Source organism: Paenibacillus ginsengihumi DSM 21568 (assembly GCF_000380965.1).
GTDB classification, from domain to species: domain Bacteria; phylum Bacillota; class Bacilli; order Paenibacillales; family NBRC-103111; genus Paenibacillus_G; species Paenibacillus_G ginsengihumi.
In genome coordinates this window covers 57,672-115,342 of sequence record NZ_KB905552.1, presented here as the reverse complement: position 1 = coordinate 115,342, position 57,671 = coordinate 57,672, and the positions used below count along the sequence as shown (strand labels likewise).

The 57,671-nt window shown below is 58.5% G+C and carries 47 protein-coding genes and 1 pseudogene (2 of these 48 cut by a window edge); 20 read left to right on the top strand and 28 right to left on the bottom strand.

Going from position 1 to position 57,671, the window contains the following annotated elements; translation table 11 throughout:
- The 3 genes from F591_RS0104520 to F591_RS0104510 all read left to right on the top strand — a co-directional run.
- Nucleotides 1–580 carry the 3' portion of a YhcN/YlaJ family sporulation lipoprotein gene (locus tag F591_RS0104520; RefSeq protein ID WP_019533401.1) on the top strand. Its footprint begins 125 nt before the window's first position, so the window shows 580 of its 705 coding nt (coding positions 126–705); its start codon lies off the left edge, out of view; it ends in the stop codon at nt 578–580.
- Nucleotides 581–884: 304 nt separating this feature from the next.
- A complete protein-coding gene (locus F591_RS0104515) occupies nt 885–1,475 on the top strand; it encodes a guanylate kinase (RefSeq protein ID WP_019533400.1) in 591 nt (196 codons plus the stop codon).
- A gap of 68 nt (nt 1,476–1,543) precedes the next feature.
- On the top strand, nt 1,544–2,725 hold the full coding sequence (locus F591_RS0104510) for a conserved virulence factor C family protein (RefSeq protein WP_019533399.1): 1,182 nt from the start codon (nt 1,544–1,546) through the stop codon (nt 2,723–2,725).
- A gap of 57 nt (nt 2,726–2,782) precedes the next feature.
- Here F591_RS0104510 and F591_RS0104505 read toward each other — a convergent pair whose 3' ends face one another.
- Complete coding sequence (locus tag F591_RS0104505) at nt 2,783–3,724, bottom strand: MBL fold metallo-hydrolase (protein WP_019533398.1); 942 nt, start codon at nt 3,722–3,724, stop codon at nt 2,783–2,785.
- Between the two features lie 28 nt (nt 3,725–3,752).
- On the bottom strand, nt 3,753–4,763 hold the full coding sequence (locus F591_RS0104500) for an SGNH/GDSL hydrolase family protein (RefSeq protein WP_019533397.1): 1,011 nt from the start codon (nt 4,761–4,763) through the stop codon (nt 3,753–3,755).
- 261 nt (nt 4,764–5,024) lie between these two features.
- On the opposite strand from F591_RS0104500, the gene F591_RS0104495 reads away from it, so the two are divergent.
- Nucleotides 5,025–5,270, top strand: coding sequence for a hypothetical protein (locus tag F591_RS0104495; protein ID WP_040741109.1), 246 nt, complete (start codon nt 5,025–5,027; stop codon nt 5,268–5,270).
- 57 nt (nt 5,271–5,327) lie between these two features.
- On the opposite strand, the gene rnhA is transcribed toward F591_RS0104495, so the two are convergent.
- The 4 genes from rnhA to F591_RS0104475 form a co-directional block, all read right to left on the bottom strand.
- Nucleotides 5,328–5,987: a ribonuclease H gene (rnhA, locus tag F591_RS0104490; protein ID WP_019533395.1), complete on the bottom strand. Its 660-nt coding sequence runs from the start codon at nt 5,985–5,987 to the stop codon at nt 5,328–5,330.
- Nucleotides 5,988–6,027: 40 nt separating this feature from the next.
- On the bottom strand, nt 6,028–7,815 hold the full coding sequence (recQ, locus tag F591_RS0104485; RefSeq protein ID WP_040741108.1) for a DNA helicase RecQ: 1,788 nt from the start codon (nt 7,813–7,815) through the stop codon (nt 6,028–6,030).
- Between the two features lie 8 nt (nt 7,816–7,823).
- Complete coding sequence (locus tag F591_RS0104480; protein ID WP_019533393.1) at nt 7,824–8,669, bottom strand: glycosyltransferase family 2 protein; 846 nt, start codon at nt 8,667–8,669, stop codon at nt 7,824–7,826.
- A gap of 79 nt (nt 8,670–8,748) precedes the next feature.
- On the bottom strand, nt 8,749–9,891 hold the full coding sequence (locus F591_RS0104475; RefSeq protein WP_425414342.1) for a VanZ family protein: 1,143 nt from the start codon (nt 9,889–9,891) through the stop codon (nt 8,749–8,751).
- 420 nt (nt 9,892–10,311) lie between these two features.
- Between F591_RS0104475 and F591_RS29430 the strand changes: the two genes are divergently transcribed.
- Nucleotides 10,312–11,217 carry a hypothetical protein gene (locus F591_RS29430; RefSeq protein WP_019533391.1) on the top strand — a complete coding sequence of 302 codons (906 nt, stop codon included), beginning with the start codon at nt 10,312–10,314 and terminating at the stop codon, nt 11,215–11,217.
- Between the two features lie 437 nt (nt 11,218–11,654).
- Entirely contained in the window at nt 11,655–12,167 is a 513-nt protein-coding gene (locus F591_RS0104465; protein ID WP_026326372.1) for a DnaJ family domain-containing protein, read from the top strand.
- Between the two features lie 246 nt (nt 12,168–12,413).
- Here F591_RS0104465 and gdhA read toward each other — a convergent pair whose 3' ends face one another.
- The 3 genes from gdhA to F591_RS0104450 form a co-directional block, all read right to left on the bottom strand.
- Nucleotides 12,414–13,799, bottom strand: coding sequence for an NADP-specific glutamate dehydrogenase (gene gdhA / locus F591_RS0104460; protein WP_019533389.1), 1,386 nt, complete (start codon nt 13,797–13,799; stop codon nt 12,414–12,416).
- A gap of 467 nt (nt 13,800–14,266) precedes the next feature.
- The gene (msrB, locus tag F591_RS0104455) at nt 14,267–15,250 is read right to left on the bottom strand and encodes a peptide-methionine (R)-S-oxide reductase MsrB (RefSeq protein WP_019533388.1); all 984 of its coding nucleotides are present in this window, start codon (nt 15,248–15,250) and stop codon (nt 14,267–14,269) included.
- 246 nt (nt 15,251–15,496) lie between these two features.
- A complete protein-coding gene (locus F591_RS0104450; protein WP_019533386.1) occupies nt 15,497–16,339 on the bottom strand; it encodes a hypothetical protein in 843 nt (280 codons plus the stop codon).
- Between the two features lie 420 nt (nt 16,340–16,759).
- Between F591_RS0104450 and murI the strand changes: the two genes are divergently transcribed.
- The gene (gene murI / locus F591_RS0104445; protein ID WP_019533385.1) at nt 16,760–17,551 is read left to right on the top strand and encodes a glutamate racemase; all 792 of its coding nucleotides are present in this window, start codon (nt 16,760–16,762) and stop codon (nt 17,549–17,551) included.
- A 26-nt stretch (nt 17,552–17,577) separates the two neighbouring features.
- Here the strand turns inward: murI and F591_RS0104440 are convergent, their stop codons facing one another.
- Both F591_RS0104440 and F591_RS0104435 read right to left on the bottom strand, forming a co-directional pair.
- A complete protein-coding gene (locus F591_RS0104440; RefSeq protein ID WP_019533384.1) occupies nt 17,578–17,928 on the bottom strand; it encodes a hypothetical protein in 351 nt (116 codons plus the stop codon).
- Nucleotides 17,929–18,006: 78 nt separating this feature from the next.
- Complete coding sequence (locus F591_RS0104435) at nt 18,007–18,972, bottom strand: phosphotransferase family protein (RefSeq protein ID WP_019533383.1); 966 nt, start codon at nt 18,970–18,972, stop codon at nt 18,007–18,009.
- Between the two features lie 966 nt (nt 18,973–19,938).
- Here F591_RS0104435 and F591_RS32600 point away from each other — a divergent pair.
- Nucleotides 19,939–20,136 carry a hypothetical protein gene (locus tag F591_RS32600; RefSeq protein WP_083935309.1) on the top strand — a complete coding sequence of 66 codons (198 nt, stop codon included), beginning with the start codon at nt 19,939–19,941 and terminating at the stop codon, nt 20,134–20,136.
- 121 nt (nt 20,137–20,257) lie between these two features.
- On the opposite strand, the gene F591_RS27375 is transcribed toward F591_RS32600, so the two are convergent.
- The 13 genes from F591_RS27375 to F591_RS0104370 all read right to left on the bottom strand — a co-directional run bounded on the left by F591_RS27375 (nt 20,258) and on the right by F591_RS0104370 (nt 35,260).
- Nucleotides 20,258–21,967: a methyl-accepting chemotaxis protein gene (locus F591_RS27375; protein ID WP_019533381.1), complete on the bottom strand. Its 1,710-nt coding sequence runs from the start codon at nt 21,965–21,967 to the stop codon at nt 20,258–20,260.
- 49 nt (nt 21,968–22,016) lie between these two features.
- Nucleotides 22,017–22,988 (bottom strand): orotidine-5'-phosphate decarboxylase, encoded by a 972-nt coding sequence (pyrF, locus tag F591_RS0104425; protein WP_019533380.1) that lies wholly within the window; start codon nt 22,986–22,988, stop codon nt 22,017–22,019.
- 72 nt (nt 22,989–23,060) lie between these two features.
- Nucleotides 23,061–23,996, bottom strand: coding sequence for a dihydroorotate dehydrogenase (locus F591_RS0104420; RefSeq protein ID WP_019533379.1), 936 nt, complete (start codon nt 23,994–23,996; stop codon nt 23,061–23,063).
- Nucleotides 23,993–24,781 carry a dihydroorotate dehydrogenase electron transfer subunit gene (locus tag F591_RS0104415; protein ID WP_026326370.1) on the bottom strand — a complete coding sequence of 263 codons (789 nt, stop codon included), beginning with the start codon at nt 24,779–24,781 and terminating at the stop codon, nt 23,993–23,995. Before F591_RS0104415 ends, F591_RS0104420 begins: the two co-directional genes overlap by 4 nt.
- Nucleotides 24,750–26,063 (bottom strand): allantoate amidohydrolase, encoded by a 1,314-nt coding sequence (locus F591_RS27370; protein ID WP_156829449.1) that lies wholly within the window; start codon nt 26,061–26,063, stop codon nt 24,750–24,752. Before F591_RS27370 ends, F591_RS0104415 begins: the two co-directional genes overlap by 32 nt.
- 253 nt (nt 26,064–26,316) lie before the next feature.
- On the bottom strand, nt 26,317–27,099 hold the full coding sequence (locus F591_RS0104405) for an ABC transporter permease (protein ID WP_245580979.1): 783 nt from the start codon (nt 27,097–27,099) through the stop codon (nt 26,317–26,319).
- A 7-nt stretch (nt 27,100–27,106) separates the two neighbouring features.
- Nucleotides 27,107–28,150: an ABC transporter substrate-binding protein gene (locus F591_RS0104400; RefSeq protein ID WP_019533375.1), complete on the bottom strand. Its 1,044-nt coding sequence runs from the start codon at nt 28,148–28,150 to the stop codon at nt 27,107–27,109.
- Entirely contained in the window at nt 28,147–28,941 is a 795-nt protein-coding gene (locus tag F591_RS0104395) for a nucleoside phosphorylase (RefSeq protein WP_019533374.1), read from the bottom strand. The genes F591_RS0104400 and F591_RS0104395 overlap by 4 nt, the downstream gene beginning before the upstream one ends.
- A gap of 52 nt (nt 28,942–28,993) precedes the next feature.
- The gene (locus F591_RS0104390; RefSeq protein WP_019533373.1) at nt 28,994–29,770 is read right to left on the bottom strand and encodes an ABC transporter permease; all 777 of its coding nucleotides are present in this window, start codon (nt 29,768–29,770) and stop codon (nt 28,994–28,996) included.
- Nucleotides 29,770–30,510 (bottom strand): ABC transporter ATP-binding protein, encoded by a 741-nt coding sequence (locus F591_RS0104385; protein WP_019533372.1) that lies wholly within the window; start codon nt 30,508–30,510, stop codon nt 29,770–29,772. Before F591_RS0104385 ends, F591_RS0104390 begins: the two co-directional genes overlap by 1 nt.
- A 342-nt stretch (nt 30,511–30,852) precedes the next feature.
- Entirely contained in the window at nt 30,853–32,067 is a 1,215-nt protein-coding gene (locus F591_RS27365) for a phosphopentomutase (protein WP_040741102.1), read from the bottom strand.
- Nucleotides 32,068–32,078: 11 nt separating this feature from the next.
- Complete coding sequence (locus F591_RS0104375; protein WP_019533370.1) at nt 32,079–33,392, bottom strand: dihydroorotase; 1,314 nt, start codon at nt 33,390–33,392, stop codon at nt 32,079–32,081.
- Nucleotides 33,393–33,595: 203 nt separating this feature from the next.
- Nucleotides 33,596–35,260, bottom strand: coding sequence for a PucR family transcriptional regulator (locus F591_RS0104370; protein WP_019533369.1), 1,665 nt, complete (start codon nt 35,258–35,260; stop codon nt 33,596–33,598).
- Nucleotides 35,261–35,578: 318 nt separating this feature from the next.
- On the opposite strand from F591_RS0104370, the pseudogene F591_RS27360 reads away from it, so the two are divergent.
- Nucleotides 35,579–36,664: pseudogene (locus F591_RS27360) on the top strand (carbamoyl phosphate synthase small subunit); the annotation flags it as partial.
- A 361-nt stretch (nt 36,665–37,025) separates the two neighbouring features.
- Nucleotides 37,026–40,217 (top strand): carbamoyl-phosphate synthase large subunit, encoded by a 3,192-nt coding sequence (gene carB / locus F591_RS0104360; protein ID WP_019533367.1) that lies wholly within the window; start codon nt 37,026–37,028, stop codon nt 40,215–40,217.
- Nucleotides 40,218–41,123: 906 nt separating this feature from the next.
- Here the strand turns inward: carB and F591_RS0104355 are convergent.
- Nucleotides 41,124–42,161, bottom strand: a complete 1,038-nt coding sequence (locus F591_RS0104355; RefSeq protein ID WP_026326368.1) for an AI-2E family transporter — start codon at nt 42,159–42,161, stop codon at nt 41,124–41,126.
- A 477-nt stretch (nt 42,162–42,638) separates the two neighbouring features.
- On the opposite strand from F591_RS0104355, the gene F591_RS0104345 reads away from it, so the two are divergent.
- From F591_RS0104345 to F591_RS0104320, 6 genes are all read left to right on the top strand, one after another.
- Nucleotides 42,639–43,670, top strand: coding sequence for a LacI family DNA-binding transcriptional regulator (locus F591_RS0104345; RefSeq protein WP_019533365.1), 1,032 nt, complete (start codon nt 42,639–42,641; stop codon nt 43,668–43,670).
- A 377-nt stretch (nt 43,671–44,047) separates the two neighbouring features.
- On the top strand, nt 44,048–45,397 hold the full coding sequence (locus tag F591_RS27355; RefSeq protein ID WP_051109095.1) for an ABC transporter substrate-binding protein: 1,350 nt from the start codon (nt 44,048–44,050) through the stop codon (nt 45,395–45,397).
- Nucleotides 45,398–45,468: 71 nt separating this feature from the next.
- Nucleotides 45,469–46,383 (top strand): carbohydrate ABC transporter permease, encoded by a 915-nt coding sequence (locus F591_RS0104335; protein ID WP_156829448.1) that lies wholly within the window; start codon nt 45,469–45,471, stop codon nt 46,381–46,383.
- A gap of 14 nt (nt 46,384–46,397) precedes the next feature.
- Complete coding sequence (locus F591_RS0104330) at nt 46,398–47,231, top strand: carbohydrate ABC transporter permease (RefSeq protein WP_019533362.1); 834 nt, start codon at nt 46,398–46,400, stop codon at nt 47,229–47,231.
- Nucleotides 47,232–47,270: 39 nt separating this feature from the next.
- Nucleotides 47,271–48,776 (top strand): arabinosylfuranosidase ArfA, encoded by a 1,506-nt coding sequence (gene arfA / locus F591_RS0104325; protein ID WP_019533361.1) that lies wholly within the window; start codon nt 47,271–47,273, stop codon nt 48,774–48,776.
- A 127-nt stretch (nt 48,777–48,903) separates the two neighbouring features.
- Complete coding sequence (locus F591_RS0104320; RefSeq protein ID WP_040741082.1) at nt 48,904–49,491, top strand: RICIN domain-containing protein; 588 nt, start codon at nt 48,904–48,906, stop codon at nt 49,489–49,491.
- A gap of 398 nt (nt 49,492–49,889) precedes the next feature.
- On the opposite strand, the gene F591_RS0104315 is transcribed toward F591_RS0104320, so the two are convergent.
- On the bottom strand, nt 49,890–50,855 hold the full coding sequence (locus tag F591_RS0104315) for a DUF4097 family beta strand repeat-containing protein (protein WP_019533359.1): 966 nt from the start codon (nt 50,853–50,855) through the stop codon (nt 49,890–49,892).
- 473 nt (nt 50,856–51,328) lie between these two features.
- Nucleotides 51,329–52,327: a LacI family DNA-binding transcriptional regulator gene (locus F591_RS0104310; protein WP_019533358.1), complete on the bottom strand. Its 999-nt coding sequence runs from the start codon at nt 52,325–52,327 to the stop codon at nt 51,329–51,331.
- A gap of 178 nt (nt 52,328–52,505) precedes the next feature.
- Between F591_RS0104310 and F591_RS0104305 the strand changes: the two genes are divergently transcribed.
- From F591_RS0104305 to F591_RS0104290, 4 genes are all read left to right on the top strand, one after another.
- Entirely contained in the window at nt 52,506–52,919 is a 414-nt protein-coding gene (locus F591_RS0104305; protein WP_156829447.1) for a hypothetical protein, read from the top strand.
- A complete protein-coding gene (locus F591_RS0104300; RefSeq protein ID WP_019533356.1) occupies nt 52,900–54,222 on the top strand; it encodes an ABC transporter substrate-binding protein in 1,323 nt (440 codons plus the stop codon). Before F591_RS0104305 ends, F591_RS0104300 begins: the two co-directional genes overlap by 20 nt.
- 79 nt (nt 54,223–54,301) lie before the next feature.
- Nucleotides 54,302–55,267 (top strand): carbohydrate ABC transporter permease, encoded by a 966-nt coding sequence (locus F591_RS0104295; protein WP_019533355.1) that lies wholly within the window; start codon nt 54,302–54,304, stop codon nt 55,265–55,267.
- Nucleotides 55,264–56,109 carry a carbohydrate ABC transporter permease gene (locus F591_RS0104290; RefSeq protein ID WP_019533354.1) on the top strand — a complete coding sequence of 282 codons (846 nt, stop codon included), beginning with the start codon at nt 55,264–55,266 and terminating at the stop codon, nt 56,107–56,109. The genes F591_RS0104295 and F591_RS0104290 overlap by 4 nt, the downstream gene beginning before the upstream one ends.
- 935 nt (nt 56,110–57,044) lie before the next feature.
- On the opposite strand, the gene atzF is transcribed toward F591_RS0104290, so the two are convergent.
- Nucleotides 57,045–57,671 carry the end of an allophanate hydrolase gene (gene atzF, locus F591_RS0104285; RefSeq protein WP_019533353.1) on the bottom strand. 1,098 nt of this gene lie beyond the right edge of the window, so only the last 627 of its 1,725 coding nucleotides appear in the window; its start codon lies beyond the right edge, outside the window; its stop codon occupies nt 57,045–57,047.

Genomic DNA, 57,671 nt, shown 5'->3' with positions numbered 1-57,671 from the left:
TCAGGATACGTCGCGCGCCTATCAAACCAAGCAGCAATATGCCAAAGTATCGCACCGGATTGCCAGGCTGGAGATGAACCAGTTTTTGTCCGAGCAGGTGCAGGCTCTTAACGGAGTAAACAGCGCGATCGTCATGATGGGCGACAAGGTTGCTTATGTCGGCATCACGATCGACGGAACCGCCACCGGAACGAAGAGCGGCAACTCCAGGCTGGAGTCGAACAATTACGGGTTGGTGAAAGGTCTGTACTCTCCGAACACGCCGTTTGACGACGGGGCCGATCCAAGCGATCTGATCACCGGCAGCAACGGCGCCGACACCGTGATGCATCACGAGCATTTATCCCATATGTTCAAGCAAAAGATCGCCGAGCGCATTCGCTCCCTGGACCCTACCGTGCAGGACGTCTATATATCGGCCAACCAGGTATTCGTCAACGAGCTGAACCGCCTCGCTCAGGAAAGCTGGCAGGGCCGCTCGCTGGAGCCGTACCGGGAGCATTTCATGGCGATGGTCGAAAAGCTGTTCGGAACGGACCCCACCATCCCTAATCAGGCCGAAGGCAACGGCAAGGAATAAGCGGCGTGCCGAAACCCCCTTCCCGGTTCGACGGGGAGGGGGTTCGCGCGCCGCATCGCCCGCTCCGAATCGATACCGATAAGAGGCTTGTCACCGAAGCATATATAATGTAGAAACTCGATTTCGGTCCCGGCGAATCTTCTCGATAACCAGCGAAATAACGAGATTTTTCGAGATTTTCCGCTAATATTTCACCCAATTCGCCACAATTAAACAAAAACGGCCTCCTTTACCTTGCACCCAAAAGAGGGTAAAATGGAAACAGGATGATCCGCTGGGATACACCTAACGAAGGAGGGTTTCTATGTACGAACTGAAAGACAAAGAATTTATCTTTGTATTTACAGGCCCTAACGGGGCCGGCCGCCGGACGGTCGGACGCATGGCCGGAGAGACGCTCGGCATGAAGCAGGTGTTGTCGTACACTACCCGCCCGCCGCGTCCCATCGAAGTGGATGGACAAGATTATCATTTCATTACTGCAGAACAATTCTCGCGGGCGGAATCGAACGGCGAATTTATCGAGGTCCTTGAAATATACGGGAATCGGTACGGAATCAAAGACCGGGACGTTGCCGAGATGATGCAGAAATACGGTGCGGTTTACCTTGTGCTGAACCGATACGGAGCGGATATTCTGAAGGAGCTGTACGGAGACCGGGTCGTGCGGATTTTCATATACGCCGATAAGCAGACGGTGATGGAGCGCGAAAAGAACCGGGGCAGCTCCCAGGAAGTGATCGATCAGTACATGGCCCATTACGATCGCGAGATGGAATACAAGGATCAGTGCGAGCATGCCTTCGAGAATATCGATTCGGCTCATACCGTATTCGATCTCACCAAAATTTTGGACAGTCAATATTTGCACCGCAACCTGTTGGATCTGGACTAAGCGGATATCGGAAGACCGGCGCGTCCTCTTGGGCGAGCCCGGTCTTTTTTGCAAGGGAGGAATCAGCTATGCGCATCACATCCATTGAACCGACGCCGAGTCCGCTGACGATGAAGATTACGGTGGACGAAACGCTCCCTGCCGGCGTTCGCTATACTTTCGATGCATCGAATGCCAAGCAGGCGCCGCCGGAGCTTAAGCAACTGCTGTCGATCCCCGGCGTAAAAAGCCTGTACCGCACCGCCGATTTTATCGCGCTGGACCGGACGGCCAAAGGAGACTGGCAGGCCATCTTGACGGAGGTGCGCAGCGCGCTCGGGACGGCGCCGGAGTACAGCGCGCCGGAGCAGACGAAGACGGCCGGCGGCGGGCAGCCCGGGCCAACGGAAGAAGCGGCCGGCTTCGGCGAGGTCAAGGTGCTGCTGCAGCATTTCCGCAGCATCCCGCTTCAGGTGCGGGTCACCGACGGAGCGAACGAAGCCCGGGCGGCGCTGCCGCAGCGCTTCTCCGACGCCGCCGTTCACGCGGCTGCCGCAGCGCCCAATCTGATCAAGGAGCGTTCGCTGATCGAGTGGGGCACCCGCTACGGCTCGCTGGAAGATGTGCTGGAGGAAGCCGTTCAGGAGCTGGACGCCTCTTATGACGACGAACGGCTGCAGTTTCTTATCGAGCAGGCGATGCAGGGAACCGCGGCATCCGAAGCGGAAGCGGTGGCCGTATCGGGGCGCGCTTCGTTCAGCTACGAAGAGACCGAGCGGCTGCTCCACGATCCCGATTGGAAGAAGCGCTACGCGGCGCTGCAGCAAATTCGGCCGTCCGAGGAGACGCTTCCGCTGCTCTTGATCGCCCTGAAGGACGAGCGAGCGACGGTTCGCCGCCTGGCGGCGGTCTATATCGGCGATTTGAAGACGCCGGAAGTGCTGCCATACCTGTATGAGGCGCTGCGCGACGAATCGCCCGCGGTGCGCCGGACCGCCGGCGATACGCTGTCCGACATCGGCGATCCCGCCGCGCAGGAGGCGATGGCTGAGGCGCTGAAGGACCCGAACCGGCTCGTCCGTTGGCGCGCGGCGCGCTTCCTCTATGAGACAGGCGACGAGCAGGCGATCCCTGCGCTGCGCGCCGCCGAGAACGATCCCGAGTTCGAGGTGCGGATGCAGGTGCGCATGGCGCTGGAGCGGATCGAGGGCGGGCACGCTGCGGAAGGCTCCGTTTGGCAGCAAATGACGCGAAGAGACGAAAGCCGTTAAATGCCAAGAAGGAAGCTTGCGGGAGACAAGCTTCCTTCTTGGTGTAGCGCAGCGTCTTTACAGCTTCAGCGTCCCGCCGTGCAGCAGCACATGGAGCCTGTCGGGCGGCAATCCCCGGCGCTGCCATTCGGCAAGCAGCCGGTCCAACGCTTCCCGCGGCGTATCGTCGGCCAGGCGGAAGGCTCCGTAATGCATCGGCACAAACCGCTCCGCGCCGCAATCGACGAAAGCCTGCACGGCTTGCTCGGGGGTTACGTGCTGCTTGCCCATGAACCATTCCGGCTCGTAAGCGCCGATCGGCATCAGCGCCGTGCCGATGCGATACCGTTCTCCGATCAGCTTGAAGCCGGGAAAATAGCCGCTGTCCCCGGCGAAATAAATCGCTTCTTCTTCCTGGCTTGCCCCTGACCGCTGGATGATCCATCCTCCCCAATGAGAGCGGTTGGTATCGGTCAGCGTTCGCCGCGACCAATGCTGAGCCGGCACAAAGTGCAGCTCCAAGCCGGCAAGCTCCGTCTTCTCCCACCAGTTCAGCTCCGTCATTCGCGCAAAGCCCCGTCTGCGGAGAGGCGCCGCCAGGCCGGCCGGAACGTACAGCTTCATGCCGGGATTCCGTCTGTGCAGCGCTTTAAGCGAGGCGATATGCATATGATCGTAATGGCTGTGAGAGAGCAGCACGGCATCGATCGCCGGCAGCTTCTCTAGCGCGATGCCGGGAGGGGCGAGCCGCTTCGCGAAGCCCATCCTCTCGGCCCACACCGGGTCTGTCAGCAGATTGACCCCGTTCATCTGAACCAGGAAGGTGGCATGGCCGATCCAGGTTACCGCCGTGCGGCTCCTGTTCTCCTGCAGCCATTCGGCCGATGCATCGGGGCAGAGCGGAACGACAAACGACAAGTCCTTTCGCTTGGCGCTCCGCTCTTTGCGCCATTGTCTGATTTCGGCGAACGACTTGCTTACAGAGACGCCATTCATATTTTCGTATCTGAACTTGCCCATTGCAGCCGGTTCCTCCGTTTACCCGAGATTACAAAGGGGAGACTAGCTCGTATTTGCCGATTCGCTGCAACGTATTCATCGCCATGTGCAGGAAGCCTTCCTCATTCGGGTGCAAATAAGCGTCGCCGAACAGCTCCGGCCGGTGGGGAATAAGCGCGTCGCCGTCGATCAGCCATACGTTCCTGTAGGCGCCGGCGATGCGCTGAATCGCCGCGCCCACATCCGCGAAGGCGCCGAGCGGGCGCGGCTTGTCCTGATCTGCGCGCCATAGCGGAGTTAGCACATAGACCAGCGTGCTCGGATAAATCTCCGTCAGCTTGGCGAAGAAGCCGCTGCAGGCCCGTTCGAACGAGGCGATCGTTTCGTGGCGGCCCCAATCGTTCGTCCCGTATGCGACGGTAATGACATCGGGCCGGTAAGGCAGCTCCTCATCGAGCGACTCCTCCGAAAACACATAGCCGCCGACGCCCTGATTCAGCAGCTCGGCATCCAGCGCGCGGGAGAGCAGCACCGGATAGATGGCGGAAGGCCGCCGGGCGTCCATGCCCTGCGTAATGGAATCGCCCAGGCAGAGCATGCGCCGCGCAGGCCGCGGGACTTCCCGCACTTCGGCGCCTTCCGAAAAGCGAACCGCCCGGAGGACAAGCTCGGCGTTGTGAGGCAAATACAGCGTAAGCCGTCGCATTGCCCCGTCCCCAGGCCGATCCGGCAGCTCGAATCTCCGGGTTCCCGGATCTTCCGCGAGATTGTCGCAGCCCGGCGATGCCGCCCATACGCCGTCCACATACAGGTCGAAGTATGCCCAAGGCCGAGCCGTCCTGCCGATCGCGTAATCCCATTCGATATACGAAGCGTTCGTCAGAACGTCAAGACAGACGCCCGCCGGGCAGCGGCTGCGAAGGTCCAGCGATTCGGTCTGCGCATAAACCCTCATTTGTTTGTCCGTAAATCGGACAGGTACCCATCCGTCTTCCGTCTGTTCCATCGTTAGCACGTTTCGGAACCATGCCAATTCCAACTCTCGCGGCAGCTCTCTCATCGTTCTCCCTCTCTTCGCTTTATGGACAGTAACGTCACGCAAAGCGCTTCTCCAATTACGATATCATAGGAACGGCGGTTCACACAATGCGAAAGTCCGATGTCCGAATGCCTGCCGAACTCCGCTCTTTTCTCTATTCATCTTCTCTATATCATCTTCACTACATAATATAATAGGAAGAAAATACATCTCATTTCATAGCTGCCGCCGAACCGGGCATACTAACTGGCGAATGTACTTCCAAGGAGGGGTAAAGCCATGATGTCCGAGGATAAAGGAATGAATCCGGTGTCCGGCGAGGAGGTGGAGACTGACGGCATTTACGAGAACGAATGGGGGCGCGAGGAAACGTTGAAGCGCGGCGACGAGTTCCCGTACGACCCGATGATGGGTCAGACGGAATGGGAGCTCGTCAGTCTGCCCCTGGAAAGCCAGGAAGAGGAAATGTACAAAAACACGAAGCCGAACACGAAACCGAGACTTCATATCGACCGCAGCGACAAATAACGGCGGACATGACAACGCGCCTTCCCGGCCGATCCGGGAAGGCGCTGTTCGTCACGCTTACTTTCTTCCGTAATCCGCCTTGATTTCTCCCCACGCCTTCGTATTCCATTTGATGATTTTGTTCGGATAGGTGTTCACGCGCAGCCAGGCTTCGGCCCGGTCGACCAGCGCCCAAATTTCCTGCGTCGAGGCGTCGCGCGGCAAACTGGAGGCGACCTTTTTATTGCGGACCCAGCTGATCGCCGTCTTGGAATCGCTGTAGATCGTCATGGAGCTGCCTTGGCGCTTCAGATAAGCGAGCGCATGCACGATCGCCAAAAATTCCCCCATGTTATTCGTCCCTTTGGAAATGGGCGGATGCTCGAAAAGAACTTCGCCTGTGCGTGTGCAGACGCCTTTGTATTCGACGATCCCCGGATTGCCGCTGCAGCCGACGTCAACGGACAAGCTGTCGAGCTCAATCTCCGGCGGCAGCTCCCCCGCAGCCGCTTTGGCCGCCGCGGCTCCTTGCCGCGAAGCAGCCCTGTCCGAGCGGGGAATCCCTTTGTATTCGGCTTTCCAGCCCCGGGCAAAGGCGGCTTTCGCCTCGGCTTCGCTCTCATACGATTTGAAGCGCGCCTGCGGATAGCCCTGCGTCTGCTTCTGGCATTCCGCCCAAGTCTTGTAGATCCCCGGCTGCCGCCCTTCCCAGACAACGTAAAATTTCGATTTAGCCACTGCCCATTGCTCCGTTTCTCATCATATTCAGCCATACCGGCTAACTTCCGTCCGACTCCCGCCGGCGCTTGAAAAAGTCGATGAAATACGTGCCGTATTTGAAAAATTTCGCTTCCCCGACGCCCTTGATCTTCAGCATCGCGGCCGGATTCGTCGGCTGTACGGCGCACATCTCCCGCAGCGTGCTGTCCGGGAAGACGATATACGGCGGAATGCCTTCCCGCTTGGCAATCTCGAGGCGCAGCTGCCGCAGCTCGTCGAACAGCTCCTTCTCCGCGTCGTCCGCCGCAGCGGCGGCAGGCTTCACCCGAATGCGCTGCACTACCCGCTCTTTCCCCGCCAGTACGGGCAGCGCTTTGGGCGACAGCTTCAACACCGGGTACTTGCCTTCGGACAAGCTCAAATAGCCTTCGGCGGCCAGCAGCTGAATCAGATCGAGAATATCTTTTTCCGTGCGATTTTTCATCAAGCCGTACGTGCTCAGCCCATCGAAGCCGAAGTCCAGCACCTTTTTGTTGCGCGATCCCTTCAGGACGGAGGCGACCAACGTCATGCCGAACCGTTCCCGCATCCTTTTGACGCAGGAGAAAATTTGCTGCGCTTCCACGGTGATGTCGGACATTTGCATATCCGGGCTGGCGCAATTGCTGCAGCGTCCGCAATCCTCCTCCATCTCGCCCCCGAAGTAGCGCACAATATACCGCTGCAGACATAGCGAGGTGTGGCAGTAATCGGCCATTTGGCGCAGCCGCCGGTATTCCTGCGTCTGCCGTTCCGGGTCCGACACCGACTGCTCGATCAGAAACTTCTGAATGTGAATATCCTGGGGGCTGAACAGCAGCAGGCAGTCGCTCGGCTCGCCGTCCCGTCCGGCGCGTCCCGCCTCCTGGTAATATGCCTCCATGTTCTTCGGCATATTGTAATGAATGACATAGCGAACGTTCGACTTGTCGATGCCCATGCCGAACGCATTGCTGGCGCACATGACGCGGACTTCGTCATAGAGGAACTGCTCCTGGGCTGCGGCCCGCTCCTTGTCGCTCATGCCCGCATGGTATTTGCCCGCGGCAAAGCCTTTGCGCCGCAGCAGCTCGCAGAGCTGATCGACCTCCTTGCGCGTCGCCGCGTAGACGATGCCGGCCTCGTTCCGCCGGCCGCTTATATAATCCAGCAGCACATCGCGCTTGTTCTCGCCCTTGATGACCGAGAACGACAGATTGTCCCGGGCGAAGCCGGTCACGAACACCTGCGGCCGCTCCAGCCCGAGATGCGCGATAATATCGTCGCGCACCTGATCGGTCGCCGTCGCCGTAAAGGCGGCCAGCAGCGGCCTTGTCGGCAGCGAACAGACAAACTCGCGAATGCGCATGTAGCTCGGCCGAAAATCGTGCCCCCACTGCGAGACGCAGTGCGCTTCGTCGACGGCGACCATCGGCACCACGAGCCCGCGCAGCAGCTCTGCGAACCGTTCCGACTCCAGCCGCTCCGGGGCGACATACAGCAGGCGATAGTCGCCATTGGCCGCCTTGCGAATCCGGCTTTCGGCCTGCGCGTACGTCAGCGAGCTGTTAATGTAAGCTGCGGGCACGCCCAAGCTGTCCAGCCCGTCGACCTGGTCCTTCATCAGCGAAATCAGCGGGCTGATGACAATCGTCGTCCCGGGCATCATCATCGCCGGCACCTGATAGCAGATCGATTTGCCCCCGCCCGTCGGCATGATCCCGAGCGTATCCCGGCCGGACAAGAGGCTCTCGATCACCCCCTGCTGACCTTGGCGAAAGGATGGATAGCCGTATATTTTTTGCAGCAGCTCCGTCGCCTGAGCCATCGTTCCAATCAAACGGTATCGACCTCCCTCGAAGCTTTGCCGGCCAGGCGCGAGACGAACGGAGCTCCGTCCCACAGCACCTCCGTGACGGCCCGGCGGGCCTTCACCTCCGGCTCTTCCAGCAGCAGGAAGAAGTTTTTGCTCGGCAGCTCCCCGAGCCCGTGCTTGGCCGACAGCTTGTCCAGATACGGCCTCATATCCGCCGGGCTGCCAGACAAATTCCCGCCGACCTGAGAGTACGCATACAGCGCGCTGGCGCAAGGAACGCGCTTCACCCGAAACCGCGCCGCCGACCGCAGATAAAAGTCCCAGTCCCAGTAATGGTACATGTCCGTATCGAATTCGCCCAGCTCATCGTGCATGCTGCGGCGGTACATGCAGCCGGAAGGAACGAAGGTCGAAAACCGGCGCATCGCTTCCGGGTCATGCTCATAGGCGAAGACGAACCGGTTGACCGCCCGCCGCACCCCGTCCTCGACGACGTAATCGAAGATTTCCACGTCTGAATACGCCATATCGCAATCGGCAAGCTCGGCCAGCATCCGCTCCACATGGCCCGGCAGCAGCAGATCGTCATCGTCGCACAGCAGTACATACTCGCCCCACGCCTCTTTTAGAGCTCTATTGCGCGCATGCACATGACCGGCGTTCCGCTCCATATGGATGACCGTCACATCCAGCTCGGGATACAGCTCCCGAACGAAATCGACCGGTTCCCCCGCGTCATTGGCGACGATGATCTGCAAGCGCCGATAGGTTTGCCGGACAAGCGATTCCAGCAATTCGCACAAAAAGCCAGGCCGGTTGTAAGTCGGTACAATGACCGAGACTAACGGCTCGTCACTCCGGTTCACCAAGCCTCTCCTCCGTTCCACCCTCTTGTAGAAACCATATTACTAGAAATCGGCGGAAAGGAAAAGTGGGCGACTTTGGCTAGCGCGGCTTCGGGCGGTTCGTTTCGCGCGGCTTCAGGCCGCTTGCGCTCACGACATGCTTCGTTCCGCTCCATTCCTCATAGAACAGCCCTTTGTCCCTTCGGAACAGCCGTAGCAGGACATGCAGGGCAAAAGCCGCATTCACCGGAACAAGAACGAAAATCCACCCTGTCAAAACATAAGGGGGCAGCATCTCCAGCTTACGGCTCAGGACCATGTAATTCATTCCGCCGATGATCCCGTATAAAGGTACGTACCGCATCGCCAGCTCGCGCAGCGTCGGCCGTTCGCCCCTCCCCTGCAAACGAATGCGCACCGCCGCCTTGCCGAGCGTCAGGCCGCCCGTAACGTAAGGAAGCACGATGAAATACACACCTGCGACAGCCGCGGCGGCGACCGGCTTCCCGAACAGGCCGAACAGCGCGAACGCGGCGAAGAGCAGCACGGCGTCAAGCTGCCAGGCGATCAGGCGGCGAATATAGCTGACCCGGACTGTCGTCAAATCGACCTCGTCGTCCAGCTTATGGATACGGGGTAGAAATCCGGTCAGCCATGGCGCTACCAACCAGCCGAGAAGCCCTCCCGACGTGTTAAGGAGCAGGTCGTCTACATCGAACAGCCGGTACGGACATTCGAAAATGCCGTAAATGCCCGTCACCTGCGTCACCTCGAAAAGGAGCGAGAGCAGCAGCGACCAAGCGACCGAAATCCACAGCTTTCTGCGAAAATAATATCGCAAAATGAGCCCGAACGGAACGAACAGCAGCACGTTGAAGGCCGCCTGCAGGAAAGCCCGCTCCTTCAGCACGCCCCAATAGGTGGACGGCACGCCCGGCTTAAACTGCGTTTCCTTCAGAAAATCGCGGACGAATTGCAGCGGGACGCTCTGCACATAGCCGCTGGTCCCCGCTCCCGGCGGGCAGTTGCTGCGCGTTTCCGGCAAGGGCAAAATGACCAAATAAAGGGCGGTCAGCAAATAAAGAAGCAGTGAATACAGAACGAGGCCGCGCAATTTGTGCACATAGCCGTGCTTGCGGTATTGGACGATGAGAAAAGGGAGCGTGAACAGAAGCGCGAGCACCGGAAAAGTGAGCAGCGCCTGTCCGATCGGCCACAAATACGCTTGAAGCAATGAACTCACACCTCTGCCTGACATCGGGAAAACGGCGGCACGCCGCACCGCTTCTGCTAACAAGAGGCACGCATGCAAACAAGAGGCAGGCAAAGCGTCCGAAACAGACACGACTTTGGCCATCCGACGTTTTCCCCGCGGTCAAAAACAATCATTCATATGTACAGACGGATGCCGCAGGCTTTTTTCCTTCAAATGCGTCAAATTATCGATTCCAGAGATTTATCCAATCCAGAAGTTTCGGAGATTTTATTTTCGCCTGCCGCAAGTAATTATGTTACAATAAAAGAAAATGTAGCCAATTCTCCGTATCGCTATGCCCTATCGTTGTCAGTTCATATGACATGTCCCTGACCAAGAGGAGGTTTTCGTCATGAATCATTTGAAGACGATCGTCAGCCAATGCTCAATCACCGAAGGTGACGGCCGATGACGGAGGACTCGAACGTCATGGACGCCCAGCCGAACAAGAGCGGCGTATCGCAGCCAGCGGACGGCGCCGGACAGCCGGCAACAAGCGGTCGCGGCGCGCGGCCGGCCGCCGCCGCGCAACAGGCCGCCATGGAGCGCGCGGAGCCGTCCGGCGCGGGCACGGGCGCGGCGAAAGCTGCGGCGGCGAAAGCCGCGGCTGAAGCCGACCACGCGGACAGCGCCGGCGCGGAAGCGAAAGCCGCGGGGGGCGCCGCCCCGGCGGAAGCGGGCCACGTCGCGGTGGCGAAAGCCGCGGCCGAAGCCGACCACGCGGACAGCGCCGGCGCGCCCCCGCCTGAGCGCCCCGCCGAGGCCGCCAGCGCGGCTAAGCCCGCTGCCCGGCGCAGCCGGAGCAAGGCGGCCGCGGGAGGCCGCCCGCGCAGCGCGACGCAGTCGCCCAGCGGCAGGCGGCGACAGGCGGAAGCAGCCGCAACGGCAGCGCCTGCCGTGGAAGCGCCCTCCGCTGCGGCGATGCCTCCGGCGGTGCCTGCCGCCGCCGAGGCGGGGCTTGCTGCCGATTCCGCGGCAGGGCTCGCGGACGGCAAGCGCCGCGCCGCGGCGCTGGAGCACGCGGCCAACGACCGCGAAAAAGCCGATATGCGAACAGCGGCGAACAATGCCCCGCCAAGGACGAATGAAACCGACAGCGGCAGCGCGGCGCTGATCGAGCTGCTGAAGCAGCCGCTTAAGAAGAGCAAGCGCCGCCAAACGCATGACAAGGTCAAGGTTCACCTGCGCCGAGACTTGCTTGCCAAGCTCGACGCCTTGTCCGAGGACCAGCCCAAAGGCTTCAAAACCCGCCTCCTCAATTACGGCTTGGAGCAGGCGCTGGCCGAGTTCGAACGGTTGAAATCCGAATCGTAAGGCGAATGATCATGCGATAACGGTGTACAGCGCCTGTTTCATGCCGCTCGTCCGAACCGTCCGACGCCAGAAGCGAAGCGAGCAGGCGCCAATCCTCCGCAGACTTCCGTTCATATTTCGATATCTGCATCTGCGATATCTGCGGCTCAAGCGAGGATCGCCCTTCCTCTCACCATCAGGATTGCCCAAGTCCGCGGTCGGCTATCCGAAAGCGGAAGCGGCGATGATCGCCGTCTTTTCCCGTGCCGCTTAAAACATTCGTTCTCCTGATGGTCCCGGTAAGCCGCATGCCGACACCTGGCCCGAGCACGCCGCGGATTCAAGATTTGCTATATACGGGCCAATCCGGCAGCACCCGCGGCACATGCGCCTTGACGCAAACCCCTTGGAAGCGCTACGCTGAAGATATTATCGATTCCGCCGAAAAGAGGTGCAGCATGTTGTCCGCTGATTCCCAAGGACCGTATGGGGGTTCCGGCCGTGAGGAACGCCGGAACGCTTACCGTTCGTCCCGCAGCGATGCCGAGCGGCCGATCATCCCGCTTCCTGCCGAAACGTTCGAGGATACCGAGGCGATGCTGTCCGGAGAGCGCCGCAAAAAGCAGTGGGTTGACGACGCCTACGAGGAATTTGTGCGCAAGGGCGGGCTCGACCAGTTGCCGGGCAAGGGCAAGCCGCTCGTCGTGCCGACCGGAGATATCCTGACGACGATATTGAAGCAGGCCAATGTGCCGCCCCCTTGGGTAGCCCTCCGCCGCGAGCTGCAGCTGCAGATGGAGCAGACGCTGCAGCTGATTGAAGCAGATGGAGATCCGGCACAGATTGACGAAGCATTGGCCGCCGTGAACCGGCTGATCGCCGAGATGAATTCCCGCTCCCCCAGCCTGGCGCTGCACCGCAGGAAGGTGACGCGCGACAATATCCGCGAGCAGTGGGAGCGATGGCGGTAGGCAGCGGCTGAGACGCTGTACAAACGAACGGCCGGCGCGACCATCCGGGCAAAACATGCACCGGATTGGCCGCGCCGGCCGTTTTATGGGAATAACGCCTATCCATAGGATGACGAATCGGACATCATCGGCCCGTTCGCAAGCAGTCCAAGGTTTACCTGCAAATGATTGAACGCTCTGCAGCGCAGCAGGGCTTCGTAGCATTACAGCGGCAAGCGCCCCTGCCCCGTCTCTTCAAATCTTAGCTTACACAATGCCTTGAGCCATCATCGCATCGGCAACTCTCAGGAAGCCGGCGATGTTCGCGCCGACGACCAGGTTGCCCGGATGGCCGTATTCTTCCGCCGCCTTGACGCTGTTGCGGTAAATCGTGCTCATGATGTTCTGCAGTTTGGCGTCGACTTCCTCGAACGTCCAGGAGTATCTCATGCTGTTTTGAGCCATTTCCAGCGCGGATACGGCAACGCCACCTGCATTAGCCGCTTTCGCCGGTCCGAAGAGCACTCCTGCGGCGAGGAATACATCGATCGCTTCGAGCGTGGAAGGCATATTCGCACCTTCGCCCACCGCTTTCACGCCGTTTTCCACCAAAATTTTGGCCGAAGCTTCGTCAATTTCGTTCTGAGTCGCGCAAGGCAGAGCGATATCGCAAGGAATCGTCCAAATGCCGGAACATCCTTCATGATACTCTGCATGCGGGTGCTCCAATACGTATTCGCTGATTCGCTTGCGCTCAATCTCTTTAAGGCGCTTCAGCGTAGCGAGATTAATTCCGTTTTTGTCGTACACATAGCCGTTCGAATCGCTGCACGCCACGACGTGCGCGCCCATCCGGATCGCCTTCTCGATCGCGTAGATCGACACGTTGCCCGATCCCGATACGACGACAGTGCTTCCTTCAAAGCTGAGCCCTTTCGATTTCAGCATCTCGTCGACGAAGTATACCGTACCGTACCCGGTAGCCTCGGTTCTGGCCAAGCTGCCTCCGTACACGATCCCTTTGCCGGTAAGAACGCCGGCTTCATGGCCGCCGCGAATCCGCTTGTACTGTCCGAACATATATCCGATTTCTCTGGCGCCTACGCCGATGTCGCCGGCCGGCACGTCCTCGTCCGGACCGATATACTTGCAAAGCTCTGTCATGAAGCTTTGGGTAAAGCGCATCACTTCGGCATCGGATTTGCCCTTCGGATCGAAGTCGGAGCCGCCCTTGCCTCCGCCGATCGGCTGGCCGGTCAGTGAATTTTTGAAGATTTGTTCGAAACCGAGGAATTTGATAATGCCGCCGTTAACGGAGGGGTGAAAGCGGAGGCCGCCCTTGTAAGGACCGATCGCGCTGTTGAATTGGACCCGGAAGCCGCGGTTAACCCGCACCTTGCCTTCGTCGTCGACCCACGGAACCCGGAAGGTAATCATGCGCTCCGGCTCGACGATACTCTCCAGAATACCGCGGTGCATGTACTGGGGATGCTTGGCGAACACGGGGACCAAGGAATCGACGATCTCTTTCACCGCTTGGTGAAATTCCGTCTCGCCGGGATTCCGGCTAATAACCGACTCGTACACTTCCTTAACATAGCTTCTGGCTGCCTTCATTTCTTGCGATTCCATCGCTTGCTCGGTAATGATCATTTACTTCCCGCCCATCTTCTCATATAGATTAACCTCTTTAGTATTTTAATCGCAAACAAATCCGTTTGACAAGATATTGCGGATTGTAATAATATATTACATTAACTAACACATAACATTACCTACAACGAAATTAAATGATAACATAATAACGACGATCCCCCGTCACTTTGTCGAAATTCGGCGGAAAATCGTGTAAAAACGACCATCAGGACGTGGCTCGCTTCGTAATAAAGTTTCATCTCTTGTCAAGTTTGATCGAATACAGCGTATCGTTAACTTACCTGTTTGGGCGTACAGGCCGCCAAATTTCACGTAAAAAAAGTGACATTTCCATTAATTTATTCAGCATTGGCTCGGCCGCCCGGGAGCTTCCGCCGTAATGATCGGATGAAAAAAGACCCTCGCGCTGCGAGGGCCAGTACAGACGATTCGTATATCCTGCGGGAGGCGCCTGCTTTAAGACTTCAGCGGCTGTCCTCCACCCATGGAAGATAAGCTCCGTATCCTTCTTCTTCCATCTTGTCCTTCGGAATAAAGCGAAGCGCCGCCGAGTTGATGCAGTACCTGAGCCCGGTCGGCGCCGGACCGTCGGCGAAGACATGTCCCAGATGGGAGTCGCCTTCGCGGCTGCGCACCTCGGTGCGAATCATGCCGTGGCTGAAATCCGCTTCTTCCTTAATGCTCCCGCTGGCAATCGGCCTGGTGAAGCTCGGCCAACCGCAGCCGGAATCGAATTTGTCCCGCGAGCTGAACAGCGGTTCTCCCGAGACGATATCCACATAAATGCCCGGCTCCTTGTGATCCCAAAATTCGTTGCGAAACGGCGGCTCGGTCGCATTATTTTGCGTCACCTCGAACTGCAGCGGCGTAAGCCTCTGCCGAAGCTCCTCGCGGTCCTTCCGGGTACCCCAGTGCTCCTTGATGAACGCCTCGCGACCGGAGCCTTTTTTGTACATTTTGTAGCGCAGCGGATTTTTCTTATGGTACCCCTGATGGTATTCCTCGGCGGGATAGAAGGTCGCGGCCGGAACGATCGGGGTCACAATCGGCCGGTTGAACCTGCCGCTTGCCTCGAGCTCCCGCTTGGAAGCCTCCGCCTTCCGCCTCTGTTCCTCGCTGTGATAGAAAATAGCCGTTCGGTACGACTCGCCGCGGTCATGGAATTGCCCACCCGGATCGGTCGGATCGATCTGCCTCCAAAATATAGCGAGCAGCCTTTCATAAGAAAACAGCTCCGGATCAAAAACAATCTGTACCGCTTCCGCATGTCCGGTCGTTTCCGAGCATACCTCTTCGTAAGTCGGATTCGGCTTATGCCCTCCCGTATAGCCGGAGACGACCCGAACGATTCCCGGCAATTCCTCGAACGGCTCGACCATGCACCAAAAGCAGCCGCCCGCGAAGGTCGCGGTCTCATAGCGGCCTTCCTGCGTTTCGTTCGGATTCAACGGAATTCCCTCCTCCCTGGCAAATTTTCAGCAACCGAAGGCGACGGCCGATGATGAAGGTGATGTTCGTCACAGGCCATCTGCTATATTATTTTATACTACTGAAATTTTGTGAGCAATATTCTAAGCCGGACAGCTTGAGGCAGGCAAAAGAAAAACAGCTCCGCCGCGCGGGATGTCCCGCTCCAGGCAAAGCTGTGTATCGCTGACGCTATGTTCGGACCGCAAGGACCGGCCCCGAAGCGCTCATGACGCGCCGATCACCCGGATGCGGGAACCGATACGAATCACCGTTTCGTCCGGGCTGCGCCCGAAATAGAACGGAACCGGCGGCATCCCCGACTGCGGAAAGGCCAGGCGGCGTAAGGCAGGATAATCGGGATAAGTCGCCTGGTTCATCAAATAAGCGGATCGGGTGCTGCCCGGCTTGCGGTTTTCGTTAAGGGAGCGAATAAAATATTGGACGGACCCGATGCCTATGCCATGTCCGAAGTAGCGGTCGTCCCCCAGCTTAATCAGATTTTCCCCTTGCCATTCCGGCGTCTTCGGGTCGTAGTCGGGATTGCGAACATACAGGATGTCTCCAATGAACGTTTCCGGCACGTTCTCTCGCGTAATCAGCCGCAGATCGTTGTCATGCTCCCAGGAATACAGGTACAGCCCGCCGAACAGCCTGTTGAACGGCCCGGGGCCGATCACATCGAGAATGCCCTTGTACAAGACGATGATTACGGCCGTCGCGCATTCGAAGCCGTAGAGTCTGCCGTTGTAAAATATATCGTTTATCGCGTCGGCCGGAGCGACGCCTCTTTTCAGCAAAAATCCCCCCTGGCCCGTCCGATCCCAATAGCGCGGATTGGCATACGAATCGCTGAAATTTTCGAAGACCGCTCCGCTCCGCTCGAGGGCGACCGCCGCATCGGCAATCCGGCTTCGCGCCGCCAGCTCGAACTGCAGATCCTCCATTGTCGGATAGCTGTACACTTGAGGGCTGCGGTATTTTGCGTCGAAGACGTGCCGCTCCGCGCCGTCAAGCTCTGCCAGACCGGGCGCATGCGCTGGAATCGGCATCCCCGCTATAACAATCATTTTGCCTGGACTCCCCCTTTCCTTCCGAAGGCCGCCTGTTGCCGGAGCCTCCGCTTATCACATTATATGTGCAGGAAGGTTGGCCCAGTCCTGCAATGCCGAAGACGCTCCAAGGGAGCATAATCGGGCGAAAAGGGGCTCTGCTGCGGATTGTTTCGCTCCCCGGCGTCATATATACTGGTATTGTCGAAGATCATACGGAAGCTGAAGCGCGAATCGTTTCGGATACACGCCTATGACGAGCATTTCCTTCGTCATCGGTCGTCGCCTGCGGTGTTGAAATTTTGGGTCGGCGGATTACCGCCAAATTTTCAAAATAGACGCCTATGACGAGCATTTCCTCGTCATCGGTCGTCGCCTGCGGTGTTGAAATTTTGGGTCGGCGGATTACCGCCAAATTTTCAAAATAGGGGAGGCTTTATGCGAATCGCTTTTCTGGACTCCGGCATCGGCGGCATCACGGTATTGCGGGAAGCCATGAATCGGCTGCCGGAGGAAAACTTTATTTATTATGCCGATACCGCGCACGTGCCCTATGGCACCAAACCCAGAGAAGTCGTGCGGCAAAGCTTGTTCCAGGCCGTTCGGGAGCTGCACGCGGAGAATATCAAGGCGCTTGTCATCGCCTGCAATACAGCAACCAGCATCGCCGTAGGAGCGCTGAGAAGCGAGTTTCCGTTCCCCATCATAGGCATGGAGCCGGCCGTCAAGCCGGCTGTGGAGCGAAATTTGCCGCAGCGCAAGCGGGTGCTCGTCCTGGCTACGCCGCTGACGTTGAAGGAGAGCAAATTTCACGATCTGGTGGCCAAGGTGGACGGAGAAACTATCGTCGACACGCTGCCGCTTCCCGAGCTGGTCGCTTATTGCGAACGAATGGAGTTCCGGGATCGCATCATCCAGCCTTTTTTGCGCGAGAAGCTTAGGCCTTATCCTCTCGAGCAGTACGGCTCGATTGTGCTCGGCTGCACCCATTTTCCTTATTACCGCGAGCATCTGCGGCGCATCGTTCCGGCTCATGTCGAGCTGATCGACGGCGGCCCGGGCACCGTCAACCGGCTTCAATATATTCTCGATACGCACGGAATTCGCGGCGGGGGCTGCGGTCATGTCCGATTCATGTCTTCCAAGCGGGTTCCCGAGGAAACGGAGCGCCTCAGGCAGGCGATGCAGCTGCTGCAATCGCTGGAGCCGCCGGAGCTAACGACAGGCTAACCGATGCCTGTCGTTTTTTTTGCGCCTTAACGCTTCTTAACGCTCAATCTCCGCACCGATTTGATCCGATAAGTACCGCGCAATCCGTCGTCGGAAAGCACCCCGAGCTGCACGAGGCTTTTCACCTTCCCGGCATCCACCTTGGATACCAGCTTCCACAGCTCGGGGTCGGGGATCGTCTCGTATACGAGCCGGTCGTCATATTCCCGCTGCTCGGCCGAGGTGATGCTCGCTTTAAATTCGCCAGCCAAAACCTCGGCCACCCCTTCCCGGTCCAAATGCTCCATAATGTCCGCCCTGAGCCGCTCCGCCTCTTTGTCCAGCTCCGTCTGTTGCAGCCGAATCGCATAGTATCGCCGCAATTGCTCCTCCAGCATCTTGTCCACCTTCCTTCCGGGTTCGATCAGCCCCAGTATATGCCGGGCAGGGCCGATGCAGAACGAGAAGAAAGGCGGCTACGCTGACAAATAATGCAGCATTTGCGCCAGAATGCGCACCGTTTCTGCGCCTTGCCTTAAGAGCTCCTGCGGGTTGTAGCGCCCTGCGGCAAGATCCCGGCCGATCAGCAGCAATATCCATGCGGAGTAGGCCGCGCAATAGGCGTGGTACTGCGGCATGAAGTCCGGACGCACCGGCCTGCCCATGCGCTCCCTTTGGCCGGCGTAGGTCCTCAGGACCGCCAGCCTTGTCTCGCCATCGACAGGGGGCCGGCGGTAGGTCGGGCTCGTGATGTCCAGCAAATTATACAAATCCCAATACACGCTGTCCCTGTGAATATATTCCCAATCCAGCACGATAAGCTCGTCATCCCGCAGCACGACATTCAAGGGATACAAATCGCCATGCGAGACGACAAGCTCGGTATCCCAAGGGATCGCGCTCCGTTCCCGGATGAATGCGGACAGTGCGCCCAGCAGTTCGCCGTCTGCCCCAAGCCGGGACAAGAACCGGGCCAGTTCCTCCCGTTCTCTTGCAACCATCGGCCATACCTGTTCGACCGGGGGCGTATGTCCTTCGTAAGACTCCGGCACCGTATCCAGCGGCAGAAGATGCCAGTAAGGCATGACCGAGGCCGCGCGCGTCAAAGTTGCCTCGCTATAGCTGTGCTCCAGCTCGCCCAAGTCTTCGAACATCATCCAATACCGCTCGGGGTCGTTATGATCGGCCGCTCCCAACAGGCGAGGGTAGCGAATCATCGGCAGCAGCGGCAAAACATGAGCGCTAAACCACGCTTCGCGCCCCATCGTCTCTGTGCATGTAAGCGGTTTAAAAATAAGCCTGAGCGTCTCTCCCTCATTCCCGGCAACGGCGATGCGTTCGACCTGCTTGCCGTTTCTCCCGGTATAAATCGCCTTCCGCTCCAGCAGCAAATCGCCGATCAGCCGGCCCTCTTCGCTCACGACGGATCGCCAGTTATCCATAAGCCCTCCCTCCTGCCCGCGCCCGCGGCGTCGCTAAAATCTATGGGCTCATCTTATTGATTTTAGGTAAAGCTGTCAATACTTTTCGATTTTATATGGTAAAATATCACAACCACAAAATTGTTGGATGTACGGAGAGAGAATGGGTGCGTGGTTCCAACCGCTGCCCAAGTCGCGTTCTTTTCAACTGTTGCTCCTTCCTGCCCTGTTCCTTTCCTGAGCTGTTCCTTCCTGCGCTGCCCCTCCTGAGCCGCTCCTTCCTACGCTCCCGCCGAAGTTTCCGAATCTCTAACGCTTGTGACGAACGCTATTTTGCTGAAATACAGCCTTTGAAAAATGTAACGCAACCTGGTAGCGCTATTTTGTCAAAAACGCTCATTCTGGTAGCCCAATATGCGAAATAAGTCTGCTCACTTGCGTTAGAATTTCAAATCGAGCGTTTCGAGCTAAATAAGCTCTGTGGCTAGCGTTAGCCCGGCAAAACAGAATAGGTACTAGCGAGCATGAAGAGAAGCTTCGATCCAAGCCCCTTCACCAGATGAGCGGCTGCGCTTGAGCGACAGTGTTGCCTGGTGCAGCAAGTCACACTTTGATTCAGCACTTTAACGCTTTATCGTAGTGATAACTTTATTGAAAGATTTTTTTGGCAGCGCTGAGAAAACCTGCCTTCGGCATAGCCCTTATTGTGCCAATCTCCCCTTGACTGCGACGGAGATACTCAGCCGGCGACCCGAGAAGCCCGCTTTTAGCGTGCGAACCCCACATTAGCGCTCGGACTCCGCTTTTGCGTGCGGACCCCACATTAGCGCTCGAACTCCACGTTTGCGTTCAGACTCCACGTTTGCGTTCAGACTCCACGTTTGCGCTCGGACTCCGCGTTTGTGCGGCCCCTCCCCAGGCACAAGAGGCGACAAATCCTGCAAAAAATACAACATTTTTCGTCATCTTCGCACCAGAGAAAGGGTAATGTTGTATTTTGTGCAACAATTTGAGGGCAATCGGCTTCAAACCCGGGAACATCGCCCAAAATGTTGCACTTTCTGCAACATTGAGCCGCAAATAGGGCTGATCCCCCCATTTTTATTGTACAAAATACAACATTTGCCTATGAACGAATACCGCCTCATCGGGCGGCCCGGCAGCGCGAAGAAAGGCGCCCTCTAGAGCGCCTTCCATGAAAGCAATATTATGTAATAATACCTCTTATAATTTGATGATGAACGTCAGCAAATTTTCAGTACCGAAGGTGACGACCGATGACGTAGGATTTGTTCGTCATAGACGTCTAAATCTTAAAACGGTTCAGCGATAGCTGCAGCTCTTCCGCAAGCTTGGCCAGCGCATCCGCCGAGTGGCGAATCTCCTCCATGCTTGAGAGCTGCTCCTGGCTCGACGCCGATGTCTGCTGGCTCACCGCCATGCCTTCCTTCGTCACCTCATTGACAAGCTCCATCGCCGACGCGATGCTTTGGCTGCTGGCGGTCAGTTCCTCAATGCTCTGTCTGACCGATGCGACACCGACATAAACGCGTTCGACCGCTTCGTCAATGCGTCCGAAAGCGTCCTGCGCCTGGTGCGTCTTGTCGATCCCTTGTTCCGCTTCAAGCAGCCCTTGCTTCATAGAACTTGCCAGGCGCTGCATCTCGCTTTGGATAGACTGAATCCGCTTCGTAATTCGAACAGAGGCATCGCCCGACTGGTCGGCCAGCTTGCGCACCTCGTCGGCGACAACGGTGAAGCCTTTGCCCGCTTCCCCGGCCCGGGCCGCCTCGATCGCCGCATTCAACGACAGCAGGTTCGTCTGGGCGGAAATTTCCTGAATGATGACGGCAAAGCTGCCGATTTCCCGAATATGGTCCGTCAGCGAGCTGATCATCCCATCCAGCGCCTGCACCGTAGAGTAAATGGCCCTCATCTGCTCCGATGCCGACTGTACCGTCGACGCTCCGTCCTTCGAGGCAGCCGCAGCCGTTCCCGCCGATCGGTACACTTCCTCGCTGCTGGCGCCGATCGACTCGGTGTTGCCCGTCATCCGAACCACCTCGGCAGATGCCTCCCGCAGGCTCGCCGCCTGCTGGTCCAGCTCGCGGGCCAAATGCTCGCTGGACGAAGCGATCTGCTCCGACGCCCGCGTCCCTTGCTCCGTGCTCGCCAGCAGCTGCTCCGCGCTGGCCGAGACGGTCAGCGCATTGTCCGCCACGCTCGCGATCAGTCCGCGCAAGCCGTCAAGCATCGTATTGAACGACCGGTTCAGCTCGCCGAGCTCGTCTTTGTAAGGATAATCTCCCGTTACTGACAAATCGCCGGCTTCCGCCAAAATCATCCGCTGCCTCAACGATTGCAACGGCCCGGTAATTACCCTGCTCACCGCATATCCCAAGCCTACAAACAGCGCGACGGCCAGCAGCGTGCATAAGATGGAAATCGTCTTGGCCGTGCCGGCATCCCGCTCGCTCTGGACATACAACTGCTCGGCCACCTGCTGGTTGTACTCGGACAGCTCCGACAGGGCGTTATGAATTTGCGCCCCGATCATGCCGACCTCGTTCACATACGCATCGTAAGCAGCCGCCTCCTGGCCTTCCTCCGCCAGCTTCGTCACCTTGACGGCCGCTTCGCGAAACTTGGGCAGCGCCTCCGTATACTGCTGCAGCAGCTCCAGCTCCTTCGGATCGGAGGCCAGCTTGCCGTATTCGGCGATGATGCCGTCGATCAGCTCATTCTGCTCCTCCATGCGGTTCAAGGAGAGCCCGTCCTTCGTCGTCATGAATTCCAGCATCATGACTTCGCTGGTCCGCATATATGTCTGCATGCTGTTGACCCATTTAACCGGAAGCAGCCGGTTTTGGTACATTTGCTGCGAATTGGCTGCCAGCTTCGACATATAGGCGAATCCGACGATCGACACGAGAAGTATAAATACGATCGCGCTTGCGTTGAGCAGCCAAATTTTGGACCGGATATTAAGATTTCTAAGCATATCCAACACGTTCATCGTCGTTCACCCTCCGTAGTTGTAGAAGCGTAAAATAGCGGGTCCGTATTTACGAATCCGCTTCGCTCATATCCCGCTTGATTTCCTGAAACCATCTTCGGGCCCACTCTTCGCCCTCCCTCGCCGAATGCATGTTGCTTAGCAAGCAATGGCCGTCTCTGTAAAAATGAATAACATGCTTTTCCTTCCGCAGCAAAATGCCACCGTCGAGATGCATGGTCAATCCGATGCGGTGATTTTGACAATACCGGACGAAAGCCTTGACGATCTCCCTCATCTCATCCGTCGGTTCCACCCGCAAGGTGTAGGACTCGGTCTCGGAGCAATAGCGCACAACCTGAACATCCTTAACGACGGCTGACGCGTCCGCCGACGAAGCGGCAATGCGCAGCGCCGCTTCCCGCGGATTCGGCGCATCGTAGATGGCCCGGCCGATGATGCCGAAGTCCGCTCCCGCCTGGATGGCTGCCTGCAGCGTGCCGCCTTGAGCGCCGATGCCGCAGGCGATCATGACCAGTTCCGGGCCGACCGTCTCCCGCAGCGCGCGAATTTGATCGGGCCGGGTGCCCGGCGCCTGAATGCCGTAGCATCCGAGGTAGGCGGCCATCTCGGCGAACTGCCGGGCGTGAGGCCGGGTGAATTCGAGCCCGCCCGGATGCGTCAGCTCGGTGACGACGAAGATGCCCAGATCTTCCCCCGCCACCTCGAGAATTTCCACGAGCGCATCCGGTCCGATAAAGCCGTGCGCCATCACCGCGCTGACACCGGCTTGCTTGGCCATCCGCACAATCCGGTTGTTGGTTACGGGCACGTCGGCGATTTTCAAATCGGCGATAATCGGCAGACCGTACGTATCCTTAAGCTCTTTGACAAAGGACAAGCCCTCCTGCAAAATGAGCGGATAGTTGATTTTGACCGCATCCACGACGTCCCGGCACTGCTCCAGCACGCGCAGGCTTGCCGTCCGGTCCGGCGTATCCAAGGCTAAAATAATATGGGACTTGGGAGGTGGAAGAAACATAAGCCTCACTTCTTTCAGAATAAGATTCTTCCTCGATCGTCCGGCGTCGATGCCAAATCGGAGCCGATCCGGTTAATCCTGCACGGCAGCCCCGATCAATTCGCGAATATCCTCGATATTATATTGAAGCATGTAGTCCTTGATCTCCCGCAAAATATCGATCATGGCCGTCGGCTGAACGAAATTGGCCGTTCCCACCTGCACGGCGGACGCTCCGGCCAGCAGCATCTCGATCGCATCCTCGCCGTTCATCACGCCGCCGCATCCGATAATGGGCAGCTTGGAAACTTGCCGCACCTGGTAAATCATCCGGACGATAATCGGCTTGACCGCAGGTCCGGATAGTCCTCCCATGACATTGCCGATCTTCGGCCTGCGCGTGTGAATATCAATCGCCATCGCCAGAATCGTGTTCGCCACGTTCAGCCCGTCCGCACCGCCCCGCTCAGCGGCAAGGGCAATCTCCTGAATGCTGGTCACATTCGGCGTCAGCTTGGCGATAATCGGCTTGTCCGTGACCTCCTTCACCCGGCGGATCAGCTGGAAGGTCGCTTCCGGATCCATGCCGAAGGCAAGCCCGTTGCCTTTGAGGTTCGGGCACGAGATGTTCAGCTCGAGCGCCGCCACGCCCTCGGTGCCCCCGATCGTCTCGCTCATCTCGGCGAATTCGTCGAACGAATCGGCGGAAATGCTGGAGATGAGCGGAATCTTGTATTGGCGGTAATACGGCAGCGTATGCTCCAGGTAATAAGCGAGCCCTTTGCTTTGTATGCCGATGGAATTAATCATGCCCGCCGGCGTTTCGCACACCCTGGGCGTCTTGTTTCCTTTGCGCGGTTCTTTCGTGATGCTCTTAGGGACGATGGCCGCTAGCTCGTTGAAATCGATGACCTCGTCCATATCCTCGCCGAAAGCGCCCGATGCCGGCATAATAGGATTTTGCAGCCGCAGACTGCCGATGTTCACATCCAGGCGCAAATCCGCCTCTGATAAGCTTCGCTTGCTCATGTCAGCACCACCTGTTCCAGCGGGAAAACCGGCCCTTCCTTGCATACGCGCACCGTGCGGGACGTGCCGTCCGCCTGCCGGATATCGCATACGCAGGCGAAGCAGACGCCCATCGCGCAGCCCATATGCTCCTCCAGCGCAATCTCCGCGAAAATGCCATTGCGGGCGGCGATGTCCTGCAGCAGCAGAGACAGCCGCTTGGAGCCGCACGTATAAGCCGCCTGGATATCGCGTTCCCGGACAATCCGCTCCAGCAGAGGCCGAACCTCCTCGACCGCGCTGCTGCCGTCTTCGTCGGTAACCTTATAGACTTCGGCGCCCAAGCCTTGCAGCGTTTCGGCCGCAAGCAGATCGTTGCGGGACCGGGCGCTAAGCACCGCCACGCTGCGCACTCCCTGCTGCGCCGCCTCCTGGGCCAGAGCAGCCAGCGTCGCAATGCCGACTCCGCGGGCCAGCATCAAGATCGAGCCGCCATGTCCCTTCAGAGTGAATCCCTGGCCCAGCGGGCCGAATACGTCGACCTGGTCTCCCGCAGCGACCCCGGTCAGCCGCCGGGTGCCGAGCCCTTTCACCAAATACAGAAACTCGAGCGTATGCTCGGTCCGGTTGATCCGGTAGATGCTGAACGGCCGGCGCAGCAAAGGATCGTACTCGTCAGAGCAGCGAAAATTAAAAAATTGACCCGGCCTGACGTCCTCCTGCAATTCCGACGCGTCGACAACCATATGCCAGTACCGTTCGCTGACTTGCCGATTAGACAATACCTTTAGCTTTGCCGCTCTCATGCTGATGTCCCCTATTCAAAGTAATAATCGCGTCCTTCGATTCGTCCGAAACCGCCTCAGCGCACTTCAGCACGGCCGCTTCCAGCAGGAAGGCGCCACGCGCGATCTGGCTTGTCGCGCTGTACTCGTCCTTGTGGTGGCTCAGGCCGCCCTTCGACGGCACAAAGATCATCCCCGTCGGACAGAGCGCCGCCATATTCATCGCGTCATGCCCCGCTCCGCTCATCATGCGGACATGGCTGACGCCCAGGCGCTCACACTGCTCGGCGAGCAGATCGGCCGTCCGGTTGTCCAGCAGCACCGGCTCCTCGTCGCTCAGCACGCGAACTTCGGAGCGCAGGCCGCGCTCCAGCTCCAGACGGCTCATCACGCCGTAGATGCGCTCGATGACCGCTTGCCGGGAGGACTTCTTCGTTCCCCGCACGTCGACCTGCAGCATAACCTGATCCGGCACCACATTCATCGCCCCGGGCCGAACGTCGCAGACGCCGGCGGTCGCTACCGTTCCGGACGACGATTCCGCCAGCGCAGCCCGCTCCAGCTCCAAAATGATTTCGGCTGCGCCGATGAGCGCGTCCTTGCGCATCGTCATGGGCGTCGTGCCGGAATGCGAGGCTCTGCCCTGGATCGTAATCTCCAGGCGGGCCGGGGCGGCGATGCCGGCAACGATTCCGACGTCGATCCCGCTCTCCTCCAGAACCGGTCCCTGCTCGATATGCAGCTCGAAAAACGCTTTGAGCTCCTTGCCGCTGCGACGGGAGCTTTCTATGCGGTTAACATCCAATCCTACCGCGGACAGCGCCTCCTCGAACGAGATGCCCTCCTTGTCATGCAGCCGCTCCAGCGACGCGCGGTTCAGCTTCCCCGCCATTGCCTTGCTGCCGACGGTAGAGACGCCGAAACGGGCTGATTCCTCGCAGGCGAACGATATTACTTCTATGGGATGGCGCGTGGCGATTCCGCGCTCATTCAAGCCTCTTACCAGCTCCAGCCCGGCCATAACGCCGAGTGTGCCGTCAAAGCGGCCGCCCTGCTGCACCGTATCGAGATGCGAGCCGCAGGCTACCGCCGGCAAATTGCTGACCAGGCCCGGGCGCCGGGCGATCACATTGCCGCAGGCATCAATCCGCACCGACATCCCCTGCTCCTCGCATTGCTTCATAAAGTAGCGAGTGGCCGCCCAATGCTCCGCCGTATAGGCCAGCCGGGTAATCCCGCCTTCCGGCGTTCCGCCAAACTCGTTGATTTCCCGCATCGACGCTTCCAATCGATCTATATTCACGATGCTTCACCTCGATCAAACCTCAGCTTTGCTTCCATTATAGTGGAATGAGGCCAGGCCGTCGTTGTGGCGGAAGCCGAAAGAAACCAGCGGGATTTGTCCGCTCGGACCACAATAAACGGCTTCGCCGTCCCGATGTATCTATCAGGACGATGCGCCGTTTATCAAGACGATGCGAAGCTTTGAAAAAAGCCCCCTCAGACTCTCAAAAGCTGAACAAGTCGAAGGGGGCTGGCGGAGCAGGGCCCGCGGGTTACATGATCATTTCTTGCGATTCGTGCCAATGAAGTACTTTCTTCTCTAGGTAGTTGGATAGCAAGTACAAGATCAAGCCCATAACGCTCAGCAAGAGAACTGCCGTTAAGATCATATTGATATCGAACGTTTCGCTGCCGAGAATGACCAGATAGCCGAGCCCCGCCTTGGCCCCGATCATCTCACCGATGACGGCGCCGGTAATCGCATAGGTCGTGGATACTTTCAAGCCCGACATGATGGACGGAAGCGAGTACGGGATTTCGACCGAATAGAACCGCTGCCAGCGGTTGGCTTTCAAAATATGCAGCAAATCCTGCATATTCCGCTCCACGGACCGAATCCCGATGATCGTATTGACCATGATCGGGAAGAAGACGACCAGGATGACCAAGGCGATCTTGGAGCTCGCCCCCAGGCCGAACCACAGCACGAACAGCGGAGCGATCGAAATTTTCGGCGCGATCTGAGCCAGGACGATGTACGGAGTGAACAGACGCTCGAGCAGCACGCTCTTGGCCAGCAAATACCCGAACACCAGTCCCAGCAGGCTGCCGATGACAAAGCCGATGAATATTTCGTAAAGCGTCGTGCCGATATGAGCGCCGATGCCGCCCATGGTCAGATTGCTCCAGAACTTGCTAGCAAACGCCAGCGGAGCCGGCAAAATTTGCGGCGGAACCTGAAACACGGAGACATAGGCTTGCCACAGCAGCAGGAACGTGATCAGTGTACCGATAGCCAGAACGGTCTTGCGTCCGTATTTATTCAAACCGATCACCCCTGCATTACTTCAGATTCGTCACGACGAGGTCTTCAGCCTTGAATTCCTTCTTGATGACGTCGAATTTCTTCTGCGTATCGATTGCTGTCTGCCATCTTGCCATGTCAGCCGCTCCAAACCCGTCTTTCTTGGTCAGATCGCTTTGCCACAGATAAGGAATGAACACGTCGTTAAAGATTTTTTCCGTAATCTCCTGCTTGCCTTCCGAAGCCTGCGCGTATTTCTTGATGGACATGTCAATCGCAGCCTTCGCGTTGCCGCCGATGATGTAGTCCAGCGCTTTGTTCAAAGCCGTATTGAAGCCGATCACACTGTCCTTGTTCGATTCCAGGAACTTGTCGGAGGTGATGACCACGTTGCCGAACGAAGGAAGGTATTCGTCCGAACGGATTTCATCTACTTCCACGCCGCTGTTGCGCAGCTCGACCGTTCTCAGCATGGAGAAGGCAATGGCGTCCACCTCATCGGATACGAGCGCATTGACGATCGCCCCGGTGCCGACGATTTTCGTGTTGACGTCCTTGATGCTCAGTCCGTTCTGCTCAAGCATAACCTGCAATTGGATATAGTTCGGGCTGCCGAAGCTGGTGACGGCAACCGTCTTGCCCTTCAAATCTTGAGGCTGCGCAATGCCTTTATCCTTCTTGAAAATAACGGCGCCCAGTCCGCGCTGATACGTCGTGTGCACGACCTTCACCGGGATATCCTGAGACTTTGCCGTAATGACGGCATCCGCGTTCGGGAAGCCGAACTGCACGTTGTCGGCCGCCACGTTCTTGACGATGCTGGCAGCGTCGGCATAGACGAAATCGACATCCAGTCCTTGCTCTTCGAAGTATCCTTCTTCCTTGGCGACATACAGCGGAGCGTAATAAGGAACGGCCGCTCCGTCGATTTGCACGGTCACCTTCTTGACTTCTTTCTGCGGAGTTTCGCCGCCGCCGGCAGCCGGCGTCTGGGCCGTACCGCCTCCGCCGGCGCCCGATCCGCAGGCGGCCATAACGGACACAAGGGCAATGGACACAATCGTGCTCAATACTTTTTTCATTGCGGAATAATCCCCTTTTGAATGATTTTGTCGATGGCGAGCAATGCGGCTCTGCACAGCTTCAGCTGGCTTTCTTCATAATCGACCAGCCACTGATTCGTCGCGCGGTTGGCGTGCACGACAAGCAGCGTTCCGGCATAAGCTCCCATCACCGAGGCGATCGTCAGGAGCGTCTCCGATTCCATCTCCAGATTCAATACGCCCAAAGCTTTCATTTCCTGAATCATGCCGTCGGAATAATTGTAGCCGGCGACGTTCCGGTCCTGTCCATGATAGAAGGAAGAGGTCGTCGCGCCGATCCCGAGATGATAGCGATAGCCCAGCGTCTCGCACGCCTCCACCAGCGCCTGCACCACATAATGGTTGGCAACCGCAGGATATTCGGGACGCGCGTAATGCGCAGCGGTTCCTCCCAGTCGAACGCTGCCGGTGTTAATGATCAAGTCGCCGCATTCGATCCCCTCCTGTATCGCGCCCGTGCCGCCGATGCGGATCAGGCACTTGGCCTTCAGCCGCAGCAATTCGAGGACGGCGATTTCCGTCGAAGGCCCGCCGATGCCCGTAGAACAGACAGAAACGGGGTGGCCGCCGGATTCGCCGGTTCCTACCTTGAATTCGCGGTTCGAGCTTAAAATCTTGTAGTTGTCGAACAGCTCGGAAATCAGCTCGACGCGGCCGGGATCTCCCGGAAGCAGAACATAGGGCGCCACATCGCCTTCGGCAATGCGAAGATGCGGCACCTTCGTCCCTTCGTAAAGAGGGAAATCCGCCTGGATAAATCTGCTGCTCACTATATATCGTCACCTCCTCTCGAGAATTTTAGCCATATTCAGCCATAATATGTTAAGATTTGCGCACAGTCTGCTTGGAGTCGTGCCAGAACAGGAAGCGGTTCTCCAAGAAGCTGATGAGCGCGTAGAAAAGAATACCCATAATGATGGTATAAATGATGCTGGCGAACAGCATTGGCGAATTGTACGTCGTGCTGTTGAATACAAGCAGATATCCGAGCCCGCTTTCGCCGGATATCCATTCGGCCACGATCGCCGCGATGACCGCTTGGACCATACCGACCTTCAGCCCGGCGAAAATTTGCGGCAGCGAATGAGGCAGCTCGACCTGCACGATCTTCTGCCACCAGGATAAGCCGGTAATCTGCATCAGACATTTCAGGTTGTAGTCGATGCTCTTCAGTCCGAACATCGCGCCAAGCATAACGGGGAAAAAGACCATGGAGATAATCAGCACCAGCTTGGAAACGAAGCCGAGCCCGAACCAAATGACGAACAGCGGGGCAAGGGCGATTTTCGGCGCCGTCTGGGCAAGCAAAATGTACGGCATGAGCGCTTCTTCCAGAAACTTGATCTTGCCGATAAGATACCCGATGACATAGCCCAGAATCGTACCGAGCACGAACCCGGCCAGCACCTCGCCGGAGGTAACAAGGAAATGCATGGCGACGTCCTGCTCCGGAATCATATCGATCAAAGCCCGACCGACGTCGGACGGAAGCGGCAGGATGAACGAGGGCACGTCAAAAACGATGACATAGACGAACCATACTAGAACAAGGATGGCGATCGCGACGGCGTATTCGCCAATCAGTCTAAATCGTGACATCAGCCCAACACTTCCCTTAATTTTTTCACGTAGCTGCCGAACTCGGGCGTTTCCTTCACATCGACCGTCCGCGGACGAGGCAGGTCGATATTTAGGATCTCGTCGATTTTGCCGGGACGGGGGGACATGACGATAACGCGGTCGGACAAGAATACCGCTTCGGCAATGCTGTGAGTGACGAACAAGATCGTCTTCTTCGTCTCGTTCCAGATCCGCATCAGCTCGATGCCCATCTTGTCGCGGGTCAGCGCGTCCAGGGCGCCGAACGGCTCGTCCATCAGCAGCACGTCCGGATTGTAGGACAGCGCCCGGACGATCGACACCCGCTGTCTCATGCCGCCGGACAGCTCGCGCGGATATGCCTTTTCAAATCCTTTGAGGCCGGCCAGCTCCAGCAGCTTGTCCAGCTTCGCCAAGTTTTCCTTCGTATCCAGCTTCTTGACCTCCAGCGGAAACTTCGCATTCTGATATACCGTCTTCCACGGCAGCAGCGTCGCGTCCTGAAAGACGAAGCCGATATGGTCGGCCGAGCTTTCCCAGTGAATGCGGCCGGAAGAAGGCTGATCCAGGTTCGCGAGAATGCGCAGCAGCGTCGATTTGCCGCAGCCCGAAGGACCGATGATGGAAATAAACTCGCTTTGCCGAACGTCCAGATGAATATGGGATAACGCGTGAACCTCCCGGCCCCCGCTCGATTTATAGATCTTGTTGACATCTTCAATGCGGATCGCTGTTGACACGTCGGAAACACTTCCTTTTTCCTAGTCTTTCGACAAAAATAGGATGCTAAGCTGCAAAAACCGACTTTACTCCACTTATATTCTATATTTTTTTAATGTTAGTAAATATGTCTGAAAGGACAAAAAAATAGACGAAAATTCATCCTTTCCGATATCAAATCTGAGAGGTGTAATGTTTAATTGTTCCAATATGTTATGTTATATCACAGTAAATATACATCAAAATAGGACGAATTTTAAGTTTTTATTTTTTCATAGAGCCGTAGGACCCGAAGCTGCATTGATCTACCCCAAAAAAGAATAGATCTTTTTTCCTATGCCGCCCGCTGCAAAGCGATCGGCCTAACGGCCTGCAGGCCGGCGATTCTCGCCAGCGGCGGCGAGCTCCCGAAGGAAGCTTGTGCCGTGCCGGGGCGGCTCGACTTGAAAATTGTCCGCCACAGTAGCGCCGACATCCGCCAGCGTCGCGCGGACGCCCAGGTCTTTCCCGCCGTCCGCGCCGTACGGGACAGCCAGCAGCGGCACATACTCCCGGGTATGATCGGTGCCGTGGTGCGTCGGATCGTTGCCGTGATCGGCGGTAATGATCAGCAGATCGCTAGGCCGCATGGCGCCGAGCACCTCCGGCAGACGCTCGTCGAACTCCCGCAGCGCCGCGGCGTAGCCTTCCGGGTCCCGCCGATGACCATATATGGCGTCGAAGTCGACCAGATTCAGAAAGCACAGCCCGTGAAAGTCGCTCTGCATCTCCTCAATGACCCGGTCGACGCCTTCGCGGTTCGACTTCGTCTTCACGCTGCGCGTGATGCCTTCGCCGGAGTATATATCGGAGATTTTGCCGATGCCGATGCTGTCGAAGCCGGCGTCCGCCAGGCGGCTCAGCACGGTCGGCTGCGGAGGGCTGACCGCAAAGTCTCTCCGGTTCGCCGTCCGCGAGAATTGCCCCGGCGTCCCGATGAACGGCCGGGCGATCACCCGTCCGACGGAATAAGGCTCATGCAGCGTCATGGCTCTGGCTTGGGCGCAAATCGCATACAGCTCGTCCAGCGGCACGATCTCCTCGTGAGCGGCTATCTGCAGCACGCTGTCGGCGGACGTATAGACGATCAGCTCGCCGGTCTGCAGGTGACGCGGACCGAGTTCGTCGATAATTTCCGTGCCGGAAGCGGGCCGGTTGCCGATGACCGCTCGGCCGGAGGCCGCCTCCAAGGCGCTCACAAGCTCCTCGGGAAAGCCTCTCGGGTAGGCCCGGAACGGCGTCTGGAGCTGCAGGCCCATCAATTCCCAGTGGCCTGTTAACGTATCTTTCCCCGCGGAGACCTCGGCCATTCGGCCGTAATAAGCCGCGGGGCGCGCCGCCGGAGCGACGCCCCGGATGCGGCCGATGCAGCCGAGTCCGAGCCGCTCCAGATGAGGCAGCGCCAAGGGGCCTGCCGCCTCCGCAATATGCCCGAGCGTATTCGCCCCGGCATCGCCGTAGCGGTAAGCGTCAGGCAGCTCGCCAATGCCTACGCTGTCTAGCACGATCAATACGATTCTTCTAAACGGAGTCGTCATGTTCGTTTCCCTCAGTCGGCATCCGCCGGCCAAGGATTGTCCGCTCCTTCCCTATCGTCGTAAATAATGTCTCCCCTCACCATCGTAAGGACGGTTTTTCCGGTCAGCCTCATGCCGCCAAACGGGGTATTGCGCGAGCGGGAGAGAAAGGTTTGCGGATCGACGACCCATTCCTTCTGCGGGTCGATGATCGCAATATCCGCATCGAGCCCTGCCGCCAGCCGGCCGACCGGCAGCCCCATCACGGCCGCCGGGGCGCTGGTCAGCTTGGCGATCGCCTGCTCGGCCGTCAGCAAGCCGGTATGCACGAGCCGGGTAAACGTCAGGCCGACGGCCGTCTCCAGGCCGACCATGCCGAACGGGGCCCGGTCCAGCGGCAGCGACTTCTCCTCCAGCGTATGGGGCGCGTGGTCGGTCGCGATCGCGTCCAGCGTCCCGTCGCGGAGCCCTTGGGCAACCGCCTCCACATCCCGCGCCGTGCGCAGCGGCGGATTCACCTTGGCCAGCGTGCCGCTGATCAGCGCCTGCTCGTCCGTGAGCGTGAAATGGTGCGGAGCGCCCTCCGCCGTGACGCGCACCCCTCTGGCCTTGGCCTCGCGGATCAGTTGCACCCCGCGAGCCGTCGACACATGCTGGATATGGAGGCGCGCCCCCGTCTCCTCGGCGAACAAAATATCGCGGGCGATAATCAGCTCCTCGCCAAGCGCAGGGATGCCCGGGTCGCCCAGCCGGCGGCTCGTAGCTCCCCGGTTCAGCGCGCCGCGGTCGACCAGGCGGTGATCCTCGCAGTGAGAGCTGATCGGCACATCCAGCTCCGCCGCCCGCCGGAACGCCTCATACAGCAGATGCGGGTCCATCACCGTTTTGCCGTCGTCAGTGAAGGTGACGGCTCCCGCCTGATGCAGGCTTTCCATATCCGTCAGCCTGCTGCCTTCAATGCCGTAGGTGATGGCTGCCGATGAGAACAGCTTGACCAGGCCGTCCCGCCGGCCGGTTTCCAGCACTTGGGCGAGCGTCTCGACCGTATCGATCGCCGGCCTTGTATTGGGCATGCAGACGACGGCGGTAAATCCGCCGGCCGCCGCCGCCAAGGAGCCGGTATGGATCGTCTCTTTATGCGTAAAGCCCGGTTCCCGAAAATGCACATGAATGTCGACTAGACCCGGCACGACGAGCAGGCCTTCCGCATCAATGACACGGTCTGCGGCGCTTGAGGGCGTATTGCCGATCTGCGCGACCCGCCCGTCTTCCACGAGAACGTTCGTCCGCCGGTTCAATCCGCTGGCCGGATCGATCACCGTTCCGTTAACAATAAGCGTTTTCACAGCGGCTTCACTCCTTCTATTCTGATCATTCGACGATACTACCCGGCGAATTTTCAATAACCGAAGGTGGCGACCGATGACGAAGTATTCGTCGTCATAAGCGCCAAACCTATCGAATATCTGCATCGTATCAAACAGTCCGCCGCGGTTTGTATGTTTGCCGGGACAAAAAAAGGAACCGACATTCGTCGGTTCGGCTAACGTCATATGTTCTCCGCCTGCAAAATCTGATGAATCTTCAGCCCGACATGCAGCAGCAGCCGCTTCTCCGCATCGTGCACGCTGCAGCCGGTCAGCTGCTCGATTTTTTGCAGCCGGTATTTCATGGTATTGACGTGGACGAACAGCTTCTCCGCCGTTTCCGACAACGAGCAGTTGTTCGCGAAGTATTCCGTCAGCGTCGCCACAAGATTGGCGTTGCTGCTCCAGTCGTATTCGACCAGTTTGCCGACCGTCTCGGAATAGATGGACTCGAGTTCCCTCCAATCGTTGAATTGGCTCAATATCCGGAAAATACCGAGGTCCTCGTAATGCACGCAGCCGCTCGTTCCGCTGATCGGCTTGCCCAGCTTGATCGCCTGGACGGATTCGGAGAATCCCTTGTGAATGCCCTCCAGTCCCGGATAAAACCGGCCGACCCCGACGGTGAAGGCGAGCTCCTCGAATTCCTGGGCCAGCTGCCGCCTGACCGATTCCGCCATATGCATGACCGGTTCCTTCTGCGGATCGTCGCGGTAAGGATATTCCTGCCCGCTCTTCCCGTCCTCTCTCGGATAAAGGACGACGAGATAATCTTTGCGGATCGTGGTAATAATCTTGTGCACGCCGAAACGGAAAATCTCGTTGATTTTTCGCAGCAGCCTCCGCTTCTGCTCCTGCACCCACAGCGCTTCGAGATCGGCGCCTTCCGCGGCGCCCTTGGCGAATGCGATCGAGAGCACCTGGTAATTTTTGTCCAAATCCCAGCCGAATATTTCTCCTCTCTTGATCGCTTCATCCTTGTCCGCCACATGCCCGAGCAGCACCTCGGACAAAAAATCGTCCTTGAACGTCTGCTCCACATCGGCTTTCGTGATCACCTTCAGGAACTCGAGCGCCAGCAGCAGCACCGTGCGGTCCAGCACTTGAAAGTCCCGCTCCCGGAACTCGCGCTTCGTATGCCAGCAGGTGACATCGCCGTACAGCTCGTCGTTCAGCAATAGCGGCGTCACGATGCACGGCGTCATCCGGCCGTCGAGCAGCCGCTGCATGCGGATCGAGCGTTTGGCGGCCTTCAGCTCGTTCTTCTGGGCGCGCGTCAGCGGAGCGACGTTCCGCCCTTTGTACAAGCTCTCGAGCGGCGGAATTTCCGAGCCGACCGTAATGATGTTCTCCGTCATTTGCTGCACGGCCTCGATCAGCGCCAGAATGCCCTTGCCGCTCATGGCCAGCTCCGTAATCCATTGAAAGAACGGCTCCAGCGGTTCCTTGTCCGCATCCCGGCTCGTCAGCATAAGCTCCATCAGCGGAGTCATTATGTCCAGATATGAAACCTCGTTGTCAATCTCGATAATGGGAAGCCCGAGCCGGTTGCCGGCCTCGATGATCGATTCCGGGATCGCCTCCACGTAGCGATGGGTCTTGATCGCCAGCGCCGAGCTGCCCACCTCGTCGAGCTGCTCCACCAGCTTTCCGATAGCCTCCCGGTCGTCCTTGATCGGATATAAGCTCGTCAGCAGCAGATCGTTTCCTTTCAGCCACTGAATCACATCCGGCACTTCCATGACCGTAATGTGGTCGATCGTCCGGTCCAGGCCCCGTTCTCCCGCAACAACCTTGCAGCGGAGCAGCCCCCCGATCTGCATCGCTTTTCTTACCGTAACGCCCAATCCTGCTCCCTCCCTTCCCCTCGGCTATGCGCCATCCGTATGCATGGGTTTATTATATCGAAAATCCGGCGCAACCAAAAACGACAGTCGGTTTCCATAATAAGGACGGGAGGCGCTAAGCCGTACAGACCAACGCTGTGAGAGGGCCAGCCTGCGCGGGAAAACGGGGGCGGAAGCCAATAAAATCGCTGCATCCGGCGGCAAAACGCATATTGCATACTTATTCATTTTATTGTATATTTAATCAATCAAAATGAAGCAGGCGCACAGCGGCCGGTGCCGGTCGCTTGATCGAATACATTCTTGGGAGTGAGACAGATGAAAGCTAGACTGCTGTTGGAGGACGGCACTCTCTTTGAAGGGAAGGCGTTCGGAAGCGAAGGGGAAGCTGCCGGCGAGGTGGTCTTCAACACGGGCATGACCGGTTATCAGGAGGTACTGTCCGACCCTTCCTACTGCGGGCAAATCGTGACGATGACGTACCCGCTGATCGGCAATTACGGCATAAATCGGGACGATTTCGAATCGATGCGTCCGTGGATCCGCGGCTTCGTCGTGCGCAAGCACGAGACGTCGCCGAGCCATTGGAGAGCCGGCGCGAATCTGGATCAGCTGCTGAAGGAATACGGCATTCCCGGCATCAGCGGCATCGACACCCGCATGCTGACCCGCATCCTGCGGCGGCACGGCACGATGCGCGGGCTGCTCGCGACCGGCGGCGAGCCGCTCGCCGAGCTGAAGGAGCGGCTTGCGGCAATGCCTGCCGTGCGCCAGCCGGTCGCGCTCGTCTCGACGCCCCGGGCTTACCGCTGTCCGGGCGCGGGCGAACGCATCGTGCTCGTCGATTTCGGCAGCAAGCTCGGCATTCTGCGCGAGCTGACGGCCCGCGGCTGCGACGTGGTCGTCGTCCCGCACGATGCGACGGCGGAGCAGATCCGCGCCTATTCGCCGGACGGCATCCTGCTCTCGAACGGGCCAGGGGACCCGAAGGATGCGCCTTACGCCATCAACACTATTCGCGAGCTGCTCGAGGGCGGGGACATTCCGATCTTCGGCATCTGTCTGGGCCACCAGCTGCTGGCGCTGGCCTGCGGGGCGGATACCGGCAAGCTGACGTTCGGCCACCGCGGCGCCAACCATCCGGTCAAGGAGCTGGCGACAGGCCGCTGCCTCATCACCTCGCAAAATCACGGCTACACGGTGCTGGACGACTCGCTCGCTGCCACTGACCTGGTCGTTACGCATATCAACAATAACGACGGCACCGTCGAAGGGCTGCGCCACCGGTATTTGCCGGTCTTCTCGGTGCAGTTCCACCCGGAGGCGGCTCCCGGACCGTACGACAGCAACGGGCTGTTCGACCGGTTTCTCGAGCTGATCCGGGAGCATCGCGCCGCGCGTCCGGCCGGATGGCAGGCAGCCAGGCTGCGGCCGCCTGCTCCCGCGGCCGAGACTTCCGCGGGGACGGCGGCTGCAGGCGCGACGGCGGCGGCGGCGACCACGGCGGCGGCGGCGACCACGGCGGCGGCGGCGACCACGGCGGCGGCGGCGACCACGGCGGCGGCTGCGGTGCCAACTGCGGCAGCCGCGACGGCTGCAGGGGCCGCGGCAGCTGCGGTGGCGGCGTCCGCGGGAGCAGCATCGGCTGCGATGGCGGCGTCCGCAGGAGCAGCATCCGCGAACGCTGCTGCTGCGGAGCCGCCGAAAGACAAGGACGCGCACGCTTCGCAGGAGGCGGCCGCTTCATCGGAAGGAGAATTGGTGTATGCCCAGAAATCGTGATCTGCACAAAATTTTAATCATCGGCTCGGGTCCGATCGTCATCGGGCAGGCAGCCGAGTTCGACTATGCCGGCACGCAGGCCTGCGAAGCCTTGAAGGAAGAAGGGCTTGAGGTCATTCTGATCAACAGCAATCCGGCCACGATCATGACCGATTATACATTCGCCAGCAAAGTGTATATGGAGCCTATCTCGCTCGAATTCGTCAAGCAAATCATTCGCCAGGAGCGCCCCGACGGTCTGCTGGCGACGCTCGGAGGCCAGACCGGGCTCAATATGGCGCTCGAGCTGGCGCAGGACGGCATTCTTGAGGAAGAGAACGTGCGGCTGCTCGGCACGCAGCTGCATTCGATCCGCCGCGCCGAAGACCGCGAGCAGTTCCGCGAGCTGATGAAATCGCTGAATCAGCCTGTCCCGGCCAGCACGATCGTGACCGAGGTGGAAGAAGCTGTCCGGTTCGCGGACGGCATCGGCTATCCCGTCATCGTCCGGCCGGCTTATACGCTCGGCGGCACCGGCGGCGGCATCGCCGCGAATCGGGAGGAGCTGGCGGCGATCGTCCGCTCCGGGCTGCACGCCAGTCCGATCGGCCAGTGCCTGGTCGAGAAGAGCATTGCCGGCATGAAGGAAATCGAGTATGAGGTTCTGCGCGACGCCAACGACAACTGCCTGATCGTGTGCAACATGGAGAACCTCGATCCGGTCGGCGTGCATACGGGAGACAGCATCGTCGTGGCGCCGAGCCAGACGCTGTCCGACCGCGATTACCAGATGCTGCGCACCGCCTCCATCGAGATCGTCCGGGCGCTGGGCATCGAGGGCGGCTGCAACGTGCAGTTCGCGCTCGACCCGAGCAGCGATCAATACTATGTGATCGAGGTGAACCCGCGCGTCAGCCGCTCCTCGGCGCTGGCTTCCAAAGCGACGGGCTACCCGATCGCCAAGATGGCGGCGAAGATCGCCGCAGGCTATACGCTTGACGAGATCGTCAACCCGGTGACCGGCAAAACGTACGCCTTCTTCGAGCCGACGCTCGATTACGTCGTGACGAAAATTCCGCGCTGGCCGTTCGACAAGTTCGCAGGCGCCGACCGGACGCTCGGCACGCAGATGAAGGCGACCGGCGAAGTGATGGCCATCGGCCGCACATTCGCCGAATCGCTGCAGAAGGCGGTGCGCTCGCTTGAGATCGGCGCGTCGCGGCTGTGGCGGCCGGACGCCGCGCAGCTGGCGCAGGACGAACTGGAGCGCAGGCTGCGCAAAGCCGACGACGAGCGGCTGTTCCTGGTCGCGGAAGCGTTCCGCCGCGGCTATTCGGTCGAGGCGCTTCACGAGCTGACCCGTATCGACCGCTGGTTTTTGCAGCACATCGAAGAGCTCGTCGCCTACGAACGCAAGCTGGGCGAAGAGGAGCTGACGGAGGAGACGCTGCGCGAAGCGAAGGAGCTCGGCTTCTGCGACCAGGCGATCGCCGACATTCGCCGTGCCGCAGGCTCGCAGCAGCGTTATGCGGCCGCGGACGAAATTCGCGAGCTGCGGAAGCGGCTCGGCATCGTCCCCGTCTTCAAGATGGTCGATACGTGCTCCGCGGAATTCGAAGCGGAGACATCCTATTACTACTCGACCTACGAGACGGAGAACGAGACGCCGCCGCCGGCCAAGCCGCGGGTTGTCGTACTCGGCTCAGGTCCGATCCGGATCGGGCAGGGCATCGAGTTCGACTACTCGACCGTTCACGCGGTCCGGGCGATCCGCGAGATGGGCTGCGAAGCGGTCATCATTAACAACAACCCGGAGACAGTGTCGACCGATTTCAACATTTCCGACAGGCTTTATTTCGAGCCGCTGCACATTGAGGACGTGATGCACATTATCGAGCACGAGCAGCCGATCGGCGTCATCGTCCAATTCGGAGGCCAGACCGCCATCCGGCTGGCGTCCGCGCTGGAAGCGCATGGCGTCCGCATCCTCGGCACGGATCTGTCCGGCATCGATACGGCGGAGGACCGCAAGCGGTTCGAGGCGCTGCTGCGCGAGCTGAACATTCCCCAGCCTGCGGGCGGCACGGCCCATGCGGTGGAGGAGGCGGTCCGGCTGGCCGAGCGGATCGGCTATCCGGTATTGGTGCGTCCCTCGTATGTGCTCGGCGGCCGGGCGATGGAGATCGTCCATTCGGAGAGCGAGCTGCGGATATATATGGAGCGGGCCGTCCGGGTAAATCCCGGACAGCCGGTGCTGGTCGACCGGTACATGTACGGCATCGAGGCCGAAGTCGACGCGATCTGCGACGGAGAATCGGTTCTTATCCCCGGCATCATGGAGCAGGTGGAGCGAACCGGGGTCCATTCCGGCGACTCGATCGCCGTATATCCGCCCCAAACGCTGTCCGCCGGCACAAAGGAGCAGATCGTCCGGATCACGGAGAAGCTCGCCCGGCATCTGCACGTCGTCGGCCTGGTCAACATCCAGTTCCTGGTCTCAGACGAGCAGGTTTATATCATCGAGGTGAATCCGCGCGCTTCGCGCACGGTTCCATTCATGAGCAAAGTTACGGATGTGCCGATGGCAAACATCGCCACCAAGGTCATCCTCGGGCAGCGCCTCGCTTCGTTCGGCTATCCCGAAGGACTGCTGCCGGACAAAGCCGAATGCTTCGTCAAGGCGCCGGTGTTCTCGTTCGCCAAATTAAGCAAGGTGGAGCCGGCACTCGGTCCGGAGATGAAGTCGACCGGCGAAGTGATCGGCAAGGACCGCGATTACGCCCGCGCCCTGTACCGCGGCTTCGTCGCCGCCGGCATGAAGCTGCCGGCCGAGGGCACGGTCATCGCCTCCGTGGCCGACCGGCACAAGGCGGAAGCGATCGCGCCGCTGCGCACGCTGCACCGCCTCGGCTTCCGCATCGTCGCCACGCCCGGCACCGCCCGCGCTTTGGCCGACGCCGGGGTCCCGGCTGACGCCATGCCGCTGGATCAGCTCGTCCAAGCGATGCCGAGACTCGGCGCGAATATGCTGATCAATACGGCAACGACGGGCAAGACGGACGCGAGCTGCGGTTTCCGGCTGCGCCGCGAAGCGGTGGAACGGGGCCTCGTCTGCCTGACGTCGCTCGATACCGCACGGGCATTCGCCGAAGCGCTTGCGGCGGTGCGCTTCGCGCCGTTTGCCATCGGCACCTGAGGCGACGAATCCTGCAAAAAATGCAACATTTCCCACAACTTTCGCACCATAGGACGGGGAATGTTGTATTTTGTGCAACAATTTGGGCGCGATGGGCTCCAAACCCGGGAACGTCGCCCGAATTGTTGCACTTTCTACAACATTGAGCCGTAAGCAGGGCTTATCCTCCCGTTTTTGTTGTACAAAATACAACATTTGCATCTTGAAAATAGCCCCCAGGGCGGGCGGCCCATTTTCATCTTCTGATGGTGCTGCGCCAGCGGCATGGGCGTCTATCTTGAAAATTTGGCAATATACGCCGACAAAATTTCAACACCGCAGGTGACGACCGATGACGACAGGAATCGCTCGTCATAGGCGTCTATCTTGAAAATAGCGCTTGGTGCGCCGCGGCACATTTTCATCATCTGGTGGTGCCGCGCAAGTCGGCATGGGGGTCTATCTTGAAAATAGCCCGGGGTGCGCGACCCATTTTCATCTTCTGATGGTGCCCAACAAGCGTCATAAGCAGCAATCTTCTATCTTCTCTAACGCTGGTGACAAACGCTATTTTGCTGAAACGCACCCTGTCAAAAATGCAACGAAACTGTGCAACGCTATTTTGTCAAAAACGCGGAATCGGGTAGCCAAACATGTCAAATAAGGCTGCTCACTTGCGTTACAATTTCAAATCGAGCGTTTCGAGTGAAATAAGCTCTGTGGCTTGCGTTAGCTTTGGGGCCGCCCGGCAAAACGCGGGCCCGCGGTTAGCAAAACGAGGCTTGCAACGTGAGACAAGCGAAGCGAGCCATTCGCCTTTGCTTTTGCCGCCGCGACAAGGAAGCGAGCCGGAGGTCCCCCGGCCCCGGACATGTTATGCCCAAAAAATCAGCGCATGCCATCGCATGCGCCACTCTGGACGGTGCCTTAACGGCCTGACTTTTCGGTTTTTTTCCCGTCGGCGCCGACGACATTCACATCCAAAATATCGAGCAGGAAGACGAAGATCGGAATGCCGACGATCAGCCCCCACACTCCCAAATAATGCTCCGAAAACAGCAAAACCATGAATGTATAAAATATGGGTAGATTCGTTTTCGACGACATGAGCTTCGGGTTGAGGAAATAGCCTTCCAAAAAATGCAGTATAGCGATCATGGCAAAGACATAAACGACGAGTATCCAGCCGTCCAGCGTGTAAGCGATGATACCGAGCGGCACCAAGGAAATGATGACGCCCGCCACGGGAATAAGGCTGAGGAGAAAGACCATGACCGTTAAAGCGATCAAATACGGAAAACCGAGAATCCATAAACCGGCAATCGTAAAGACGGTATTGAACACGGCGATCATAACTTGAGCTTCGATGACCTTGCCGAAGGACAGAACGAATTTTTTGCCGAAATATTCGAGCTCGCGGTACAGCCATGAAATTTTGCTCGAATGGAATTTGGAGGTGAACATGACAATCCGTTTCTTTTCCAGGATGAAAAAGAGGCTCAAGATCAAAGCAAGCACAAAGTTCGCGCCCCAATTGCTTATTTTCAAGCCGTATTCGAAGCCCTGTTTGACATAGGATTGCAAATTTAATTCCTTCATCGCCATGGACAAAAACTGCCCCAGCTCGTTCTCCGCCTCATGGGAATTCAGCAGAGCGAAGAGCGTATCCGACAATTGCTTAATCTGATAAATAATTTTGGGCAAATAGTTCATGATCGCCACGGTGATGAGCCCGACGATGAGCAAATAGAGGATGACGATGACCACTTTTTCGTTGACTCGGATGATTTTGTTCAACTGCCGGGTCAAAAAAACTTGCAGACTGTTCATGATGAACGTAAACAAAAACGTCAGCAGCACGAGATTCAGCATCTCCCTAATGCTGAACAGAAGAACACATATCAGGGCCAGTATAGTAAATCTTCTGACCGTCAAATTTGCAAAAAACTGTCTGATCTGCTCCATCGGCTTGTCCCCAATCACGTTGCATAAAGTAGGTGCTTGCGCGCAAAAAATTCCCTAAAGTAATACGTAAAAATGCCGCTTTCGTTTCTTTTTTATTCAGATTTTATTCAAAAAACTCCACCGTGAATATTATACTATACTTGACCCGCGCCTGCTTCACGCTGCCTTATCTCGAAACCGTTTCCACCCTCATTATAATAAAAAAGAAAGTACACCATCATTTTAAAAGGAGCGCTGCCCCATGACTCGAATCCCGTTGCATAAGCGAGGCATCGACGCCAGTCGAATCGCGCTCGGCTGCATGCCGATGGGCGGCGGCTGGTAAATTTACGACCATTAATCACGACGGTGCAACCAGCTATTAAAACGATTGAATTTTCCTCAACCCATAAAAAAACAATATTGACAAAATGGGTGAAATCGCTATATTTTGAATATGTAAAACGATTTAAATAACAGCTGCAAAGGAACCTGACCATGCATAAAAGGCACATCACCCTCAAAGATATTGCCCGGATAGCGGGCGTGTCCACGGCGACGGCATCGTTGGCACTGTCGGGCGATCCCCGGGTCAATGTAAAGACGAGGCAGACGGTGGAGGAAGTTGCACGCCGCCTCCAGTACGTGCCGAACGAGATCGGGCGGAGCCTGCGGGCGAAAAAAACGGAGACGATCGCCCTCATTTTCCCGAACACGCCGCACAACGCGTTTACGCATCCGTATTTCGTCCAACTGCTCGAAGGCATCTCCGAAGTGCTGGTGCAGCACAGCTTTCATCTGCTGGTGTCGACGTCGCATAACGAAACGGACGAATCCGCCGCGTACGACAAAATTTTGCGGAACCGGCGGGCGGACGGCATCATCCTGTGGCCGGCGTCGATCAAGGATCGCAACATTTCGAAAATCGTCGAGTCCGGCTTTCCGATCGTTTACCTTGGCAAATGGCATCACGACGAAATATTCACGGTGGAGCGGAACGAGCAAGGCGGGGCGCGTCTGGCAGTCGAGCATCTGCTGAAGCTCGGGCGGAATCGGATCGCGCATATTTCCGGGCCGCTCGATTTCCAGGTCAGCATCGACCGGCTGGAAGGGTACAGACAGGCGCTGGCGGACCGCAAGCTGATCTATGATCCGGCGCTTGTCGTCGAAAGCGATTTCACCCTCGAAGGAGGCGCTGCGGCTGTGCGAAAACTCGCGGAGCATGGCGTCGCCTACGACGCCATGTTCGCAGCGAACGACCTGATGGCGATCGGCGCGATGCGGGAGTTGCAGGCCGCGGGCCGCTCTGTGCCACGCGATGTTGCCATCGTCGGCTGCGATAATATCGAGATGGCCTCGCTCATGACCCCGACGCTGACGACCATCTCCCATCCGCTAAGGCTGATCGGCAATCTGGCGGCCGAGAAGCTGATCGCCGTTCTGAACCGTCAGGAAGTGGACGAAATGCGGACGGTCGTACCAACGCAGCTGATTGTGCGCGAATCATGCGGCGGTCAGGCGACCAGCTAGTTCTGTGCAGGTTCGGCTCCGGTAGGCCCGACTGGCCTGCCTGCCGGCCGGCAGCAACTGGAGGCCAGCTGCTGGGTAGAAGGCGGGAGGCCGTCTGACTGGATATCGACGGGTGAGCCGCATGCAATGCGCCCCTCCTCCCTGCCGTCTGCCCAGCGTTCAATATTCGCTTGCGGTTTTTGTAAGCGCATCCGCAAGCAGCATTTTTTTATCCAAAATTTAAAACGATTTAAAGGAAGTGATGCGAAGCGCGAGATGACAGGACAAGGAGCGAGGTAGAGGGGGGCCATACGGCACGGACAGATCGGCGGGCCGCCTGCGGAAACGCAGCCGGCAAGAGGCGACGGCTGTGCTAACACCCATCGAGGAGGATGTCCATGACCTTCAATGCACGCACACGTCATTCCGTCATTCGTGCAGGAGCAATGCTGCTGGTCGCCGCGCTGCTGGCATTGCTCGCAGTGGCATGCGGCGGTAACAATCAACCGCCGGAACCTTCGTCGCCTGCGGCAGGCGGCGCGGTGAACACCGGCACCGCGGCCTCCGGCAAGCCGGTCGAGCTGTCGTTCTGGAACGGCTTCACCGGTCCGGACGGCGAGCTGCTGAAGCAAATAGTCGACGAGTTTAACCAACAGAACGCAGGCAAGATCGAAGTCAACATGGACGTGATGATGTGGGATTTGCTGTTCCAGAAGCTTCCACCGGCGATCGCGACGAAGACGGCGCCGCAGCTCGTCGCGTTCTCCAATGCCGCAGGCCCGGGGTATATGAGCAACGGCTCGCTCGAGCCGCTCGACGATTACTTTGCCGCGACCGGTTCGGACCCTTCCGACTTCACCGACGCATCGCTTGAGCTGTTCCGCTACAAGGACGGCAAGCAGTATATGCTGCCGTTACAGACGAACGGCATCTATCTGTTCTGGAATAAAAAGCTGTTCCGGGAAGCCGGACTCGATCCGGAAAAGCCGCCGGCCACGCTGGAGGAGATGGCCGATATCGCGGTCAAGCTGACGAAGCCGGAGCAGAACCAGTACGGGCTGGCCCTGCCGGTGAAATCTGCGCCGACGTACTTCGTCTCGTTCATGAAAGGCAACGGCGGCGAGGTGGTCGACATGGCGAACCTGAAGTCAGCGCTGGACTCGCCGGAAAACCTGGCCACGCTGCAGTGGCTCCAGGATTTGGGGCAGAATAAAAAGGTTTCGCCGCAAGGCGCCACCGGCGCCGCTCTCGACAAGCTGATGCTCGGCGGCCAACTGGGCATGTACATTACCGGCCCGTGGCTGACCGGCGGACTGAAGGCCAACAATGTCGAATTCGGCGTCGCGCAAATTCCGTCCGGCAGCAAAACCCGGTTCGTCGAGCTCGGCGGCATCGGCTTCGCGGTCCCGGCCGGCACGACGGCGGAGCAGAAACAGGCCGCGTATGCATTCATCAAGTTCTGGAATTCGCCCGACAACATGAAGCGATGGTCGCTGGCCAACGGGTTCCCGCCGCATCTGAAAGCGGTTATTGGCGATCCCGACGTGAAAGCGGACGCAAACGTTGCGACGATGGCCGACATGGGCGACGCCGCGCAGACGTTCCTGCCCGGACTGGTTAACGCCGAGCGGATCAACCGCGACGTGCTCTTTCCGATGGTGGAGGCGGTGCTGAGCGGCGTCGATCCGGCAGGCGTGCTGAAGAAGACGTCGGCGCAACTGGACGAGATCCTGAAGACCGAGCCTTGACATCCAGCGCGCGGCATTCCGTCGTTGTCCGCCGGCAGAATGCCGCATTTTACCGACGATAGTAGGTGTCCATGATGACCAACCAAACCCGCAAGCGCATGCTTCAAATGCTCAGCAAACCGGAAAGGGCGGCCTATCTGTTTATTTCGCCCGCGCTGATTATTCTGCTTGTTTTTACGGTCGTGCCGCTGCTCGCCACGCTGGCGATCAGCACGCTGCGACTGGACATTTTCCTAAAGGGCGCCACGTTCGTCGGACTGGAGCAATTCGAGAAACTCCTGTCGGATGACCGGTTCTGGAACGCGCTCAAAAACACGGTTTACTTTACGGCCGTCGAGGTTCCGCTGCAGATCGTCCTGTCGCTGCTGGCAGCGGTGTACGTCGCCAAAAACACGCGGTTTCGCAAGCTGCTGCGGTCGGCCTACTTCCTGCCCTACATCTGTTCCTTCACAGCGATCGGCATCGTCTGGTCGTTTCTGCTCGACCCGCAAACCGGCCTGTACCCGCACTATCTGCATGAACTTGGGCTACCGCGGCTCGAATTTTTGCGCGATCCGGATCTGGCGATGCCGTCCATCGTGCTGATGTCGCTCTGGCGGAACTTCGGCTACACGACAATCATCCTCGTCGCCGGGCTGCAAAGCATCCCGGATTCATACTACGAGGCAGCGGAGCTCGACGGCGCCGGCAAGGTTAAGAAGCTGCTGCACATCTCGGTGCCGATGCTCATGCCGGCGCTCGGCTTTTCCTTCGTCATCACGACGATTCAGGCGCTGCAGGTGTTCGACCCGATATTCGTCACGACGCAGGGCGGCCCGCTGAACCGGACGGAAACGGTCGTGCTGTACATCTACAACACAGGCTTCAAATCCGCGCCGTTCGATCTCGGGTACGCGTCGGCCGTCTCGGTTGTGCTGCTGGTGCTTGTCATGGCTGCGACGCTGACGATGAACGCCTATTTCAACCGGAAAGAATCGTCGCTGTAAAGGAGGCGCACCCAATGAACCTGCCAAAAACACCATCGCTCAGCCGGGCGGTCGCCTTCGCGGCGATGGCGGCGCTGCTCCTGTTCGTGCTGCACCCGTTCGTCTGGCTGTTCCTCTCCACGTTCAAGCCGGAGCAGGAGCTGATGCAGTACCCGCCCGCGCTGCTGCCCGAACGCTACCTGTTCGACGCTTACGTGGAAGTGTGGAACCGGATTCCGCTGCTCGACTTTTTCCGGAACACCGTCATCTTCTCCGTTTCCGTCATGGTCGTATCGGTCTTTTTCGATTCGATGGCGGGGTACGCCTTCGCGCGAATCCGCTTCAAGGGCAGCAAGGTGCTGTTCACGCTCGTTTTGATCACGATGATGATCCCGTTTCAGGTGACGATGATTCCGCTGTTCGTGGAAGTGTTCAAGCTCGGCCTGCTCGATACATACTGGGGGCTTATACTCCCGCGGGCAAGCAGCGCGTTCGGCATCTTCCTGATGCGCTCCTTTTTCGTCTCGCTGCCGAAGGACCTGGAGGAATCCGGCCGCGTCGACGGGCTGAACGAGTTTCGCATTTATTGGAGCATCATGCTGCCGCTGTGCAAGCCGGCGATGGTGACGCTCGGCATTTTTCTGCTCATGAACAACTGGAACGACCTGCTCTATCCGTTGATGCTGACGAGCCAGACCGACATGCGGACGCTGTCCGCCGGTCTCGCCATGTTCGTCGGGCAGCGGACGATCGAATATGGGCCGACGCTGGCCGCGGCGACGCTGTCGCTGCTCCCGCTGCTCGTCGTATACGCATTCGCCCAGCGATTTTTCGTGCAGAGCGTGTCGACATCCGGCCTGAAGGGCTGACGAACGGATGACAACTCAATCGACAAGGTGGCTTAAACGATGGAAACAGCAAAGCTAATCGCCAGCAAAGATTATACAATCGGCCGGACGAGCGAGCGATTGTTCGGCTCGTTCGTGGAACATATGGGCAGTGTCGTCTACAACGGCATTTACGAGCCGGACCATCCGGCGGCTGACGAGAACGGCTTCCGCACGGATGTGCTCTGCCTGGTGAACGAGCTGGCCCTGTCGGTCGTCCGGTACCCCGGCGGCAATTTTACGTCCGGCTACGACTGGAAAGACGGCATCGGCCCGAAGGAGTGGCGTCCGGTCCGCACGGACGTCGCCTGGCGGCAGATCGAGCCGAATACGTTCGGACTGAACGAATTCATGAAATGGATCGGCAAGGTCGGCGCAGACCCGATCATGACGGTGAACCTCGGGACGAAAGGGATCGAGGATGCCAAAAATATATTGGAATACTGCAACTTCGAGGGAGACAGCTACTGGAGCGAGCTGCGGAAGGCGCACGGCGTCGAGCAGCCGTACCGGATCAGGACGTGGTGCCTCGGCAACGAGCTGGACGGCGAATGGCAGATCGCCCGCAAGACGCCGGAGCAGTACGGGCTGCTTGCCTGCGAGACGGCGAAGGTGATGAAATGGCTCGATCCGGGCATCGAGCTCGTCGCCGTCGGCAGCTCCACCCGGCAGATGGCGACCTACCCGGAATGGGACCGGAAAGTGCTGGAGCTGACATACGAGCATGTCGATTATTTGTCGCTGCACAACTATATCAGCAAACGCGAGGCCGATACCGCGACGTACCTGGCGATGCCGATGGACATGGAGAAGCAGATCCGCGAAGTCATCGCGACGTGCGATTACGTGCAGGCCAAAAAGCGCAGCGGCAAAACGATGATGCTGTCGTTCGACGAGTGGAACGTCTGGCGCGCGCCGGACGTGGAATATACGCCTTGGCAGACGGGCAGCCCATATGACTGGGTCCGTTTCCGGATGGAGGACGCGCTCGTGTTCGGGTCGGCGATGCTGACGATTTTACGCCATGCGGACCGGATCGGCATCGCCTGCCAGTCGCTGCTCGTTAACACGATTCCGATGATTTTGACCGAGAAGGGCGGCGCGGCTTGGCGCAATCCGACGTTTTATCCGTTCGCCCACGTCTCCCGATACGGACGCGGCCAGGTGCTGCGGGCGATCGTCGAGTCGCCGAAGTACGACACCTCGGTGTACACCGACGTGCCGGTCGTCGATACGACGGCCGTATACCGCGAGGAGCAGGGCGAAGCAACTGTCTTCGCCGTCAATCGGGGCGACGAGCCGCTCCTGCTGGAGCTGTCGCTGCGGGATTTCGGAACGTGCCGCCCGCTGGAGCACATCGCGCTGAAGCACGAACGGCTGGACGCGGTGAACACGTCGGCACAGCCGCTGAACGTCAGCCCGGCCCGCGAAACGGGGACGTTCACGAGCAAGGACGACCACACGGCCGTACTGCTTCCGCCGTATTCCTGGAACGTCGTCCGGTTGGCGACGGGAGAAAGCCGGTAATTGATCATTACGCGTGCAAGGATATCAGCCCAGACGGGAACGGAAAAGGACAACTTTGCGGCCATCGTTCATCGTCCGGGCTTTTATCATAATTGCTGCTACCGGGAAAGGAGGGAACACGGTCGACGTGCGGCTGAGTCAGTCATCCGGCAATCTATGCTCGCAACGTACGACCTCCTTCAACGTCCATCTGAACGCCGGCGTCAACACGATCAAGTTTTCCTACAACGGCACTTATGCGGAAATCGATATGATCGACGTCTATCAACCGGGCGTCGCGGCCGCAGGCGAGTTCAAGGTGCGGAACCGGAACAGCGGCAAATTTCTCGAAATTTACCAGAACGCAACGGACGACGGGGCGCTTGCGGTTCAATGGGGCGATACCGGCGTGCCCGGGCAAATCTGGTCGTTCGAATCGGCAGGCAGCGGCTACTACCGGATCGTCAACAAAAACAGCGATAAGCTGCTCGAGGTTGGCGGGGCGAGCACCGCAGACGGGGCGGCTGTCAACCAATGGGGCAACACGAATCACCATACGCAGCAGTGGTCGCTGCAGCCGACATCGGACGGGTACTACAAGCTTCCGAATCGCAACAGCGGCAAGCTGCTGGAGGTGTACCAGAACGCGACGAGCGACGGCGCAAGCGTCGTCCAGTGGAGCGATACGGGCGCAAACGGCCAGCAATGGACGCTCGTCAAGGAAGGAATTCAATAAGCCTCAACAAGCCGGAGGCGGTCGGACGGATGAGTCCGGCCGTCTTTTTTAGACGGGCTGCCGGGAATGGCTTGCTCGCATTGCCAGCGTTACGTTGCAAGCCTCGTTTGGCGTGCCGTGGGCGGGCTCGCGTTCTGCCGGGCAGACTTAAGCTAACGCAAGCCACAGAGCTTATTTAATTCAGATTTGAAATTGTAACGCAAGCGAGCAGCCTTATTTGGCATTTTGGGCTACCTATTCTTGAAAATTATGCGGTATCCATACGCTGAATTTTCAATACCGCAGGTGACGACCGATAACGGAAGGAATCGCTTGTCATAGGCGGCTCTCTTGAAAATAGCCCGGGGCCCGCGGCCCATTTTCATCTTCTGATGGTGCCGCGCAAGGGGTATGGGCGTCTATTCCAGCGCGAAATCGCCGGAGCCTGTGCGGACCTTCAGCTTCACGTCGCCGCTGCCGAACGTCCCTTTCAGGCGGTTGCCGTCCTCATTGCTTTCCTTGTTCTGCATTCCGTTCCACTGCACTTTCCCATTGCCGGAGCCGCTCTGGAAATCGACGGCCAGCGAGGACGGCTCCTGGGCGAGAGCGATCGTTACGTTGCCGCTGCCGGCCCGAAGATCAGCATCATACAACAGCTGCTCCGCTTCCAGATGGATGTCGCCGGAGCTCGTCTGTCCCTGCAAGACTGACTCGCCCTGCTTCAGCACGACGTTGCCGCTCTCCCCCTGAAACTTCAGCAGCGAAGCCTTGTAACGCTCGGCCGATATATCGCCGGAGCCGGATTCCAGCACCATCGCGTCGGCCTCGCTCTCCTCAACCTCCATATTGCCGCTGCTGGTGTGCACCGTCAGTTCTCCGGCCTTCGCTTGTCTCATATCGATGTCGCCGCTGCCAGCCTTGACTCGCACCTTTTCCCCTTGAATGCGCTCGATCTCGATATTGCCGCTGCCGCTTTCGACTGCGGCCAATGTCCACTGCTTCTCCGGCAGCTCCACCGTCAGATCGATGTCCATTATATTGACGCCCACACTGATGCCCTCCGGCAGCTGGACTCCCAGCTCCAGCGTATCGCCGTTCGGCTCGGCCTTCAGCTTCACCTGCTTCCCGTTTTTGGCGCTGACCTCGCCATACAGACGCGCTTTGATCTGATCCGAGCTGCCAGGGACGATCCGCACATCGGTGCTCCCCGTACGAATGATCAGGCTGCGAAAATCATCGGCGGCAAACGTCTGCTCATCGTCAATCTCTCTGGTATCAAAGGAAAATCCGAAAATAACGCCAGAAATTTTGTCTATCGGCTTCATCGTAAAGATCAGCAGCAGGACACCTGCCGCGATAAACAACAAACCTATTTTTTTGTGCATGGCTCGCTTCCCATTCCTTCCGTCATCCCTTTTTCTTTGAAAATAGCCCGGGGCGCGCGGCCCATTTTCATCTTATGATGGGCTGCGCAAGCGGCATGGAGTCTATCTTGCGGCATCTACGCGCCGAATTTTCAATGCCGCAGGTGACGCCGAGCACGAAGTCTTCGTTCGTCGTAGGCGTCTATCCCGTCTGTATCCCGAAGCCATATTCAGTATAACATTCCGAAGCAGCGTGAAGCTTTAGACCTGCGTAGAGAATACAGCCCGACTTAAGTCCAGTTTCGTCCGGGAGCGGCTGGTGCCGCGGCGGCCAGACGCAGACAACCGCCCTGCGTCAGGCTTGCAAGCCATAACAGGACGGCTGTCCGGGCGGACGTAAAGCCCCTACTACCGGCATGCTGCGACCGCGCCCGGGCCGTCTCGCGCCGCTTGCCGCATGGCGGCGGGACGCATGAGGCAAGCCCGCCGCCGGCTTATCGCCCAGGTTTCGGCGGCGCGCAGGACAGCCGTTCGGCCAGCTCCACCTCCGCCATAGGCGGCGAATCGTCGCCCGGATGCTCGACCATCCGCAGCGCCGCCTCTGCGATGCAGGCGGCCATCTTCTCGACCGGCACGCCTACGGCGGTAACCGGTATTTCCAGATGAGCCAGCTGCGGCACATGGTCATAGCTGACGATGGACATGTCGGACGGGATGTGAAGCTGCGCTTCCTTCATCGCCAAAATAATGCCGACGGTCAACTCATAGCTGGCGCTGACGATGGCGGTCGGCTTATCGCGGCACTGCAGCAAAAATTTGGCCGCGCGGTAGCCTTCCTGCCATACAAGCTTGCGCGTATGAACCCGCAGATGGGGGTCTGCCGGCAGACCCAACCGGTCCATCGCTTCCATATAGCCCAAAAATTTGTCATGCTGCTTGCTGAAATGATCTTCCAGATTGCCGACGAAGCCGATGCGGCGATGTCCGAGTCCGTGGAGATAGCGAACCGCCGTTTCGATCGCCCCCTTGCGGTTGACATCGATGCTGGCATAAGACGAGGCCACATTGGAGAGGCCGAACGACAGCACCGGGATTTCGGAACGCACCGATTCGGAAGGATCGAACATCCGGTTCAGCTCGAACACAAGAATGCCGTCGACATGAAGCCGGTTGAACAGCCGCACCCCTGTCTCCAGCGAGCCGACGGACAGTAAGGCGGAATACGACCGCTTCTCCAGCTCGGCCGTAATATGCGTCATCAGCGTGGATATGGCGATAATTTCGACGGTAGGCCAGACGATGCCGATGATGCCGCTTTTCTTGGAGACGAGACTTTGGGCGATCAGATTCGGCTGGTAGCCGTACTCGTCCGCCAGATCCTTGATTTTGCGCTTGGTCTGCTCGCTCACGAGCGGACTGTTTTTGAGCGCTTTGGATACGGTGGAGTAGCTGACGCCCGCCATGCGGGCAATATCTTTGATTGTGACCGACATGTGCGTCCCTCTTTTTTACAACGTTGTTTGTTCTTTAATTATAAGTCAAAAGCTTGCCGTCATCTATGGGATCAATTGATTAAAATTTGAACTCATCTGCCAATTGACAAATAGAATGAAAGCGCTTTATAATTGCAGATATCAGCACCAAATAAAAACGTTGTTATGAGCTTTAAGCATGAAGCTGTCCGCTCAAGCCTATGCTGTTCGGACGGATCGCGTTCATTCGCGAAAGAAAGGGGGGCCTGAAAGCTGCTGTTTGCCGGAAATGTCGACGGCGATTTGTAAGCGCTTTAGAAATCCTGTTTGTCAGACGCTCATGGCTCTTGCGCGGCACGATCAGAAGCAGATGATGAAAATGGGCGGCGCGCCCTGGAGTATTTTCAGGATGGACGCCTATGACGAACGCTATCTTACATCATCAGTCGTCACCTGCGGTTTTGAAAATTTGCCGGCGGATTACCGCCAAATTTTCAAAATAGACCCCCATGCCGCTGGCGCGGCACCATCAGAAGATGAAAATGTGTCGCACGCCCCCCGGGCTATTTTCAAGATAGGGAGGTTCGAGAAGAATGACAGGATCTATTCGTAAAACCGTTTCCGCACTCGCCGCTTCGGTCTTGCTTTCCGGAACCGTGCTCGGATGCAGCGCGGGCGGCAAGCAAGCTTCCGGCGGAAATGCTCCGCAGCCAGGCGGGCAGCAGGAGCAGATTCAGCTTCGCGTCGCCTGGTGGGGCTCTCAGGACCGGCACGACCGTACGCAGAAGGCCATTCAGCTGTTTCAGGAAAAATACCCCCATATTAAGGTCAGTGTGGAATTTACGGGCTTCGACGATTATTGGAACAAGCTCGCCACCCAGGCGGCCGGCCAAAACTTGCCCGACGTCATACAGATGGATTACAAATTTTTATCCGAATATGTGGAACGGAAACTGCTTGCCGAGCTCGATCCCTATGTCCAGTCCGGCACCCTGAACTTAACCGATGTCGACGACGTGTACCTGGACGGCGGCAAAATCGGCGGCAAGCTGTATGCGGTTAACCTCGGGGCGAACTCCCTCGCGATGGCGTACGACCCGGAGATGTTCCAGCAGGCAGGCATCCAGGAGCCGCAGCCAGGTTATACGTGGGAGGACCTGGAGGCCATGGCCCGGGAGCTGAAGGCCAAGCTCGGCCAGGACGTCTGGGGGATGCCATTGGCCAACGAGATGAATATGTTCAAGCACTATTTGCGCCAGAAAGGCCTGTGGCTGTACAGCGATGACGGCAAAAGTCTGGGCTATCCCGACGATCAGGTGCTGACTGACTTTTTCAACTACTGGGACAAATTGAGAAAAGACGGCATCGTGCCGCCGCCTGAGGTTACGCAAAATATTAAAGGGCTGGAGGACGAGCTGATCGTGCACAAGAAATCGCCGGTCATGTTCTTCCACAGCAACCAGATCATCGCCTTGGCGAAAGCGGCGAACCGTCCGCTCAAGCTGACGATTTTCCCGAAGCTGGCAGGGGGCCAGGAGGGCCATTTTATCAAGCCGTCCCAGTTCTTCTCGGTGACGACGCAGTCGAAGCAGCAGGAAGCCGGCGCCATGTTCATCGACTTTATCACGAACGATTTGAAGGCGAACGAGATCCTGGCCGCCGAGCGCGGAGTGCCGATTTCCAAGAAGGTGCGCGACCATCTGTTCGCGAGTCTCGACCCTGCGGGCAAGGAAATGTTCACCTACGTTGAGCTCGCCCAGCAGCATTCGCGCGAGATTCATCCGCCGGACCCGGCCGGCTCGACCAAGATCGAAGCCGCCTTCAAGCGGATTCAGGAAACCGTCAATTACGGCAAGAACACGCCGGAGCAAGCCGCCAAGCAATTCCGCGAAGAAGCGGAGAAGGCATTGAAGTAACGGGCACCGTATTCCCCCGGCAAGCCACCTGCGTTCGCATTAGGGCGAGGCGGCTTGCTATTCCCAAGGAGGTGCGACGATGAACAGCCAAGCCGATACGACTAGCCAAGCGGTCGATACGAAAGCCTATCGAAGCGGGACCGCGGCCAGAACGAAAAACCGTGTTGTGCGCAATCTCATCGGACTATCCTTCATTTCGCCGTGGCTGATCGGCTTTCTCTTTTTCACAATCGGGCCGATGGTCGCCTCGCTTTATTTGTCCTTTACAGACTACGACTTGTTGTCCGAAGCGCAGTGGGTCGGTCTCGACAATTACGTGACGATGTTCACCCAAGACCCCCGCTTCTGGACGGCGCTCAAGGTGACTTTCTTCTTCGTCTTCGTTTCCGTTCCGCTCAAGCTGGGATTCGCTTTGTTCATCGCGATGCTGTTTAACGGCAAGCACCGCGGCGTCGGCATATACCGGACCGTCTATTATATCCCTTCCATTATCGGAGGCAGCGTCGCCGTCGCTGTTATGTGGAAGCAGCTGTTCGGCCTGGAGGGAGCGGTCAACGGCATTTTGTCGCTGCTTCACATTCGGGGCACAAACTGGATTGCCGATCCGCAGACGGCCATCTGGACCCTGATTCTCCTGGTCGTCTGGCAGTTCGGCTCGCCGATGCTGATTTTCCTGGCCGGCTTGAAGCAAATTCCGGCCGAGCTGTACGAAGCGGCGGAGGTCGACGGCGCGGGCAAATGGCAGCGTTTTGCGCAGATTACCATCCCGATGCTAACCCCCGTCATTTTCTTCAATCTGGTCATGCAAATGATCGGCGGTTTCATGACGTTCACGCAGAGCTTTCTCGTCACGAGCGGCGGACCGCTGGACAGCACTTTGTTCTATGCCGTGTATTTGTACGAGAACGCCTTCGCCCATTTCGAGATGGGGTACGCCTCCGCGATGGCCTGGATTTTGTTAATCATCGTCGCGGTGTTTACGGCGCTGATTTTTAAATCATCTTCCTTCTGGGTCCACTACGAGTCGGAGGAGGGAAATCGATGAGGAAGGCCATACCGTGGAAAAGCGTATCGTTCCATAGCTTCGTGTGCATTTTCGGCTTGTTTATGCTGTATCCGATCTTGTGGACGGTCGCCAGCTCGCTGAAGCCGGAATCGGAAATTTTCGTGAACGCCGCTTCTCTCATCCCGACCGCCCTCGAATGGGGCAACTATGCGACGGGCTGGAAGGGCTTCGGACAGGTCGGCTTCGACACCTTCTTTAAAAACTCGGCGTTCGTCACTAGCTTGGTCGTCATCGGCACGTTGTTTTCATCGACGCTGGTCGCCTTCGGCTTCGCCCGGCAAAAGTTTTGGCTGCGCAACGCCCTGTTCGCCTGCCTGATGATCTCGATGATGCTGCCGAGCCAGGTTACGCTCGTACCGCAGTACATTTTGTTTCAAAAGCTGAATTGGGTGAACACCTACAATCCGCTGATCGTGCCGGCCTTCATCGGCGGGACGCCGTTCTTCATCTTCCTGCTCATCCAGTTCATTCGCGGCATCCCGCGCGAGCTCGACGAGGCGGCGGTCATCGACGGCTGCAGCCCGTACGGCATCTTCTGGCGGGTCGTGCTGCCGCTCTGCAAGCCGGCATTGGTGACGACGGCGATCTTCTCGTTCTATTGGACGTGGGACGACTTCATGGGGCCGCTCATTTATTTGAACGACGTCAGCCTGCACACGGTGTCCCTCGGCCTGCGCATGTTCGCCGACCCGTCCGCCGTCACCGCCTGGGGGCCGATGTTCGCGATGTCGGTGCTGTCGCTGCTTCCGCAATTGCTTGTCTTCCTGTTCTTCCAGAAATATTTGGTGCAGGGCATTGCCACGACAGGCTTGAAAGGGTAGTTGAGATAGGAGAGGCACGCGCCCGAGGACTAGGCCTTGTCCGGACCAAGGGGACGGCAATCCGCGGCCGTCCCCGGCCGATGACCGGGGCAAGGCTGCCCATTGGCCAACCGCGCGGGTGGGTGGGCGGAGGCGGGCCGGGGACGTGAGAGAAGCTTGGGGCTCGTCCGAGCGAACGGTCCTCTCTCGCCGCACCATTACGCCTTTTGGCATGATAGCGCCCTGCGAGGGCCTTATTCCGGCGAAAAGCCGGATTTGGCCGCGCTTAAGACCTTGACAGGGCTCTATTTCCCGGCGGCCTTGCCCGGATCGGCTATTATAGCGCTTTCACCGAAAAATTACGCCCCGATAAGGCCTTATTTCGCTGGAGAGACGCTTTTTCGCCGAGATAAGGCCCCGAAAAGTCTTTATCACATTCAAGCCCGGCCGATTCAGCCATTTCGGATAGATGGGCAGGCGGGACGAAAGACCAGGCGGTGCCCCACTGCCCCACTGACATCGTACCGGGAGCTTCAAACCGCGCTTACATCGACGCCGCACAGACCAAATTGTGCCCACACCGACCTTCACTGAGGCTGGATGGGAAGCTGGACGGGACCGCTGCGCGGCTGCTCCGACCTCGCGCGGGGACTAAAAAGTGCCTGCACCAAGGCCAAACCGGGCCAATACGGTGCCTGTACCGACCTCACATCGGGGCCATATCGCGCCTGCCCCGACCCCAAACCAACCAAATCGTGCCCGCACAGGATTCATCGCCTACGTCCACGGATCGCGGCCGAAACCGCAACATCGCTCGTATTCTTCGCCGGGAACTTATCAGCACCGCCGCCAAAAAGGGCAGGCGCTTCGTCCTCTCGAGTGACAAAGCGCCTGCCCTTTTCTGTTCTAACGGCCGCAGCAATCACCGGCCGGCCCACATCCCGGCCGCCCTCCGGCTAACCGATCGCTGCCCGCCAGCCGCCGTGCGCGGTGATGTCCTCCGCCCCTGCGGCGGCGTACGCCTCGCAGATGAAGCCGGGCACCTCCGTGCCGTCGGCCAACTCGACCTTGCCGATGCCGAGCGGCGCGGGAATGGCGGCGGCGAAGGCGCCGAACATCGCCAGCGGCATCTCCCAGATCTCCAGACGGAGGGAGGCCCCGCCTTCCTCCGTCCGGATCAAGCCCGGCTTCGCGGGAGCGGTCGGCAGCTTCACCATACGGTATTTGGCCGCCGTCGCGTCCTCGCGGACGAACCGGGCGCCGTGCTCCCGCATTTGCCGCTCCAGCGGCAGCCCTCGCATGTGCAGGCCGCAGACGGCCACCGGCGTCGTCCTGCCAAAGGCCGCAAACATTCTCGCGGCCTCCGCGATCTCCCCTTCCCTGCCCGCTGGCGCAAACAGCGTGATGCCAAACGGCAGACCGTCAGCGGCATCCACGGACGGCACCGCGACCGCGCACAGATCGAGCAGGTTGCAGTGGTTCGTGTATCGGCCCATGTCGCTGTTGGCCCCGACCGGGTTGTCCCTCACCTGCTCGCGCGTCCACGTGCCGCCGCAGGTCGGCATAACGAGCACGCCGTCCTG

Excerpts from the sequence above, each read along its gene's own strand:
- F591_RS0104495 (WP_040741109.1), top strand. The coding sequence starts at position 5,025 with ATGTCCGAGGATAAAGGAATGAATCCGGTGTCCGGCGAGGAGGTGGAG.
- pyrF (WP_019533380.1), bottom strand. The coding sequence starts at position 22,988 with ATGTTTCTTCCACCTCCCAAGTCCCATATTATTTTAGCCTTGGATACG.
- F591_RS0104330 (WP_019533362.1), top strand. The coding sequence starts at position 46,398 with ATGAACCTGCCAAAAACACCATCGCTCAGCCGGGCGGTCGCCTTCGCG.
- F591_RS0104355 (WP_026326368.1), bottom strand. The coding sequence starts at position 42,161 with ATGGAGCAGATCAGACAGTTTTTTGCAAATTTGACGGTCAGAAGATTT.
- F591_RS0104305 (WP_156829447.1), top strand. The coding sequence starts at position 52,506 with ATGAAGCTGTCCGCTCAAGCCTATGCTGTTCGGACGGATCGCGTTCAT.
- F591_RS0104420 (WP_019533379.1), bottom strand. The coding sequence starts at position 23,996 with ATGAGCAAGCGAAGCTTATCAGAGGCGGATTTGCGCCTGGATGTGAAC.
- F591_RS0104505 (WP_019533398.1), bottom strand. The coding sequence starts at position 3,724 with ATGGGCAAGTTCAGATACGAAAATATGAATGGCGTCTCTGTAAGCAAG.
- F591_RS0104310 (WP_019533358.1), bottom strand. The coding sequence starts at position 52,327 with ATGTCGGTCACAATCAAAGATATTGCCCGCATGGCGGGCGTCAGCTAC.
- recQ (WP_040741108.1), bottom strand. The coding sequence starts at position 7,815 with ATGGCTCAGGCGACGGAGCTGCTGCAAAAAATATACGGCTATCCATCC.
- F591_RS0104435 (WP_019533383.1), bottom strand. The coding sequence starts at position 18,972 with ATGGATAACTGGCGATCCGTCGTGAGCGAAGAGGGCCGGCTGATCGGC.
- F591_RS0104515 (WP_019533400.1), top strand. The coding sequence starts at position 885 with ATGTACGAACTGAAAGACAAAGAATTTATCTTTGTATTTACAGGCCCT.
- F591_RS0104510 (WP_019533399.1), top strand. The coding sequence starts at position 1,544 with ATGCGCATCACATCCATTGAACCGACGCCGAGTCCGCTGACGATGAAG.
- F591_RS0104415 (WP_026326370.1), bottom strand. The coding sequence starts at position 24,781 with ATGAGAGCGGCAAAGCTAAAGGTATTGTCTAATCGGCAAGTCAGCGAA.
- F591_RS0104440 (WP_019533384.1), bottom strand. The coding sequence starts at position 17,928 with ATGCTGGAGGAGCAATTGCGGCGATACTATGCGATTCGGCTGCAACAG.
- F591_RS27365 (WP_040741102.1), bottom strand. The coding sequence starts at position 32,067 with ATGACGACTCCGTTTAGAAGAATCGTATTGATCGTGCTAGACAGCGTA.
- F591_RS0104390 (WP_019533373.1), bottom strand. The coding sequence starts at position 29,770 with ATGTCACGATTTAGACTGATTGGCGAATACGCCGTCGCGATCGCCATC.
- F591_RS0104450 (WP_019533386.1), bottom strand. The coding sequence starts at position 16,339 with ATGATTGTTATAGCGGGGATGCCGATTCCAGCGCATGCGCCCGGTCTG.
- arfA (WP_019533361.1), top strand. The coding sequence starts at position 47,271 with ATGGAAACAGCAAAGCTAATCGCCAGCAAAGATTATACAATCGGCCGG.
- F591_RS0104335 (WP_156829448.1), top strand. The coding sequence starts at position 45,469 with ATGATGACCAACCAAACCCGCAAGCGCATGCTTCAAATGCTCAGCAAA.
- murI (WP_019533385.1), top strand. The coding sequence starts at position 16,760 with ATGCGAATCGCTTTTCTGGACTCCGGCATCGGCGGCATCACGGTATTG.
- F591_RS27355 (WP_051109095.1), top strand. The coding sequence starts at position 44,048 with ATGACCTTCAATGCACGCACACGTCATTCCGTCATTCGTGCAGGAGCA.
- F591_RS0104315 (WP_019533359.1), bottom strand. The coding sequence starts at position 50,855 with ATGCACAAAAAAATAGGTTTGTTGTTTATCGCGGCAGGTGTCCTGCTG.
- carB (WP_019533367.1), top strand. The coding sequence starts at position 37,026 with ATGCCCAGAAATCGTGATCTGCACAAAATTTTAATCATCGGCTCGGGT.
- gdhA (WP_019533389.1), bottom strand. The coding sequence starts at position 13,799 with ATGATCATTACCGAGCAAGCGATGGAATCGCAAGAAATGAAGGCAGCC.
- F591_RS32600 (WP_083935309.1), top strand. The coding sequence starts at position 19,939 with ATGTTGTATTTTGTGCAACAATTTGAGGGCAATCGGCTTCAAACCCGG.
- F591_RS0104290 (WP_019533354.1), top strand. The coding sequence starts at position 55,264 with ATGAGGAAGGCCATACCGTGGAAAAGCGTATCGTTCCATAGCTTCGTG.
- F591_RS0104500 (WP_019533397.1), bottom strand. The coding sequence starts at position 4,763 with ATGAGAGAGCTGCCGCGAGAGTTGGAATTGGCATGGTTCCGAAACGTG.
- F591_RS27375 (WP_019533381.1), bottom strand. The coding sequence starts at position 21,967 with ATGAACGTGTTGGATATGCTTAGAAATCTTAATATCCGGTCCAAAATT.
- F591_RS0104295 (WP_019533355.1), top strand. The coding sequence starts at position 54,302 with ATGAACAGCCAAGCCGATACGACTAGCCAAGCGGTCGATACGAAAGCC.
- F591_RS0104465 (WP_026326372.1), top strand. The coding sequence starts at position 11,655 with ATGTTGTCCGCTGATTCCCAAGGACCGTATGGGGGTTCCGGCCGTGAG.
- F591_RS0104300 (WP_019533356.1), top strand. The coding sequence starts at position 52,900 with ATGACAGGATCTATTCGTAAAACCGTTTCCGCACTCGCCGCTTCGGTC.
- F591_RS0104345 (WP_019533365.1), top strand. The coding sequence starts at position 42,639 with ATGCATAAAAGGCACATCACCCTCAAAGATATTGCCCGGATAGCGGGC.
- F591_RS29430 (WP_019533391.1), top strand. The coding sequence starts at position 10,312 with ATGACGGAGGACTCGAACGTCATGGACGCCCAGCCGAACAAGAGCGGC.
- F591_RS0104400 (WP_019533375.1), bottom strand. The coding sequence starts at position 28,150 with ATGAAAAAAGTATTGAGCACGATTGTGTCCATTGCCCTTGTGTCCGTT.